At 58.1% G+C, this 56008-nt stretch carries 59 protein-coding genes and 4 tRNA genes (1 of these 63 cut by a window edge); 7 read left to right on the top strand and 56 right to left on the bottom strand.

Annotated features, from left to right (window positions below):
* Positions 1–47, bottom strand: the 5' end (the start) of a protein-coding gene (locus tag ACLD1X_RS22585) for a sugar nucleotide-binding protein (protein WP_008018175.1). The gene continues 838 nt to the left of window position 1, outside the view; only the first 47 of its 885 coding nucleotides appear in the window; the start codon lies at positions 45–47; its stop codon lies beyond the left edge, outside the window.
* Between the two features lie 324 nt (positions 48–371).
* Between ACLD1X_RS22585 and ACLD1X_RS22580 the strand changes: the two genes are divergently transcribed.
* Entirely contained in the window at positions 372–4688 is a 4317-nt protein-coding gene (locus ACLD1X_RS22580; RefSeq protein ID WP_429371424.1) for an Lhr family helicase, read from the top strand.
* 150 nt (positions 4689–4838) lie between these two features.
* Here ACLD1X_RS22580 and ACLD1X_RS22575 read toward each other — a convergent pair whose 3' ends face one another.
* Entirely contained in the window at positions 4839–6968 is a 2130-nt protein-coding gene (locus ACLD1X_RS22575) for a mechanosensitive ion channel family protein (protein ID WP_429371422.1), read from the bottom strand.
* A 230-nt stretch (positions 6969–7198) separates the two neighbouring features.
* On the opposite strand from ACLD1X_RS22575, the gene ACLD1X_RS22570 reads away from it, so the two are divergent.
* The 4 genes from ACLD1X_RS22570 to ACLD1X_RS22555 all read left to right on the top strand — a co-directional run bounded on the left by ACLD1X_RS22570 (position 7199) and on the right by ACLD1X_RS22555 (position 11627).
* Positions 7199–8410 (top strand): MFS transporter, encoded by a 1212-nt coding sequence (locus tag ACLD1X_RS22570; protein WP_429371420.1) that lies wholly within the window; start codon positions 7199–7201, stop codon positions 8408–8410.
* Between the two features lie 190 nt (positions 8411–8600).
* On the top strand, positions 8601–9365 hold the full coding sequence (locus ACLD1X_RS22565; protein WP_429371518.1) for an endonuclease/exonuclease/phosphatase family protein: 765 nt from the start codon (positions 8601–8603) through the stop codon (positions 9363–9365).
* Positions 9362–10654, top strand: a complete 1293-nt coding sequence (gene clsB / locus ACLD1X_RS22560) for a cardiolipin synthase ClsB (RefSeq protein ID WP_429371418.1) — start codon at positions 9362–9364, stop codon at positions 10652–10654. The genes ACLD1X_RS22565 and clsB overlap by 4 nt, the downstream gene beginning before the upstream one ends.
* The gene (locus ACLD1X_RS22555; RefSeq protein WP_429371416.1) at positions 10641–11627 is read left to right on the top strand and encodes a lysylphosphatidylglycerol synthase domain-containing protein; all 987 of its coding nucleotides are present in this window, start codon (positions 10641–10643) and stop codon (positions 11625–11627) included. The genes clsB and ACLD1X_RS22555 overlap by 14 nt, the downstream gene beginning before the upstream one ends.
* Positions 11628–11667: 40 nt before the next feature.
* Here ACLD1X_RS22555 and ACLD1X_RS22550 read toward each other — a convergent pair whose 3' ends face one another.
* The 3 genes from ACLD1X_RS22550 to ACLD1X_RS22540 all read right to left on the bottom strand — a co-directional run bounded on the left by ACLD1X_RS22550 (position 11668) and on the right by ACLD1X_RS22540 (position 14706).
* Positions 11668–12426: an alpha/beta hydrolase family protein gene (locus tag ACLD1X_RS22550; RefSeq protein WP_429371414.1), complete on the bottom strand. Its 759-nt coding sequence runs from the start codon at positions 12424–12426 to the stop codon at positions 11668–11670.
* Positions 12416–13525 (bottom strand): DUF3182 family protein, encoded by a 1110-nt coding sequence (locus ACLD1X_RS22545; RefSeq protein WP_429371412.1) that lies wholly within the window; start codon positions 13523–13525, stop codon positions 12416–12418. The genes ACLD1X_RS22550 and ACLD1X_RS22545 overlap by 11 nt, the downstream gene beginning before the upstream one ends.
* A 188-nt stretch (positions 13526–13713) precedes the next feature.
* On the bottom strand, positions 13714–14706 hold the full coding sequence (locus ACLD1X_RS22540; RefSeq protein WP_429371410.1) for a GlxA family transcriptional regulator: 993 nt from the start codon (positions 14704–14706) through the stop codon (positions 13714–13716).
* A gap of 101 nt (positions 14707–14807) precedes the next feature.
* Between ACLD1X_RS22540 and ACLD1X_RS22535 the strand changes: the two genes are divergently transcribed.
* A complete protein-coding gene (locus ACLD1X_RS22535) occupies positions 14808–15356 on the top strand; it encodes a cysteine hydrolase family protein (RefSeq protein WP_429371408.1) in 549 nt (182 codons plus the stop codon).
* Positions 15357–15455: 99 nt separating this feature from the next.
* Here ACLD1X_RS22535 and ACLD1X_RS22530 read toward each other — a convergent pair whose 3' ends face one another.
* Positions 15456–15974, bottom strand: a complete 519-nt coding sequence (locus tag ACLD1X_RS22530; RefSeq protein WP_413426437.1) for a single-stranded DNA-binding protein — start codon at positions 15972–15974, stop codon at positions 15456–15458.
* A 9-nt stretch (positions 15975–15983) separates the two neighbouring features.
* The gene (locus ACLD1X_RS22525) at positions 15984–17381 is read right to left on the bottom strand and encodes an MFS transporter (protein WP_429371406.1); all 1398 of its coding nucleotides are present in this window, start codon (positions 17379–17381) and stop codon (positions 15984–15986) included.
* A 191-nt stretch (positions 17382–17572) separates the two neighbouring features.
* On the opposite strand from ACLD1X_RS22525, the gene uvrA reads away from it, so the two are divergent.
* Positions 17573–20407 carry an excinuclease ABC subunit UvrA gene (gene uvrA / locus ACLD1X_RS22520; RefSeq protein WP_429371404.1) on the top strand — a complete coding sequence of 945 codons (2835 nt, stop codon included), beginning with the start codon at positions 17573–17575 and terminating at the stop codon, positions 20405–20407.
* 64 nt (positions 20408–20471) lie between these two features.
* On the opposite strand, the gene bfr is transcribed toward uvrA, so the two are convergent.
* The 49 genes from bfr to birA form a co-directional block, all read right to left on the bottom strand.
* A complete protein-coding gene (gene bfr / locus ACLD1X_RS22515; RefSeq protein ID WP_085727994.1) occupies positions 20472–20936 on the bottom strand; it encodes a bacterioferritin in 465 nt (154 codons plus the stop codon).
* Between the two features lie 148 nt (positions 20937–21084).
* Positions 21085–22539: a catalase gene (locus tag ACLD1X_RS22510; RefSeq protein WP_429371401.1), complete on the bottom strand. Its 1455-nt coding sequence runs from the start codon at positions 22537–22539 to the stop codon at positions 21085–21087.
* Between the two features lie 238 nt (positions 22540–22777).
* Positions 22778–23164, bottom strand: a complete 387-nt coding sequence (rplQ, locus tag ACLD1X_RS22505) for a 50S ribosomal protein L17 (RefSeq protein ID WP_007970429.1) — start codon at positions 23162–23164, stop codon at positions 22778–22780.
* Positions 23165–23206: 42 nt separating this feature from the next.
* Positions 23207–24208 carry a DNA-directed RNA polymerase subunit alpha gene (locus tag ACLD1X_RS22500; protein ID WP_007970428.1) on the bottom strand — a complete coding sequence of 334 codons (1002 nt, stop codon included), beginning with the start codon at positions 24206–24208 and terminating at the stop codon, positions 23207–23209.
* A gap of 22 nt (positions 24209–24230) precedes the next feature.
* Positions 24231–24851, bottom strand: a complete 621-nt coding sequence (gene rpsD / locus ACLD1X_RS22495; RefSeq protein ID WP_003176404.1) for a 30S ribosomal protein S4 — start codon at positions 24849–24851, stop codon at positions 24231–24233.
* An 18-nt stretch (positions 24852–24869) separates the two neighbouring features.
* Positions 24870–25259 (bottom strand): 30S ribosomal protein S11, encoded by a 390-nt coding sequence (rpsK, locus tag ACLD1X_RS22490; protein WP_002555466.1) that lies wholly within the window; start codon positions 25257–25259, stop codon positions 24870–24872.
* A gap of 30 nt (positions 25260–25289) precedes the next feature.
* Positions 25290–25646 (bottom strand): 30S ribosomal protein S13, encoded by a 357-nt coding sequence (gene rpsM / locus ACLD1X_RS22485; RefSeq protein WP_009045849.1) that lies wholly within the window; start codon positions 25644–25646, stop codon positions 25290–25292.
* A 130-nt stretch (positions 25647–25776) separates the two neighbouring features.
* Positions 25777–25893 (bottom strand): 50S ribosomal protein L36, encoded by a 117-nt coding sequence (gene rpmJ, locus ACLD1X_RS22480; RefSeq protein WP_002555468.1) that lies wholly within the window; start codon positions 25891–25893, stop codon positions 25777–25779.
* A 24-nt stretch (positions 25894–25917) separates the two neighbouring features.
* Positions 25918–27246: a preprotein translocase subunit SecY gene (secY, locus tag ACLD1X_RS22475; protein WP_003228718.1), complete on the bottom strand. Its 1329-nt coding sequence runs from the start codon at positions 27244–27246 to the stop codon at positions 25918–25920.
* Positions 27247–27684 carry a 50S ribosomal protein L15 gene (gene rplO, locus ACLD1X_RS22470; RefSeq protein WP_003228720.1) on the bottom strand — a complete coding sequence of 146 codons (438 nt, stop codon included), beginning with the start codon at positions 27682–27684 and terminating at the stop codon, positions 27247–27249.
* Positions 27685–27687: 3 nt separating this feature from the next.
* Positions 27688–27864: a 50S ribosomal protein L30 gene (gene rpmD / locus ACLD1X_RS22465; RefSeq protein ID WP_003176408.1), complete on the bottom strand. Its 177-nt coding sequence runs from the start codon at positions 27862–27864 to the stop codon at positions 27688–27690.
* A gap of 2 nt (positions 27865–27866) precedes the next feature.
* Positions 27867–28367, bottom strand: a complete 501-nt coding sequence (gene rpsE, locus ACLD1X_RS22460; RefSeq protein WP_003186035.1) for a 30S ribosomal protein S5 — start codon at positions 28365–28367, stop codon at positions 27867–27869.
* A 3-nt stretch (positions 28368–28370) separates the two neighbouring features.
* Entirely contained in the window at positions 28371–28721 is a 351-nt protein-coding gene (gene rplR / locus ACLD1X_RS22455) for a 50S ribosomal protein L18 (RefSeq protein ID WP_003186037.1), read from the bottom strand.
* A 10-nt stretch (positions 28722–28731) separates the two neighbouring features.
* Entirely contained in the window at positions 28732–29265 is a 534-nt protein-coding gene (rplF, locus tag ACLD1X_RS22450) for a 50S ribosomal protein L6 (RefSeq protein WP_003176412.1), read from the bottom strand.
* 12 nt (positions 29266–29277) lie between these two features.
* Positions 29278–29670: a 30S ribosomal protein S8 gene (gene rpsH / locus ACLD1X_RS22445; protein WP_003186040.1), complete on the bottom strand. Its 393-nt coding sequence runs from the start codon at positions 29668–29670 to the stop codon at positions 29278–29280.
* Between the two features lie 209 nt (positions 29671–29879).
* Entirely contained in the window at positions 29880–30185 is a 306-nt protein-coding gene (gene rpsN / locus ACLD1X_RS22440) for a 30S ribosomal protein S14 (RefSeq protein ID WP_003176414.1), read from the bottom strand.
* A 13-nt stretch (positions 30186–30198) separates the two neighbouring features.
* Positions 30199–30738, bottom strand: coding sequence for a 50S ribosomal protein L5 (rplE, locus tag ACLD1X_RS22435; RefSeq protein WP_003210069.1), 540 nt, complete (start codon positions 30736–30738; stop codon positions 30199–30201).
* 20 nt (positions 30739–30758) lie between these two features.
* Positions 30759–31073 (bottom strand): 50S ribosomal protein L24, encoded by a 315-nt coding sequence (gene rplX, locus ACLD1X_RS22430; RefSeq protein ID WP_003186046.1) that lies wholly within the window; start codon positions 31071–31073, stop codon positions 30759–30761.
* Positions 31074–31084: 11 nt separating this feature from the next.
* Positions 31085–31453 (bottom strand): 50S ribosomal protein L14, encoded by a 369-nt coding sequence (gene rplN, locus ACLD1X_RS22425; RefSeq protein ID WP_002555479.1) that lies wholly within the window; start codon positions 31451–31453, stop codon positions 31085–31087.
* A 23-nt stretch (positions 31454–31476) separates the two neighbouring features.
* Positions 31477–31743: a 30S ribosomal protein S17 gene (rpsQ, locus tag ACLD1X_RS22420; RefSeq protein ID WP_003176419.1), complete on the bottom strand. Its 267-nt coding sequence runs from the start codon at positions 31741–31743 to the stop codon at positions 31477–31479.
* A 2-nt stretch (positions 31744–31745) separates the two neighbouring features.
* Entirely contained in the window at positions 31746–31937 is a 192-nt protein-coding gene (gene rpmC / locus ACLD1X_RS22415) for a 50S ribosomal protein L29 (RefSeq protein WP_002555481.1), read from the bottom strand.
* Entirely contained in the window at positions 31937–32350 is a 414-nt protein-coding gene (rplP, locus tag ACLD1X_RS22410; protein WP_003228729.1) for a 50S ribosomal protein L16, read from the bottom strand. Before rplP ends, rpmC begins: the two co-directional genes overlap by 1 nt.
* Positions 32351–32362: 12 nt before the next feature.
* On the bottom strand, positions 32363–33049 hold the full coding sequence (gene rpsC / locus ACLD1X_RS22405) for a 30S ribosomal protein S3 (protein WP_007970424.1): 687 nt from the start codon (positions 33047–33049) through the stop codon (positions 32363–32365).
* Positions 33050–33062: 13 nt separating this feature from the next.
* Complete coding sequence (gene rplV, locus ACLD1X_RS22400; protein ID WP_003103908.1) at positions 33063–33395, bottom strand: 50S ribosomal protein L22; 333 nt, start codon at positions 33393–33395, stop codon at positions 33063–33065.
* Positions 33396–33406: 11 nt separating this feature from the next.
* A complete protein-coding gene (gene rpsS, locus ACLD1X_RS22395) occupies positions 33407–33682 on the bottom strand; it encodes a 30S ribosomal protein S19 (protein WP_002555486.1) in 276 nt (91 codons plus the stop codon).
* Between the two features lie 16 nt (positions 33683–33698).
* Entirely contained in the window at positions 33699–34523 is an 825-nt protein-coding gene (rplB, locus tag ACLD1X_RS22390; RefSeq protein WP_008018194.1) for a 50S ribosomal protein L2, read from the bottom strand.
* Between the two features lie 14 nt (positions 34524–34537).
* Complete coding sequence (rplW, locus tag ACLD1X_RS22385) at positions 34538–34837, bottom strand: 50S ribosomal protein L23 (RefSeq protein WP_002555488.1); 300 nt, start codon at positions 34835–34837, stop codon at positions 34538–34540.
* Entirely contained in the window at positions 34834–35436 is a 603-nt protein-coding gene (rplD, locus tag ACLD1X_RS22380; protein WP_003228735.1) for a 50S ribosomal protein L4, read from the bottom strand. Before rplD ends, rplW begins: the two co-directional genes overlap by 4 nt.
* 12 nt (positions 35437–35448) lie before the next feature.
* Complete coding sequence (gene rplC / locus ACLD1X_RS22375; RefSeq protein ID WP_007955641.1) at positions 35449–36084, bottom strand: 50S ribosomal protein L3; 636 nt, start codon at positions 36082–36084, stop codon at positions 35449–35451.
* 80 nt (positions 36085–36164) lie between these two features.
* Positions 36165–36476: a 30S ribosomal protein S10 gene (gene rpsJ / locus ACLD1X_RS22370; protein WP_003186070.1), complete on the bottom strand. Its 312-nt coding sequence runs from the start codon at positions 36474–36476 to the stop codon at positions 36165–36167.
* A 158-nt stretch (positions 36477–36634) separates the two neighbouring features.
* Positions 36635–37828 (bottom strand): elongation factor Tu, encoded by a 1194-nt coding sequence (tuf, locus tag ACLD1X_RS22365; RefSeq protein WP_008018195.1) that lies wholly within the window; start codon positions 37826–37828, stop codon positions 36635–36637.
* Between the two features lie 30 nt (positions 37829–37858).
* The gene (gene fusA / locus ACLD1X_RS22360) at positions 37859–39964 is read right to left on the bottom strand and encodes an elongation factor G (RefSeq protein WP_007970420.1); all 2106 of its coding nucleotides are present in this window, start codon (positions 39962–39964) and stop codon (positions 37859–37861) included.
* Between the two features lie 30 nt (positions 39965–39994).
* The gene (rpsG, locus tag ACLD1X_RS22355) at positions 39995–40468 is read right to left on the bottom strand and encodes a 30S ribosomal protein S7 (protein ID WP_007970418.1); all 474 of its coding nucleotides are present in this window, start codon (positions 40466–40468) and stop codon (positions 39995–39997) included.
* A gap of 108 nt (positions 40469–40576) precedes the next feature.
* Positions 40577–40948 (bottom strand): 30S ribosomal protein S12, encoded by a 372-nt coding sequence (gene rpsL / locus ACLD1X_RS22350; RefSeq protein WP_003186084.1) that lies wholly within the window; start codon positions 40946–40948, stop codon positions 40577–40579.
* Between the two features lie 216 nt (positions 40949–41164).
* The gene (gene rpoC, locus ACLD1X_RS22345) at positions 41165–45364 is read right to left on the bottom strand and encodes a DNA-directed RNA polymerase subunit beta' (RefSeq protein WP_429371374.1); all 4200 of its coding nucleotides are present in this window, start codon (positions 45362–45364) and stop codon (positions 41165–41167) included.
* A 64-nt stretch (positions 45365–45428) separates the two neighbouring features.
* Positions 45429–49502 carry a DNA-directed RNA polymerase subunit beta gene (gene rpoB / locus ACLD1X_RS22340; RefSeq protein ID WP_008018199.1) on the bottom strand — a complete coding sequence of 1358 codons (4074 nt, stop codon included), beginning with the start codon at positions 49500–49502 and terminating at the stop codon, positions 45429–45431.
* A 220-nt stretch (positions 49503–49722) separates the two neighbouring features.
* Positions 49723–50088 (bottom strand): 50S ribosomal protein L7/L12, encoded by a 366-nt coding sequence (gene rplL / locus ACLD1X_RS22335; protein ID WP_007970414.1) that lies wholly within the window; start codon positions 50086–50088, stop codon positions 49723–49725.
* 75 nt (positions 50089–50163) lie between these two features.
* Complete coding sequence (gene rplJ / locus ACLD1X_RS22330; protein WP_007970413.1) at positions 50164–50664, bottom strand: 50S ribosomal protein L10; 501 nt, start codon at positions 50662–50664, stop codon at positions 50164–50166.
* 198 nt (positions 50665–50862) lie between these two features.
* Complete coding sequence (gene rplA, locus ACLD1X_RS22325) at positions 50863–51558, bottom strand: 50S ribosomal protein L1 (RefSeq protein ID WP_003186095.1); 696 nt, start codon at positions 51556–51558, stop codon at positions 50863–50865.
* Positions 51558–51989, bottom strand: a complete 432-nt coding sequence (rplK, locus tag ACLD1X_RS22320; protein WP_007933726.1) for a 50S ribosomal protein L11 — start codon at positions 51987–51989, stop codon at positions 51558–51560. The genes rplA and rplK overlap by 1 nt, the downstream gene beginning before the upstream one ends.
* A gap of 117 nt (positions 51990–52106) precedes the next feature.
* Positions 52107–52640, bottom strand: a complete 534-nt coding sequence (gene nusG / locus ACLD1X_RS22315; protein WP_007984405.1) for a transcription termination/antitermination protein NusG — start codon at positions 52638–52640, stop codon at positions 52107–52109.
* Between the two features lie 9 nt (positions 52641–52649).
* The gene (gene secE, locus ACLD1X_RS22310) at positions 52650–53018 is read right to left on the bottom strand and encodes a preprotein translocase subunit SecE (RefSeq protein WP_008018201.1); all 369 of its coding nucleotides are present in this window, start codon (positions 53016–53018) and stop codon (positions 52650–52652) included.
* 45 nt (positions 53019–53063) lie between these two features.
* A tRNA-Trp gene (locus ACLD1X_RS22305) sits at positions 53064–53139 on the bottom strand.
* 175 nt (positions 53140–53314) lie between these two features.
* Positions 53315–53390: transfer RNA gene (locus ACLD1X_RS22300), tRNA-Thr, on the bottom strand.
* Between the two features lie 26 nt (positions 53391–53416).
* Positions 53417–53490 (bottom strand) — tRNA-Gly (locus ACLD1X_RS22295).
* Positions 53491–53514: 24 nt separating this feature from the next.
* Positions 53515–53599, bottom strand: a tRNA-Tyr gene (locus ACLD1X_RS22290).
* A gap of 143 nt (positions 53600–53742) precedes the next feature.
* The gene (locus ACLD1X_RS22285; RefSeq protein ID WP_429371369.1) at positions 53743–54183 is read right to left on the bottom strand and encodes a hypothetical protein; all 441 of its coding nucleotides are present in this window, start codon (positions 54181–54183) and stop codon (positions 53743–53745) included.
* Positions 54184–54190: 7 nt separating this feature from the next.
* Entirely contained in the window at positions 54191–54940 is a 750-nt protein-coding gene (locus ACLD1X_RS22280; protein ID WP_429371367.1) for a pantothenate kinase, read from the bottom strand.
* A complete protein-coding gene (gene birA, locus ACLD1X_RS22275; protein WP_429371365.1) occupies positions 54930–55889 on the bottom strand; it encodes a bifunctional biotin--[acetyl-CoA-carboxylase] ligase/biotin operon repressor BirA in 960 nt (319 codons plus the stop codon). The genes ACLD1X_RS22280 and birA overlap by 11 nt, the downstream gene beginning before the upstream one ends.
* Positions 55890–56008 lie beyond the last annotated feature (119 nt).

Raw genomic sequence — 56008 nt, 5'->3', positions numbered from 1 at the left:
TGCCCAAGGGCATTTCCGCCGCCCAGTAACATAAGGCGCATTCGCATAGAGTCAGCAGGCCCAGTCTGATTGAAACAATGGCTTTATCGACACCGCGCCCGGGCGATGTCGTTGGTAATTGCCGGAATCGTTGCATTTTGCGGGTTTAGTGCGCAACCGTCATCCGTAAAGTGTAGATCCGTGGGATTTGTGGTGCTGCTACTGGCCCCTTCGCGGGCAAGCCCGCTCCCACAGTATCCCTGTCGTTCACAAATTTTATGTTCACAGAAAATCACTGTGGGAGCGGGCTTGCCCGCGAAGAGGCCCTGAGGGCCGCTAGAGATCCCCGAGTGGTACTTGCATCTTGCGCCCCCACCCGCCTAACTTGCTGCATGAACCTGCCCATCCCCGCAGACAGTGCCCTGAGCGGCTTTCACCCCGCCGTCAGCGCCTGGTTCAGCCACACATTCGCAGCGGTCACCGCCGCCCAGGCCCGGGCGTGGCCGTTGATCCGCCAGCAGCGCTCGACCCTGATCGCCGCGCCCACCGGCTCCGGCAAGACCCTCACCGCCTTTCTCGCCGTCATCGACGACCTGGTGCATCGCGGCCTGGAATCCGCCGACGGCCTGCCCGACGCCACGCTGGTGGTCTACGTCTCGCCGCTCAAGGCGCTGTCCAACGACATCCAGATCAACCTGCAAAACCCGCTGGCCGGCATAACCGAGCAATTGCGCCTGATGGGCCTGCCCGAATTGCAGATCACCACGGCCGTGCGCACCGGCGACACACCACAAAAAGATCGCTCGGCGATGCGCAAGACGGCACCGCACATTCTGGTGACCACGCCGGAATCGCTGTACGTATTGCTCGGTTCCGACTCCGGTCGGCAGATGCTCGGCACCACACAGACGGTGATCATCGACGAAATCCACGCCATGGCCGCCAACAAACGCGGCAGCCATCTGACACTGAGCCTTGAACGCCTGCAGGCATTGTGCGCGCAACCACTGCTGCGCATCGGTCTGTCGGCCACGCAAAAACCCATCGAAGCCGTCTCGCGCTTCCTTGTCGGTCGCGAGCGTCCGTGCGAGATCGTCGACATCGGCCACGCCCGCCCCCGCGACCTGGACATCGAAGTGCCGCCCGTGCCGCTGTCGGCAGTGATGGCCAACGATGTCTGGGAGCTGGTCTACGACCGCCTCGCCGCCCTCGCCCGGGAACACAGGACCACGCTGATATTCGTCAACACACGGCGCCTGGCCGAGCGCCTGAGCCGGCACCTGAGTGAACGCCTGGGCAAGGACGCCGTGGCCGCCCACCACGGCAGCCTGGCCAAGGAGTTTCGCCTGGACGCCGAACAGCGACTCAAGCGCGGCGACCTGCAAGTGCTGATCGCCACGGCGTCGCTGGAACTGGGCATCGATATCGGCGACGTCGACCTGGTGTGCCAGATCGCCTCGCCACGTTCGATTGCCGGGTTTGTGCAACGGGTCGGCCGCTCCGGGCACCAGGTCGGCGGTACGCCCAAGGGCCGTCTGTTCGCCACCACCCGCGACGACCTGATCGAATGCGCCGCGCTGCTCGACTGCGTGCGCCGGGGTGAACTCGATACCTTGCTGATCCCGCAAGCGCCGCTGGACGTGCTGGCACAACAGATCATCGCCGAGGTCAGTTGCCAGGAGTGGCCGGAACAGGCGCTGCTGGAGATGCTGCGCCGCGCCTCGCCCTATGCCGGGCTCGACGACAAGCACTACCAGGCGCTGCTGCACATGCTCTCCGAGGGTTACAACGGGCGCCAGGGCATGCGTAGCGCCTACCTGCACCGCGACGCCGTGAGCCGCACCCTGCGCGGTCGCCGGGGCGCAAAACTGACGGCGGTGACCAGTGGCGGGACCATTCCGGACAACGCCGACTACAGCGTGCTGCTGGAACCTCAAGGGCTGAACATCGGCACCATCAACGAAGACTTCGCCGTGGAAAGCATCGCCGGGGATGTCTTCCAGTTGGGCAATACGTCCTATCGGATCCTGCGCGTGGAAACCGGCAAGGTGCGGGTCGAGGATGCCCAGGGCCAGCCACCGACCATTCCGTTCTGGCTCGGCGAAGCGCCGGGGCGCAGTGCCGAATTGTCCTCGGCGGTGGCACGCTTGCAGGCACAGCTCGACGACCTGCTGGGGGCAGCGCCTGGCAACTTGCAGCCAGCCCTCGACTGGCTGACCGACACTCTGGGCCTGAACCTCGCCAGCGCCGGACAACTGGTGGACTACCTGGCCCGTGCACGGCAAACGCTGGGCGCCCTGCCATCACAGGACACGCTGTTGATGGAGCGCTTTTTCGATGAGTCCGGCGGCACCCAACTGATCATTCACACGCCGTTCGGCAGTCGCATCAACCGCGCCTGGGGCCTGGCCCTGCGCAAGCGTTTCTGTCGCACCTTCAATTTCGAATTGCAGGCCGCCGCCAGCGAAGACGCCATCGTGCTGTCGCTGTCCACCAGCCACAGCTTTGAACTGGACGATGTCTGGCGCTACCTGCACAGCAACAGCGCCGAGCACCTGCTGGTTCAAGCCGTGCTCGACGCACCGCTGTTCGGCGTGCGCTGGCGCTGGAATGCCGGGGTGGCCCTGGCGCTGCCGCGCTACAGCGGCGGGCGCAAAGTCCCGCCGCAGATCCAGCGGATGAAAAGCGAAGACCTGATCGCCAGCGTGTTTCCCGACCAGATCGCCTGCGTGGAAAACCTCGCCGGCGAACGGGAGATTCCCGACCATCCGCTGGTAGAGCAAACCCTCGACGACTGCCTGCACGATGCCATGGACAGTGAAGGCTGGCTGGCCTTGTTGCGGCGCATGGAACGCGGCGACATTCGCCTGATCAGCCGCGACTTGCCGGCACCCTCACCGCTGGCGGCAGAGATTCTCAGCGCCCGGCCCTATACCTTTCTCGACGATGCGCCGCTGGAGGAGCGCCGCACCCAGGCGGTGCTCAATCGCCGCTGGAGCGACCCGCAATCCACCGACGACCTCGGCGCGCTGGACGCCGAAGCGATTGCCGCCGTACGCGACGAAGCCTGGCCGGCGCCCTCCGGTGTCGATGAAATGCACGAAGCCTTGATGAGTCTGGCGTGCATCTGCGATGCCGAGGCCAGCGCCAATCCGCAATGGCTCGACTGGCTCGATAGCCTGGCCGACAGCGAACGCGCCAGCCGTATGCAGATCAACGCCGGGCAATCGTTGTGGCTGGCGCTGGAGCGCCTGACCTGCTTGCGGGCGATTTATCCACAGGCTGAAATGACGCCCCCGCTGCAAGCGCTGCCGGACTTCGATGAAACCTGGACAGCCGAGGACGCCGCACTCGAACTGATCCGCGCACGGCTCAGCGCCTTCGGACCGCTCCCACTCATTTCCATTGCCGAACCACTCGGCTTGCCCGCCGCGCAGGTCAATCAAGCCCTGGCGCAACTGGAACGCGAAGGCTACGTGCTGCGCGGCCGCTTCACCCCGGGCACCACTCAGGAAGAATGGTGCGAGCGACATTTGCTGGCGCGGATCCATCGCTACACGGTCAAGCGTCTGCGTCGGGAAATCGAACCGGTGGCCTTGCAGGATTTCATGCGATTCCTGTTCGACTGGCAGCACGTGTCGACTGCAAGCCAGGGCCAGGGCGCGGCGGTATTGCCAGCCGTCATCGCACAATTCGAAGGCTACCCTGCCGCCGCTTCAGCCTGGGACAGCGACATCCTGCCGGTACGCATCAAGGACTACTCGGCGTCCTGGCTGGATGAGTTGTGCCGCAACGGCAAACTGGTCTGGACGCGCCTGACGGCGCACAACAAAGGCGCCAGCACCGCGCTGCGCAGCACGCCGATTGTATTGCTGCCACGCAACCGGGTCGGCCTCTGGAGCGGCCTGGCCGAACAGACACCGGTCAGTGAACTGTCGCCGAAAACGCAAAAGGTCCACACCGCCCTCACCCGGCACGGCGCGCTGTTTTTCGATGAGCTGGTCCACGAAGCTCATCTGCTGCGTTCGGAACTGGAAATCGCCCTGCAGGAACTGGTGGGCGCCGGGCTGGTGAATGCCGACAGCTTCGCCGGGTTGCGCGCACTGATCACCCCGGCCAGCAAGCGCCAGCCGCGCAACAGTCGACGTGGGCGCGGAGCATTCATTGGCGGCATGGACGACGCCGGGCGCTGGGCCCTGTTGCGACGAACGCCTGCCGTGCCGCTGGGGGAAAACCAGCGTCCCGCGCCAGCACCGGCCGAAACGCTGGAACACATCGCCATGACCTTGCTGCGCCGCTACGGCGTGGTGTTCTGGCGCTTGCTGGAACGAGAGGCGGACTGGCTGCCGAACTGGCGCGAATTGCTGCGTACGTTCCATCGCCTGGAGGCTCGCGGCGAGATTCGTGGCGGACGCTTTGTCAGCGGCCTGGCGGGTGAGCAATTCGCCTTGCCCGAGGCGATTCCATTGTTGCGGGAGGTACGGCGCAAACCTCATGACGGCAGCCTGGTTGCGGTATGCGGGGTCGATCCGCTGAACCTCGCCGGCACGCTGTTGCCGGGTGCGAAGGTGCCGGCAGTGGCGAGCAATCGGCTGGTGTATCGCGACGGGTTGCCGGTCGCTGCCGAGATTGCCGGCAAGCAGCATTTTTGGCTGGAGATGGATCAGCAGGCCATGGCTGAAGTGCATAGCAAACTGATCAGGCATTGATGTTGTCTGGTCTGGCCTCATCGCGGGCAAGCCCGCTCCCACAGGATCAGTGTTTGACCACAAATCTGTAGCTCACCGAGTCCACTGTGGGAGCGGGCTTGCCCGCGAAGAGGCCCTGACAGTCGATGAAGAACTCCAGGGCATTGCCCATCACTGCGACCGCGACCGATCCGGCATCAGCACCGCCGAATGATCCGGCTCATGCACGGCATCCGGTGGTGGCTCGACCGGATGCCTTGGCACCAGCGCCTGTTGTGGATAAGTTTGCGCGAAATGCACCCACGGGCAGTTATCCACAAGCTTTTTAAGGCGCTGGTTGAAGGCCCGGCTCACGGCATACTGGCCACCGGACACCGTGCGGAATTGCGCGGTCAGCACCACGCCGTTGAGGTCCATCTTGTCGACGCCAAACACATCCAGCGGCCCTTGCAGGTTGTAGCGCAGGAACGCGTCGCTGCTGATGGAATGCCCGGCTTCACGGATCAGTTCGATGGCCTTGTCGACATCGGTGTCATAGGTGAATTGCACCGAGAAATACGCATAGGCGAATTGCCGCGACTGGTTGGTCACGGCCTTGATCTGCCCGAACGGCACCGAGTGCACGAAGCCCTTGCCGTCGCGCAGGCGCAAGGTGCGGATGGTCAGCCCTTCGACCGTGCCGGCATGCCCGGAATCCAGCACCACCCAGTCGCCGATGGACAGGGTGTCTTCGATGATGATGAACAGCCCGGTAATCACGTCCTGCACCAGTTGCTGGGAGCCGAAACCGATTGCCAGGCCGATGACCCCGGCACCGGCCAGGAACGGTGCGACGTTGATCCCAAGGTTGGCCATGGTGGTGATCGCGCAAATCACCACCAGGATGATTTTGATCGCGTTGCGCAGCAGTGGCAGGATGGTTTTCACCCGCGTACTGGGCTGGCGCGCCGAGCGCTTGTTGGCCGGTGGTTTCAACGCTTCCTGAATCGCCGTGTCGAGCACCACCCAGACCATCCAGGTCACCAGCAGAATCAGGCCAATGTGGCTCAGGGAATCACTGATCGCCCTGCCCACGGCATTGCTTACCGCGAACTCGAACAACGAAACGCCCCAGATCCGTCCGAGGATATCGATGAACACGATGGCCATGCCGATGCGCAGCAAGGCATGGGACAAGTTGAGAAAACGCTCCTTGTAGGCGCCACTGCGGCGCAAGTCCGCTGCACTGCGCGCCTTGAACAGATGGTGCAGCGTGGTGCTGAGAAACACCGTGGCAATCAGCAATATCGTGGTGAACAAGGCGCTGCGCATCACTCTCTGGTTGTCCGCCCCGGCACCGATCAGGTTGATGATCGAAACCAGTACCATCAACAGAATCGGCCAATACCAAAGCCCGGAAAATATCCGCAGGGTTTCACGCAATGCCGGCTGACCGAGACGCTGGGCCAGCGGCAGGATGCGGATCACATGGGCCACCGGACGACGCATGCGGATCACCAGCAAGCCGAAGGAGATCGACGCCGCCAACCCGGTGAACACGGCGATGCTGCTGGTGAGATTGTTGCCCAGTTGATGGGCGATCTGCGGACTGGTCAGGGCATCGCTCAAGGCCACCAGAAAGCCGATGCCGAACAGCGGTCGCGGGCTGTGCTGTCGAATGATCTGCACCGCCCGCCGCTTGTGCCCGGCATTGAACACCACCACCAGCGACATTACCAATGACGCGGCAAAGATCCCGGCACTGGTGGCATAGGCAAAACACAACGCCAGCGCCCGACCGGCCGAGAATGGCAAAAACTGGCTGGCATAGATCGTCAGCGGCAGGCTGACCACCGCCGGAATGGAATAGGGCAATACATAGCCGAGCAGAGCCTGGCCACGTTCGCGGCTGAGCAGCAGGCGATGCGCGCAAAGGCGTTTGGCCAACCACCGCCCAAGCAGCCAAAGACAGGAAAACACGGCCGCCCACACGCAGGTCAACAGCAGGAAATCGCCGGCGACGCTCCAGGCCGAACGGGCCGAAGGCTGATTGACCAACTGATCCACTTCATCGGCCGCGCGGTCGGCACGCAGGCGCCAGGTGTCGACCAGATTCTGGTTTAGATCAAGCCTGGACTGGACCTCGTCGATGCTTGAACTGATGGCCCCCAGTAATCCGCCCTGCACCAGCGGCTCGGGGTGTGCCGGTGGCGTCGCGGCGGTCGCGGCGGCCGGCAGCCCCGGTATCGCGGCGGCTTCCAGTTGTTCGCTGCCCAGAAACAGTAATGCCCCCAGCAGTATCGCGGTCTTGAGCCTGATCAAAGCACCCGCTCCTTTGCCTGTGTCTGTAAGGAACTGATCGAGAAATACCGTGCAAGTTCGGCTATTGCCCGCAGATAGCAGGATGACAATGCCTTTCTGTGGCACAGATTAGCACCCGCGTTCGCGATCTTTGCGCCCAAGGCAAATATCAAATGTCCATCCCTGTATTTTTCCCCACAACCCCAACCCCGACACTGCGCTCCATCGAATCAATCTCCGGAGTTGCAGACATGCCCATTGCCTTGCTCGCGCTGACCCTCAGCGCCTTTGCCATCGGGACGACCGAGTTCGTCATCGTTGGCCTGTTACCCACCATTGGCGCCGACCTCGGCGTCAGCCTGCCCTCCGCCGGCCTGCTGGTCAGCCTGTATGCCCTTGGCGTTGCCGTCGGTGCCCCGGTGCTGACCGCCCTCACCGGCAAGGTTCCGCGCAAGTTGCTGCTGTTGTCGCTGATGGTGCTGTTCACCCTCGGCAATCTGCTGGCGTGGCAAGCACCGAGCTACGAGTCGTTGATCCTCGCGCGGATCGTCACCGGCCTGGCCCATGGGGTGTTTTTCTCGATCGGCTCGACCATCGCCACCAGTCTAGTGCCGAAGGAAAAAGCCGCCAGCGCGATCGCCATCATGTTCACCGGCCTGACCGTGGCGCTGGTCACCGGCGTGCCGCTGGGGACATTCATCGGCCAGCATTTCGGCTGGCGTGAAACCTTCCTCGCCGTTTCGGCATTGGGTGTGATCGCCTTCGTTGGCAGCCTGATCTACGTGCCGAACAACATCGCCCACAGCAAACCCGCCTCGTTGTTGCAGCAATTGCAGGTACTCAAGCAACCGCGCCTGTTGCTGGTATATGCCATGACGGCCGTCGGCTACGGTGGATCGTTCATCGCCTTTACCTTCCTCGCGCCGATTCTCCAGGACCTTTCCGGTTTCAGCGCCAGCACCGTCAGCCTGGTGTTGCTGGTCTACGGCGTCTCCGTGGCCGTCGGCAACATCTGGGGCGGCAAGCTGGCGGACAAACGCGGCCCGATCAGCGCCCTGAAATTCATTTTTGCCCTGCTCGCCACCGTGTTGTTCGTGCTGACCTTCACCGCCGGCAATCCGTGGCTCGCACTGGCCACCGTGCTGGTCTGGGGCGCTGTGGCCTTCGGCAACGTACCGGGATTGCAGGTGTACGTGGTGCGGCAGGCCGAGCATCACACCCCGCAGGCCGTGGACGTGGCATCCGGCCTGAACATCGCGGCATTCAACCTCGGCATTGCCGGCGGCGCGTGGGGCGGTGGCCTGATCGTCGCCCACATGGGGCTGATTCACACCGCATGGATCGGCGGCCTGGTGGTGTTGCTGGCGCTGGCATTGACCGCGTGGAGTGGCCGTCTTGATCGACTCGGCCCGGTGTTCGCCGAACCGGCTGACGGCTCTGCCCGCATTATCACGGGCCACTAATACACCCTGTGGGAGCGAGCAGGCTCGCTCCCACATTGAATCTGTAGTGATGCGTTGACGGTGTACCGTCCGTAGCCCCATCGAAACTTTCGCCGCCGCCCCGCAGTCATCCAAAAACAGGGGCCGTCAGGCGGGAGGCGACATGACAGCGAATCACACCGATATTCCCGCACATTCAAGCGCAATCGACATGCGGGTACAGGATCCGTCCGTCACTTGTCGTTTCAAGGTGCTGACGGTCAATACCCATAAAGGTTTCACCGCGCTCAACCGGCGATTCATCCTGCCGGAACTGCGTGAAGCGGTGCGCAGTGTGTCTGCCGACGTGGTGTTTTTGCAGGAAGTCCACGGCACTCACGAACAGCACCCCAAGCGCTACACCAACTGGCCGACGATGCCGCAATACGAGTTCCTCGCCGACACCCTGTGGCCGCAGTTCGCCTATGGGCGCAATGCGGTGTATCCAGCGGGCGATCACGGCAATGCGCTGTTGTCGAAATTCCAGATTATCCGTCACGACAACCTCGACGTGTCCATCGGCGGTCACGAGAACCGCGGGCTCCTGCATTGTGTGTTGCGCCTGCCGGGTGACGACCGGGAAGTGCATGCCATTTGCGTGCACTTGGGGCTGCGCGAAAGCCACCGCAGGGCGCAACTGAAATTGCTTGCCCAGCGTCTGGATGCCCTGCCGGGCGACGCCCCGGTGATCGTCGCCGGGGATTTCAACGACTGGCGCCAGCGCGCCGATGCATTGCTCAAGCCAAGCGGTCTGCGCGAAGTCTTCGCTGCGCACCATGGCAAACCGGCGCGCAGTTTCCCCGCGCGTCTGCCGACATTGCGCCTGGACCGCATCTACGTGCGCAACCTCAAGGCCAGCCATCCGCAAGTGCTGACCACCCGGCCCTGGTCGCACCTTTCCGACCATGCCCCGCTGTCGGTGGAGATCGAGCTATGAGCAGCCAGTCGATGGAAAAAAACACCTTGCAAGACATCCCCGCCCCGCCGATCCGAGAGCCGACAGCGGTCGATGTCGAATATGGGTGGCAAGGCAGCAATCGCGTCGAGTTGCTGGAGAACGGCGAAGCGTTTTTTCCCCGGGTATTTGAAACCCTGCGTCGGGCGCAAAGTGAAATCCTGCTGGAAACGTTCATTGTGTTCGAGGACAAGGTTGGCAATGAGCTGCAACAGATTCTGATCGAAGCCGCTCAGCGCGGCGTGCGCACTACCGTCAGCCTCGACGGGTTTGGCTGCGGAGAACTGAGCACCGGTTTCCTCACCGCCCTGACCGCGGCCGGCGTGCACCTGCAAATGTTCGACCCGGCACCGAAACGCCTGGGCATCCGCACCAACTGGTTCCGGCGGCTGCACCGCAAGATAGTGGTGGTGGACGGCAGCATCGCCTTCATCGGCGGGATCAATTTTTCCGCCGATCATCTGGCCGACTTCGGCCCCGAGGCCAAACAGGACTATTCCGTGGAGGTGCAAGGCCCCGCGGTGGCCGACATCCATCACTTCGCCCTGCTGCAATGCGGTCGCCCGGTGCGGGCCAGATACTGGTGGCAGCGGCGCCGGATGCGGCGTTCGGAACTGGCCTTGAGCGATCACGATGGCCAGGTGCGGCTGGTGTATCGCGACAACGGCGAACACCCGTCCGACATCGAAGAAGTTTACCGCCAGGTGTTGCGCCAGGCACAACGGCGGGTGGTGATCGCCAACGCCTACTTCTTTCCCGGTTTCCGTTTACTGCGCGAGATCCGCAATGCGGCCCGCCGGGGCGTGGAGGTGCGGCTGATCCTGCAGGGCCAGCCAGACATGCTGGTGGCCAGGCTCGCCGCGCGCATGACCTACGACTACCTGATCAGGTCCGGGGTGAAGATCTACGAATATTGCGACCGCCCGCTGCATGGCAAGGTCGCGTTGGTGGATGAAGACTGGAGCACCGTCGGCTCCAGCAACCTCGACCCGTTGAGCCTGTCGATGAATCTGGAGGCCAACGTGCTGATCCGCGACCGTGGCTTCAATCGAACGCTGTTTGATCGCCTGGAAGACCTCAGCGATCACCACTGCAAGGTCATGTCTGCGGACATCGCGCCACGCGGACGTGTCTGGCACATGACCATCGGTTTCCTGGTGTTTCACTTCCTGCGGCATTTCCCGGCGTGGGCCGGTTGGTTGCCGGCGCATAAACCTCGCCTGAAACCAATCCCCCTTCCGACCGGGAGCGCTGACCATGAACCGCGCTGAGACCCACACCGCAACTCATGCCACAAGCGCCGGCAAGTCGCACTGGAAGCGCTGGAAACGGCCGTTGACGATGCTGTTTTTCCTGATGCTGATCGTGCTGTTCACGATGCTCGCCCAGCGTATCGAATGGAACGAAGTGTTCGACAACCTGGCCGACTTCAAGGTGCGCACACTGATCATCGCCTCGGCGCTGACCCTGGTGAGTTTTCTGGTGTACGCCTGCTTCGACCTGATCGGCCGCACCTACATCCGCCAGAATCTGACCTGGAAGCAGATCCTGCCCGTAGGGATCATCAGCTACGCCTTCAACCTGAACCTGAGCGCCTGGGTCGGCGGCATCGCCATGCGCTACCGGTTGTATTCGCGGCTCGGGGTCAGCAAGAGCAACATCGCGAAAATCCTTGGCCTGAGCCTGGCGACCAACTGGTTCGGCTACATGGTCATTGCCGGCGCCGTGTTCAGCAGCGGGCTGGTACGCATGCCGCCGGGCTGGCGACTCAGCAGTGGCGCGCTGCAAGGCGTGGGAGTCCTGTTGTTGCTGCTGAGCGCCGGATACCTGGTCGCGTGCCGGTTTGCCAAGCGTCGGGAGTGGGCGATTCGCGGCGTGGAGATCGACTTGCCGTCACTGCCCATGGCGGTGCTGCAACTGGCCCTCGGCGCTCTCAACTGGTCGCTGATGGCGGCGGTGATTTTCGTGTTGCTGCCGAGCAAACTGGACTATCCACTGGTACTGGGCGTGCTGTTGATCAGCGCCATCGCCGGGGTCATCACGCACATCCCGGCCGGGCTCGGCGTGCTCGAGGCAGTGTTCGTGGCGCTGCTGCAACACGAGGTTTCGCGGGGTAGCCTGGTGGCGGGACTGCTGGCTTATCGGGCAATTTATTTCATCGTGCCGCTATTGATTGCCCTGGTGATGTACCTGCTGGTGGAGGCCAGGGCAAAGTCATTGCGGATTGCGAAGAAACCCAAGTGATTGGCGATGGTCGCGATTGATCGCAGGAACACCTCCAATATCAGGACGATTGAATAATGCTCAACCGCTCCCCCACCACCATCTCGGTAATCCAGTCGACCAGGATCGAGGTGTACGCCTGCTGGGAAATCGGGTCGCTCAAGGCATGATCGGCGCCGTCGATGATGCGGTGGGTCAGTGAGTGCGTCTGCTGGCAGGCGGCCCGGTAACTCATGATCGTCGCGTGGGGCACGTAGTCGTCGGTCTCCGATTGCACCAGCAAGACGTCCCCGGTGAATTGCGAACAGGCATGCAAGGCGCGATTGCCATCGGCACGCACCAGGGTGCTTCGGTAATCACGCAGATCCAGCTTGTCCAGATCGCGTTTCGGCGTGTGCCATTGCTCGTCGCGATACAGCGCCGGCACCCGCAGCGCCAGCCAGCGCACCGGCCTGAGCGAGGTCAGGATCGAGGCCAGATATCCGCCGTAACTGGTGCCGACCACGGCAATCGCCGATGTATCGAGGGCCGGGTGTGCGAGCAAGCGGTCATAGGCTGCCAGCAGGTCCCGCAGGTTATCTTCGCGCGTCACCCGGGACAATGGAATGCCGGTGCCGCCTGTGTGTCCACGCAGGTCAAAGGTCAGGCAGACACACCCCAACCCGGCGATGCCTTTGGCGCGCTCCAGGTCCCGCTCCTGACTGCCGCCCCAACCGTGTACGAAGAGCACGCCGGGGACTTTCGATTTGGGGCTCAGAAACGTCCCGCTCATCTGTTCGTTGTCGATGTCGATCTGGATGGATTCGCTTCTAGCCGTCATAGGATTCAACCGTCACGTACTTGAGGAGAAAGTCGCTGGTCTGCGCCGGCCCACGGAAAACCTCGATGGCATCTGCCGGAAGCGGCCGATCGATGTAGGTTTCCACCGAAGACACACGAACCGCGCACACCCCCGGATCGTTGACGAAGCTCTGCAAGGCCGCGACTTCGGCGCTGCTGGCACCGCCCATGCGCCAGGACTGTTCCAGCACACCACTGCGCGGCTGGCCGTTGCTGTCCAGGCCCTGGGCGATGTCGTAATTGCGCCGCGAGGCATAAAAACCGGGAAAGGCTTCATCCGCCGCGTTGTCGAATACTTGTGCCTGACGAATCGCCAGGCGCACGTCTTGCGGCAGATCCAGTTTCAGCAATTGGTCGTAGTCACCGGACACCACCAGCAGATCGGAACCGCCATACACCGAGTCGCCCTGTGCGTCTTCGGTCAGGTATTGCTCACCGCAGTAACTGAGCACCTTGTCGCCGATAAAACTCTGGCCGACGCTGTGGGTGATCACCTGGTCCAGGTCCTGCTCGAGCACCACGCCCTTGGTGAACAGGGCCTGAGCCTCTGGCCTGGCAAGCACTTGATCGAACTCGTCGAGGCTTTTGATCACTTCCTGACCGCGTCCGGCGCAGGCATGAATCGGCTTCAGGCGGATCGGTCCGGCGTGCAACAGATGCTCTGCCGCCGGGCGCGCATCCGCCAGGGAGAACACGCTGAGACCGTCGAGCACCACGCTGCGCACCCGCTCGGAAAACAAGGGCGCCCAGCCTTGCGGTGCATGGGCATGCTGGTTGAGCAGTCCGTGACTGATGGCTTTGGTGCAGATGAAGTCGTGGTCGACATAACCGCCCCACAAATCCTCCGGCCCCTTGACCCCCAGCTGCCGGGCAGCCGCAGCGCCCACCAGGGTCTGGGTCGGCAACAGGTACAGGTCGCGCCCGACGTGCCGTTGCGGGTCGTAACTGCCGCCGTACTTGAGCCCCAGTATCTGCGCCAGCCAGCGGGCCAGCGCACGGTTGGTCTCGACTTCGTGCGGTGGCGCATCGGCGATCACCGAATGGGCGAGCACCAGTTTCTTGCTGTTTGTCGGGGTCATGCATCCCCCTTCAATCGACGCTTGATGAATGTAGCTGAAGGGGTGCAGGGATCAGGCCAAGGCGCAGTGCATGGAAACGGTTTTCAAATCAGTCGGTTGGGTAAAGCGTGATGGCATGAGGCCTGTTTTATTCTGCACGACGCCCCTTGGCATTCCGGCATTTTGCACGACTTCCTGGGGAGACAGGCCTACCGTACTGCAGCACCCGGTGTCACCCCGAACCGCGTCCGATAATCACTCGGCGCCAGCCCGGTGATTTTCTTGAATGTCGCACGAAACGCTCCGGGGTCCTGATAACCCACGGTCCAGGCGATATGGTCGATGGTGCCGTTGGTGAACTCGAGCATTTCCCGGGCCTTGCCGACTCGCAGATGCTGGCAGTACTCAGTGGGCCTGAGCCCGGTGGCCGCACGGAATCGTCGCAGGAAGGTACGCTCTTCCAGGCCTGCCTTCTCGGCCATCGCCGTCAGCGATACATCGGTTGCCCCGGTGCTTTGCAGCCAGTGTTGCACCTTGAGGATTGCCGCATCGCCGTGACTGAGGATCGGCGCAAAATTACTGCCGCACTCACTGGCGCTGTCGCTGTGCTCCACCACCAGAAAACGCGCGGTATGGGTGGCAATGCTCGGTCCAAGCAGCCGATTGACCAGGCGCAAACCCAGTTCGGACCAGGCCATCAGCCCGGCCGTCGTAATCAGGTCGCCGTCATCGACAATCGGTGTATCGGCCTTGAGCCTGATCGCCGGATAACGTTCGGCGAAGGCTTTGGCCGAAGTCCAGTGAGTGGTGGCGCTGCGACCGTCGAGCAGACCGCTTTCAGCCAACAGGATAGAGCCCACGCAAACCCCGCCCAGTGTCGCGCCGCAGGCATGTTGCTCGCGCAACCAGCGGATCAATCCCTGTGGCGCCTGGCCCTCGGAAAAACCGCCGATCGACGGAGGAATCAGCACGGCCACCAAGGCGCGCTCCGGGCCAGGATGGCTGTCGAAGACCCGCACGGGCGGCTGATCACCCTCGACCTGCCAATGGCTGACCCGCAGCAGCGGCAACTGCGCAGTCTGATGCTCGGCGGCGATCCGGTTGGCCACCCCGAACAAGTCCGTCAAGCCATGCACCGCCGCCATCTGCGCGCCGGGATAGATCAGCACACCGAGTTCGGCGATTGCCCTTTCTGCGTCCATTGTCAGTTTTCCCCCTCTAATTGTCGGTGCGGCCAATCCCCGGACCGCCTGCCAACGCCAATACTTCATTCCACACCAACACACACTTCAAGGAAACAGTCATGGCCAAGCAAGCGCTCATCGTAGTCGATATCCAGAACGACTACTTCCCCCAAGGCAAGTGGCCACTGGTCGGTGCCGACGCCGCCGCAGACAACGCCGCACGCCTGATCAAGGCCTTCCGCGACGCCGGCGATCCAGTGGTGCATATCCGCCACGAATTCACCTCCGAAGAGGCACCGTTTTTCACCCCGAGCTCCGAAGGCGCGAAGCTGCACCCCAAAGTGCTCAACCGCGCCGACGAACCGGTGGTGCTCAAACACTTCGTCAACTCATTCCGCGAAACCGACTTGAAGTCGATCCTCGACGAGCAAGACATCAAGGAGCTGGTAGTCGTGGGCAGCATGAGCCACATGTGTGTGGACGGCATCACCCGTGCGGCGGCGGACTTTGGTTATAAGGTGACCGTGATCCACGACGCCTGCGCCACCCTCGACCTGGAGTTCAATGGGGTGACGGTTCCGGCAGCCCAGGTTCATGCGGCTTTCATGGCGGCCCTGGCGTTTGCGTATGCCAGCGTGGTGTCGACCAGCGACTACCTCGCGGCCTGAAGCAACGGCTTTTCACCACGAATAAAAAACCCGCACTTCAGACCGAAGTGCGGGTTTTGTTTTTCAACTTGCCACTTGTAGCTCGGGGCTTACAGCTGCTTAGAACGGAATATCGTCATCAAAGCTGTCGAAATCCGGAGCCGGCTGAGGAGCAGCCTGCTGTGGAGCCGGGCGCGACTGTTGCGGCGCCGACTGCTGTGGACGCGGAGCCTGCTGGCGCGGAGCGGATTGCTGGTAGTTGTTACCGCCGCCCTGAGCCTGTTGGTCGCCCTGTGGACGGCCGCCCAACAGTTGCATGGTGCCTTGCATGTCGACCACGATTTCGGTGGTGTAACGCTTGATACCGTCTTTTTCCCACTCGCGGGTCTGCAACTTGCCTTCGATGTACACCTGCGAACCTTTACGCAGGTATTCGCCGGCGATTTCCGCAACCTTGCCGAACATCGACACACGGTGCCATTCGGTCTTTTCGACTTTCTGACCGGTTTGCTTGTCGGTCCACTGTTCGCTGGTTGCCAGACTCAGGTTGGTCACAGCGTTGCCGTTCGGCAGGTAGCGAACTTCAGGATCCTGGCCGCAAGTGCCGACCAATATGACTTTGTTAACCCCACGGGCCATTACGTTCTCCTAGGCTACGCACGCTGCCCCGGCCGGGTTGTTCACCAGGCTTTCAAGGGTGGTGCGATCCAATAGTTCGGTGTCCAATTTGATGTAAATGGCCGCCTCATCAGCGACTATCACTGCATCTGTTACCCCTACGACAGCCTTCAGGCGCTCGACCAGACCCGCTTCGCGGATCGCCTCGGGCGACAACGGCAAGCGCAGGCTTGTCACGTAGGGTGGTTCACGCATGGTAACAGCAAAGGCCAGCCAGAGGGCAGCCAGACCGGCGCATCCGAGGAACACAACCGACAAACCGCCGTGCTGGAACAGCCAGCCACCTAGTATCCCGCCCAGTGCCGATCCGAGGAACTGGCTGGTGGAATAAACCCCCATCGCAGTGCCTTTGCCGCCCGCCGGTGAAACCTTGCTGATCAGCGACGGCAACGAAGCCTCCAGCAGATTGAACGCGGTGAAGAACACCACCGTACCGATCACCAGAGCCCGCAAGCTGTCGCCGAACTGCCAGAAGAATAGCTCGGTGAGCATCAGTGTCACGACGGCACCGAGTAAAACTCGTTTCATTTTGCGTTTCTTCTCGCCGTAGATAATGAACGGGATCATGGCGAAGAAAGAAATCAGCAGCGCGGTCAGGTACACCCACCAGTGCTGCTCCTTGGGCAGCCCGGCCTTCTCGACCAGCGCCAGCGGCAAGGCGACGAAGCTGGACATCAACATCGCGTGCAACACAAAAATGCCCAGGTCCAGACGCAGCAGGTCCGGATGCTTGAGCGTCGGGATCAGCGCCTGGCGCGCGACACCGGACTCTCGATGCTGCAACGGCCCGGTGGAGCGCGGCACCATGAACATCACGATCACAATGCCGAACAGCGCCATGCCACCGGTGGCGAGGAACAGCCCGGACAACCCGAAGGCGCGGGTCAGCAACGGGCCGACTACCATGGCCACCGCAAACGACAGGCCGATGGTCATGCCGATCATCGCCATGGCCTTGGTCCGGTGCTGCTCGCGGGTCAGGTCGGACAGCAAGGCCATGACCGCCGCGGAAATCGCCCCGGCACCCTGCAGGATTCGCCCGGCGATCACACCCCAGATCGAATCGGCATTGGCCGCCAGCAGACTGCCGAGGGCAAAGACGATCAGCCCCAGGTAAATCACCGGGCGTCGACCGATGCGGTCGGAAATGAAACCGAACGGTATCTGAAAGATGGCCTGGGTCAGGCCATAAGCGCCAATCGCCAGACCGATCAGGGCCGGCGTGGCCCCGGCCAGATCCATCCCATAGGTGGCCAGTACCGGCAACACCATGAACATGCCAAGCATACGGAAGGCGAACACCAGGGCCAGACCGCTTGCTGCGCGGGTCTCGCCGCCACTCATGCGCTCGCTGTGGGGATCGTGCATGGAAAAACCTCATGTGAACCGGCGGCGATTCTACCAGTCCCATCGATTGGCAGGGTATATCGCGACGCTTTGACGCGCATTGCTGACACACTCTTCATGCAAGACAGTAACCCTCTCGTTTGATAGTGTGCATCCATCCAGTATTTGGCCGTATACTCCTACGTTTTCGACGCCCGCCGAGCGAGGCCACCTTGGACAAGATCCTGATTCGTGGGGCTCGAACCCACAACCTGAAGAACATCGACCTGACCCTGCCACGGGACAAGCTGATTGTCATCACCGGCCTGTCCGGCTCCGGCAAGTCGTCCCTGGCTTTCGACACCCTGTACGCCGAAGGCCAGCGCCGCTACGTCGAATCGCTGTCGGCCTACGCCCGGCAGTTCCTCTCGATGATGGAAAAGCCCGACGTCGACACCATCGAAGGCCTGTCGCCGGCGATTTCCATCGAGCAGAAGTCGACCTCGCACAACCCGCGTTCGACGGTCGGCACCATTACCGAAATCTACGACTACCTGCGCCTGCTGTATGCACGCGTGGGTATTCCGCGTTGCCCGGATCACGACATTCCGCTGGAAGCACAGACCGTCAGCCAGATGGTCGACCTGGTCCTCGCCGAACCGGAGGGCAGCAAGCTGATGCTGTTGGCCCCGGTTATCCGCGAGCGTAAAGGCGAGCACCTGTCGGTTTTCGAAGAACTGCGCGCCCAGGGCTTCGTCCGTGCCCGGATCAACGGCAAGCTTTACGAGCTGGACGAAGCACCCAAGCTCGACAAGCAGAAAAAACATACCATCGATGTCGTGGTCGACCGTTTCAAGGTTCGCGCCGACCTGCAACAGCGCCTGGCCGAATCCTTCGAGACCGCGCTGAAGCTCGCGGACGGCATCGCCCTGGTGGCACCGATGGACGACGAACCGGGTGAAGAGATGATCTTCTCCGCGCGCTTCGCCTGCCCGATCTGCGGCCACGCGATCAGCGAACTGGAACCCAAGCTGTTCTCCTTCAACAACCCGGCCGGCGCTTGCCCGACCTGTGATGGTCTGGGGGTCAAGCAGTTCTTCGACATCAAGCGCCTGGTCAATGGCGAACTGACCCTGGCCGAAGGGGCGATTCGTGGCTGGGACAGGCGCAACGTCTATTACTTCCAAATGCTCGGCTCGCTGGCTTCCCACTACAAATTCAGCCTGGAAGTTCCGTTCAACGAACTGCCTGCCGATCAGCAGAAATTCATCCTGCATGGCAGCGGTTCGCAAAACGTCGATTTCAAATACCTGAACGACCGTGGCGATATCGTCAAGCGCTCGCACCCGTTCGAAGGCATCGTGCCGAACCTGGAGCGACGCTACCGCGAGACCGAATCGGCGTCGGTACGCGAAGAGTTGGCCAAATTCCTCAGCACCCAATCCTGCCCGGACTGCCGCGGCACCCGCCTGCGGCGTGAGGCGCGCCACGTTTGGGTCGGAGAGAAAACCCTGCCGGCCGTGACCAACCTGCCGATCGGTGATGCGTCCGATTATTTTGGCGGGCTCAAGCTCACCGGCCGACGTGGCGAAATTGCCGACAAGATCCTCAAGGAAATCCGCGAGCGCCTGCAGTTCCTGGTCAACGTCGGCCTCGACTATCTGTCGCTGGATCGCAGTGCGGACACCTTGTCCGGTGGCGAGGCCCAGCGCATCCGTCTGGCCAGCCAGATTGGTGCCGGCCTGGTGGGCGTTCTGTACATCCTCGACGAACCCTCCATCGGCCTGCATCAGCGCGATAACGACCGGCTGCTGGGCACCCTCAAGCACCTGCGCGATATCGGCAACACGGTGATCGTGGTCGAGCACGACGAAGACGCCATTCGCCTGGCCGACTACGTGGTGGACATCGGCCCGGGCGCTGGCGTGCACGGTGGGCATATCGTCGCCGAAGGCACACCGGCCGAGGTCATGGCCCATCCGGACTCGCTGACGGGCAAATACCTGTCGGGGCGGGTGAAGATCGAAGTCCCGGCCAAACGCACACCGCGCAACAAGAAGCTTGCGCTGTCGCTCAAGGGTGCGCGCGGCAACAACCTGCGCAATGTCGATCTGGAGATTCCGATTGGCCTGCTGACCTGTGTGACCGGCGTATCCGGCTCAGGCAAGTCGACGCTGATCAACAACACGTTGTTCCCTTTGAGCGCTACAGCGCTCAATGGCGCCACCACCCTTGAAGCCGCCGCCCACGACAGCATCAAGGGCCTGGAGCACCTGGACAAGGTCGTCGACATCGACCAGAGCCCGATCGGTCGCACACCGCGCTCCAACCCGGCGACCTACACCGGGCTGTTTACACCGATCCGCGAACTGTTCGCTGGCGTGCCGGAATCCCGCTCCCGCGGCTACGGACCGGGGCGTTTCTCCTTCAACGTCAAGGGCGGGCGTTGCGAAGCCTGCCAGGGTGACGGCCTGATCAAGGTGGAGATGCACTTCCTGCCGGACATCTACGTGCCGTGCGACGTCTGCAAGAGCAAGCGCTACAACCGCGAAACCCTGGAGATCAAGTACAAGGGCAAGAGCATCCACGAAACCCTCGAAATGACCATCGAGGAAGCGCGGGAGTTCTTCGATGCGGTACCTGCCCTGGCGCGCAAGCTGCAAACGTTGATGGACGTTGGCCTGTCATACATCAAGCTGGGGCAATCGGCGACCACGTTGTCCGGTGGTGAAGCCCAGCGGGTGAAACTTTCCCGCGAGCTGTCCAAGCGCGATACCGGCAAGACCCTGTACATCCTCGATGAACCGACCACCGGGCTGCACTTCGCGGATATCCAGCAACTGCTGGACGTGTTGCATCGTCTGCGCGACCACGGCAACACAGTGGTAGTGATCGAACACAACCTGGACGTGATCAAGACCGCCGACTGGCTGGTGGACCTGGGGCCGGAAGGCGGTTCCAAGGGCGGGCAGATCATTGCCGTCGGCACGCCGGAGGAAGTGTCAGAGATGACGCAATCCCATACCGGTTATTACCTCAAGCCGCTACTGGAGCGTGACCGGGCTTAACCGGCCGCCATGAAAAAGCCCCTGTCACTTCATCAGTGACAGGGGCTTTTTTGTATCCGCGAAATCAGGCGTGGGACTGCAGGTAGTTCTCAAGCCCGATCAACTTGATCAGACCCAACTGCTTCTCGAGCCAGTAGGTGTGATCTTCTTCGGTGTCATGCAATTGCACCCGCAGCATTTCGCGGCTGACATAGTCCTTGTGCTGCTCGCAGAGTTTGATGCCTTTGCAGAGCGCGGCACGAACCTTGTATTCCAGGCGCAAATCCGCTTCGAGCATCTCGGTCACCGTGGTGCCGACATCGAGATCGTCCGGACGCATGCGCGGCGTGCCTTCGAGCATCAGGATCCGGCGCATCAGGGCATCGGCGTGCCCTGCCTCTTCTTCCATCTCGTGGTTGATTCGTTCGTAGAGCTTGGTGAAACCCCAGTCCTCATACATCCGCGAGTGGACGAAATATTGATCACGCGCGGCCAGCTCGCCGGTCAGCAACGTGTTGAGGTAATCGATCACATCTGGGTGGCCTAGCATCGCCCTACATCTCCCTGCTTGAAAGTTGTAGTTTGAACCAACATCCCCATATCGTCACTCGAAAGCCGCAATAAAAGCGAAGATATTCTGAGAAAACCGGCTGAAATAACGCAAAAACCGCCCAAACAAGGGCGGTTCTGCTTCTCATTTAGACTTCGTTAAGCTGTACGTTGAGCAGCTTTGCGATTGCTTCTCCATACGCCGGGTCAGCCTTGAAGAAATGCTGCAACTGGCGGTCAACCACGTCACTCGACACACCCGCCATCGCACCGGCGATGTTACTGACCAGCAGCGATTTCTGCTCCTCAGACATCAGGCGAAACAAAGCGCCGGCGTGACTGTAGTAATCAGTATCTTCACGGTGGTCGTAACGATCGGCGGCACCACTGAGAGTCAACGCGGGTTCTGCGTAACGAGGCGCCTGCTTCGGCGACTCGATGTAGCTGTTTGGCTCGTAGTTAGGCGCGGCACCACCGTTGCTTCCAAAGGCCATCGAACCGTCGCGCTGGTACGTATTGACCGGGCTGCGAGGCGCGTTCACCGGCAGTTGCTGGTGATTGGTGCCGACGCGGTAGCGGTGAGCATCCGCGTAGGCGAACACCCGACCTTGCAGCATGCGATCCGGTGAGAGACCAACCCCCGGAATCATGTTGCTAGGACCGAACGCCGCTTGCTCGACTTCCGCGAAGTAATTCTGCGGATTGCGATTGAGCTCCAGCTCGCCGACTTCAATCAGCGGAAATTCTTTCTGCGACCAGGTCTTGGTGACATCAAACGGGTTCTCGTAGTGCGCCGCCGCCTGAGCCTCGCTCATGACCTGGATGCACACGCTCCATTTCGGGAAATCACCCTGCTCGATGGCATTGAACAGGTCACGCTGGGCGTAATCCGGATCGGTACCCGCCAGGCGCGCAGCCTCGGCAGGCGCCAGGTTCTTGATCCCTTGCTGAGTCTTGTAGTGCCACTTCACCCAGTGACGCTCGCCTTGAGCGTTGATAAGGCTGTAGGTGTGGCTGCCAAAGCCGTGCATGTGGCGGTATCCGTCAGGGATACCCCGGTCGGAGAACAGGATGGTGACCTGGTGCAGCGCCTCGGGCGAATGCGACCAGAAGTCCCACATCGCCTGGGCACTCTTCAGGTTGCTTTGCGGCAAACGCTTCTGGGTGTGGATAAAGTCTGGAAACTTCAGAGGATCGCGAATGAAGAACACTGGTGTGTTGTTGCCGACGATGTCCCAGTTGCCTTCCTCGGTGTAAAACTTCAAGGCAAACCCGCGCGGATCACGTTCGGTATCGGCCGAACCGCGCTCACCACCCACGGTGGAAAACCGCAGGAAGGTGGGGGTCTGCTTGCCGACTGCATCAAACAGCCGGGCACTGGTGTATTGAGTGATATCGCGCGTCACGGTGAACGTACCGTAAGCACCCGAGCCTTTGGCGTGCACACGGCGCTCGGGGATGTTTTCACGGTTGAAATGGGCAAGCTTCTCGATCAGGTGAAAGTCGTCGAGCAGCAGCGGGCCGCGAGGGCCGGCAGAACGGGAATTCTGGTTATCGGCAACAGGAGCGCCGCTGGCGGTAGTAAGCGTTGTGTTCTGACTCATGCGATCTTCCTTCCTCTGTCGGTCTTGAACTGCCGGCTAATCGGCTGAAAAGGAGTATTGATCATCAATATGACAGCTACAAATTCATTAACTTGCAGACATCAATAGAAAAATACTAATGACCATCCCCGTCACATCATGACGACACAGACGAAAGAGGCGCTTGTACAAACGACGCTTTTCTTACGGGCACAAAAAACCGGGCACTAGGCCCGGTTTTTTGTTTCAGACTGACGTCTTACTCGGCAGATACAGCTTCGCCAGCAGTAGCACGATCAACCAACTCGACGTACGCCATAGGCGCGTTGTCGCCAGCGCGGAAACCGCACTTGAGGATGCGCAGGTAGCCACCCTCACGGGTAGCGTAACGCTTGCCCAGGTCGTTGAAGAGCTTACCAACGATAGCTTTCGAACGAGTACGGTCGAAAGCCAGACGACGGTTAGCAACGCTGTCTGTCTTGGCCAGAGTGATCAGCGGCTCGGCAACGCGGCGCAGTTCTTTGGCTTTTGGCAGAGTAGTTTTGATCAGCTCGTGCTCGAACAGCGACACCGCCATGTTTTGGAACATGGCCTTGCGGTGCGAGCTGGTGCGGCTCAGGTGACGACCACTTTTACGATGACGCATGGTTCATTCCTTACCAAACACTACGTTCGGTGATTACGACGATCAGGCAGTCGCCTTGTCGTCCTTCTTAAGACTTGCAGGCGGCCAGTTGTCGAGGCGCATGCCGAGGGACAGACCGCGGGAGGCCAGAACGTCCTTGATTTCAGTCAAGGATTTCTTGCCCAGGTTCGGAGTCTTCAACAGTTCCACTTCGGTACGCTGAATCAGGTCACCGATGTAGTAAATGTTTTCCGCCTTAAGGCAGTTAGCCGAACGTACAGTCAGTTCCAGATCGTCAACCGGGCGAAGCAGGATCGGATCGATCTCGTCTTCCTGCTCGACAACCACTGGCTCACTGTCACCCTTGAGGTCGACGAACGCAGCCAACTGCTGTTGCAGGATGGTTGCAGCGCGGCGAATTGCCTCTTCAGGATCCAGAGTACCGTTGGTTTCCAGATCAATAACCAGCTTGTCCAGGTTAGTACGCTGCTCGACACGGGCGTTTTCCACCACGTATGCGATACGGCGAACCGGGCTGAACGAAGAGTCAAGCTGCAAGCGACCGATGCTGCGGCTTTCGTCTTCATCGCTCTGACGCGAGTCTGCCGGTTCATAACCACGACCACGAGCTACTACGAGCTTCATGTTCAGGGCGCCGTTAGACGCCAGGTTAGCGATTACGTGATCGGGGTTAACGATCTCGACATCATGATCCAGCTGAATATCGGCAGCGGTAACCACCCCCGAACCCTTCTTCGACAAGGTCAGCGTAACTTCGTCACGGCCGTGCAGCTTGATAGCCAGACCTTTAAGGTTCAACAGGATTTCAATTACGTCTTCCTGTACACCTTCGATGGCGCTGTACTCGTGGAGCACACCGTCAATCTCGGCCTCGACTACTGCACAGCCGGGCATTGAGGACAACAGGATGCGGCGCAGCGCGTTGCCCAGGGTGTGGCCAAAGCCACGCTCGAGAGGCTCGAGAGTGATCTTGGCGCGGGTTGGACTGACAACCTGCACATCAATGTGGCGGGGTGTCAGGAACTCATTTACCGAAATCTGCATGGATGCACCTATTTTCTAGCCCTTACTTGGAGTAGAGCTCGACAATCAGGCTTTCGTTGATGTCGGCGGACAGATCACTGCGAGCTGGAACGTTCTTGAAAACGCCCGACTTCTTCTCAGTGTCTACTTCTACCCATTCTACGCGGCCACGTTGGGCACACAGATCGAGAGCTTGGACAATGCGAAGTTGGTTTTTTGCTTTCTCGCGAACTGCAACCACGTCACCAGCACGAACCTGGTAGGACGGAACGTTAACGGTCTGACCGTTTACGCTGATCGACTTGTGCGATACCAGCTGACGGGATTCGGCACGAGTCGAACCAAAGCCCATACGGTATACAACGTTGTCCAGACGGCATTCGAGCAGTTGCAGCAGGTTCTCACCGGTTGCACCTTTCTTGCCAGCAGCTTCTTTGTAGTAGCCGCTGAATTGACGCTCGAGAACGCCGTAGATACGACGGACCTTCTGCTTTTCACGCAGTTGGGTGCCGTAGTCGGACTGGCGACCGCGGCGTTGGCCGTGGATACCAGGTGCTGCTTCAATGTTGCACTTCGATTCGATCGCGCGCACGCCGCTCTTCAGGAAGAGATCGGTGCCTTCGCGACGAGCGAGTTTGCATTTTGGACCAATGTAACGAGCCATTCTTTACAATCTCCTGGATTACACGCGGCGCTTCTTCGGCGGACGGCACCCGTTGTGCGGGATTGGCGTCACGTCGGTGATGCTGGCGATCTTGTAGCCACAGCCGTTCAAAGCGCGGACTGCGGATTCACGACCTGGACCTGGACCTTTGACGTTTACGTCGAGGTTTTTCAGGCCGTATTCCAGCGCAGCTTGACCAGCACGTTCAGCAGCTACTTGAGCAGCGAACGGGGTGGACTTGCGGGAACCGCGGAAACCCGAACCACCGGAGGTAGCCCAGGAAAGAGCGTTACCTTGACGGTCGGTGATGGTCACGATGGTGTTGTTAAAAGATGCATGGATGTGGGCGATGCCATCAACCACTGTCTTTTTAACTTTTTTACGAGGACGAGCAGCAGGTTTTGCCATGATTAAATTCCTGTCGATTCGCTGGGGCGATTACTTGCGGATCGGCTTACGCGGACCTTTACGGGTACGCGCGTTGGTCTTGGTACGCTGACCGCGTACTGGCAGACCACGACGATGACGCAGACCGCGATAGCAACCGAGGTCCATCAAGCGCTTGATTTTCATGTTGATTTCGCGACGCAGGTCACCTTCAGTGGTGAACTTCGCCACTTCGCCACGCAGCTGTTCAATTTGCTCGTCGCTCAGATCCTTGATCTTTGCGGCTGGGTTTACCCCAGTCTCTGCACAAATTTTCTGTGCAGTAGTGCGACCAACACCATAGATGTAGGTCAGCGAGATAACAGTATGCTTGTTATCTGGAATGTTAACGCCTGCAATACGGGCCATTCAGTGGGACTCCAATTGACAGCTACCTACGCCCCGGAAGCCAAGAAATAGGGCGCGAGATAATATCGCTGTAATAACAAATAATCAACCCGGCAGCGCACTAGCTGCCGGGCTTGAAGCACAATCACACTCAGCCTTGGCGCTGTTTGTGACGCGGTTCCGCGCTGCAAATTACTCGAACAACACCTTCGCGGCGAATAATCTTGCAGTTACGGCACAGCTTTTTCACCGATGCACGAACTTTCATCACCAACTCCTCGAACCTTATGGGTCAGCGCAGCATGCCGCTGCCGTAACCCTTCAGGTTGGCTTTCTTCATCAGGGATTCGTACTGGTGCGAAACGAGGTGCGATTGTACTTGGGACATGAAGTCCATCACAACCACGACCACGATCAGCAACGAGGTCCCGCCAAGGTAGAACGGTACGTTGGCTGCAACCACCAGGAACTGGGGCAACAGGCAGACGGCCGTCATGTAAAGAGCACCGAACATGGTCAAGCGAGTCAGAACGCCATCAATGTAGCGCGCAGACTGCTCACCTGGACGGATGCCCGGAATAAAGGCACCGGACTTCTTCAGGTTTTCCGCTACGTCTTTCGGATTGAACATCAACGCCGTATAGAAGAAGCAGAAGAAAATAATCCCTGCACTAAACAGCAGAATATTCAACGGCTGACCAGGAGCGATCGACTGCGAGATGTCCTGCAACCAGCCCATACCTTCAGACTGGCCGAACCAGGCACCCAACGAAGCCGGGAACAGCAAAATGCTGCTCGCGAAAATAGCCGGAATAACACCGGCCATGTTCACCTTCAGCGGCAAGTGGCTAGTCTGCGCGGCAAAGACCTTGCGGCCCTGCTGACGCTTGGCGTAGTGAACAGCGATACGACGCTGACCACGCTCAATGAACACCACGAAACCGATAATCGCTACTGCCAGCAAACCGATGGCAACCAGGGCAAAGATGTTGATATCGCCCTGACGCGCAGACTCGAAAGACTGCCCGATCGCTCTCGGAAGACCGGCGACGATACCCGAAAAAATCAACATCGAGATACCGTTGCCAACACCACGCTCAGTAATCTGCTCACCCAGCCACATCATGAACATCGCACCAGCCACAAATGTGGATACCGCGACGAAATGGAAGCCAAAGTCACCAGTGAACGCAACGCCCTGCCCCGCCAGACCAATGGACATGCCAATGGCCTGGACGAGAGCGAGGACGACAGTGCCGTAGCGGGTGTACTGGCTGATCTTGCGACGGCCAGCTTCACCTTCCTTCTTCAACTGCTCCAGCTGCGGGCTGACGGCGGTCATCAGTTGCATGATGATCGATGCCGAGATGTACGGCATGATCCCCAGTGCAAAGATGCTCATCCGTTCCAGCGCGCCGCCGGAAAACATGTTGAACAAGCTAAGAATGGTCCCCTCATTCTGTCGAAACAGGTCCGCGAGTCGGTCCGGGTTGATACCTGGAACCGGGATGTGTGCGCCTATTCGGTAGACGATAATCGCCAGGAACAGAAAACGCAGACGAGCCCAGAGTTCAGACATACCGCCTTTGCCGAGCGCAGAGAGAGCACCTTGCTTAGCCATTTATTCCTCGAACTTGCCGCCAGCTGCTTCGATAGCCGCACGCGCACCTTTGGTGGCGCCGATTCCCTTGCCGATAGTGACAGCGCGAGTCACTTCACCGGACAGCATGATTTTCACACGCTGTACGTTGACGTTGATCACGTTGGCATCTTTCAGGGACTGCACGGTGACGATGTCGCCTTCCACTTTAGCCAGCTCGGACAGACGCACTTCTGCGCGGTCCATGGCCTTCAGGGAAACGAAACCGAACTTCGGCAGGCGACGATGCAGCGGCTGTTGACCGCCTTCAAAGCCTGGAGCAATGGTGCCACCGGAGCGGGAGGTCTGACCTTTGTGACCACGGCCACCAGTCTTACCCAAACCGCTACCGATACCACGGCCCGGACGATGCTTTTCGCGACGGGAACCCGGCGCCGGACTCAGATCATTGAGTTTCATCGATTAACCCTCGACACGCAGCATGTAGTAAGCCTTGTTGATCATCCCGCGATTCTCGGGAGTATCCTGGACTTCTACAGTGTGACCGATGCGACGCAGACCCAGACCCTTAACGCACAGTTTGTGGTTAGGGATGCGGCCGGTCATGCTTTTGATCAGCGTAACTTTTACGGTAGCCATGATCAGAAGATCTCCTTGACGCTTTTGCCACGCTTGGCGGCAATGGATTCAGGAGACTGCATTGCTTTCAAACCCTTGAAAGTGGCGTGAACCACGTTTACCGGGTTAGTCGAGCCGTAGCACTTGGCCAGAACGTTCTGAACGCCAGCAACTTCGAGGACAGCACGCATAGCGCCGCCAGCGATGATACCGGTACCTTCAGAAGCAGGCTGCATGTACACCTTCGAAGCGCCGTGAGCGGACTTCATTGCGTACTGCAGAGTGGTGCCGTTCAGATCAACCTGGATCATGTTGCGGCGAGCAGCTTCCATTGCCTTCTGGATCGCAGCAGGCACTTCACGCGACTTGCCACGGCCGAAGCCAACACGGCCTTTACCATCACCAACCACGGTCAACGCGGTGAAAGTGAAGATACGGCCGCCTTTAACGGTTTTGGCTACGCGGTTAACTTGAACCAGCTTCTCGATGTAGCCTTCGTCGCGCTTTTGGTCGTTATTTGACATAACTTAGAACTCCAGCCCAGCTTCACGAGCAGCATCAGCCAGCGCCTTGACGCGGCCGTGGTACTTGAAGCCAGAGCGGTCGAAAGCCACCTGCGAGACGCCAGCGGCTTTAGCACGCGTAGCGACCAGCTGGCCAACCTTAGTGGCCGCGTCGATGTTGCCGGTGGCACCATCACGCAGTTCTTTATCCAAAGTCGAGGCGCTTGCCAGGACTTTGTTGCCGTCGGCCGAAATGACCTGGGCGTAGATGTGCTGCGAAGAGCGGAACACGCAGAGACGCACGACTTCGAGTTCGTGCATTTTCAGGCGTGCTTTGCGAGCGCGACGCAGTCGAGTAACTTTTTTGTCGGTCATTTGCTATGCCCTACTTCTTCTTGGCTTCTTTACGACGGACGACTTCGTCCGCGTAGCGCACACCTTTGCCTTTGTACGGCTCTGGTGGACGGAAGTCGCGGATCTCGGCGGCCACTTGACCTACCAGCTGCTTGTCGATGCCCTTGATCAGGATATCGGTCTGGCTAGGAGTCTCAGCGGTGATGCCTTCCGGCAGTTCGTAATCCACTGGGTGCGAGAAGCCAAGAGCCAGGTTCAGCACTGTGCCTTTTGCTTGCGCTTTGTAACCAACACCGACCAGCTGGAGCTTGCGCTCGAAGCCTTGGCTTACGCCTTGGACCATGTTGTTTACCAACGCACGAGTGGTACCAGCCATCGCGCGAGTCTGTTGATCGCCATTGCGAGCAGCGAAACGCAGCTCACCAGCTTCTTCAACGATCTCAACGGACGAATGGATGTTCAGTTCGAGAGTGCCCTTGGCACCCTTCACCGAAAGCTGTTGGCCTGCGAATTTTACTTCGACACCGGCTGGCAGCTTAACGGGGTTCTTAGCGACGCGAGACATGCTTATCCCCCCTTAGAACACAGTGCAAAGAACTTCGCCGCCGACACCGGCAGCGCGCGCAGCACGATCAGTCATCACACCCTTGTTGGTGGAGACGATAGACACACCGAGACCGCCACGAACTTTTGGCAGATCATCGACGGACTTGTACTGACGCAGGCCTGGACGGCTAACGCGCTTCACTTCTTCGATAACCGGACGGCCTTCGAAGTACTTCAGCTCGATGGACAGCAGAGGTTTGATTTCGCTGCTGATCTGATAACCCGCAATGTAACCTTCGTCCTTCAGGACTTTGGCAACAGCTACCTTCAACGTGGAAGATGGCATGCTTACGACGGACTTTTCAGCCATCTGGGCATTACGGATACGAGTTAGCATGTCCGCTAACGGGTCCTGCATACTCATGGGCTAGACGCTCCTAATACAAAAAAATTAGCCTTGCGGCTATTACGTGTCGCCGAGAATCTCCGGGCATGAAAAACACGGGCTCAGGCGAGCCGGGTATTCTAGACACACCCCAGAAATGAATCAAGCCCCAAAAGGGGCTTGATCCAGATTCAAGGCCACCGGTGGTCAGGATCTTGCGATCCTGGACACCGAGACTTTGACAGTACTTACCAGCTGGCTTTAACCAGACCTGGTACGTCACCACGCATTGCCGCTTCACGCAGTTTGTTACGGCCGAGGCCGAACTTGCGGTAAACGCCGTGTGGACGACCGGTCAGGCGGCAGCGGTTACGCATGCGCGAGGCGCTTGCGTCACGTGGCTGCTTCTGCAGAGCAACTGTAGCTTCCCAACGCGCTTCTGGACTTGCGTTCAGATCAACGATGATAGCTTTCAGTGCTGCACGCTTCTTGGCGTACTTGGCAACCGTGAGCTGACGCTTCAGCTCGCGGTTTTTCATGCTCATCTTGGCCATGGTCCTACTCCAATCAGTTGCGGAACGGGAATTTGAATGCACGCAGCAGAGCGCGGCCTTCATCATCGTTCTTGGCAGTGGTGGTCAGGGTGATGTCCAGACCGCGGAGAGCATCGATCTTGTCGTAGTCGATTTCCGGGAAGATGATCTGCTCTTTCACGCCCATGCTGTAGTTGCCACGACCATCGAAGGACTTGGCATTCAGGCCGCGGAAGTCGCGAACCCGAGGCAGGGAGATCGACAGCAGACGATCCAGGAACTCGTACATACGCTCACGGCGCAGGGTCACTTTGACGCCGATCGGCCAACCTTCACGGACTTTAAAGCCTGCGATGGATTTGCGAGCGTAGGTCACAACGACTTTCTGGCCGGTGATCTTTTCCAGGTCGGCAACAGCGTGCTCGATGACTTTTTTGTCGCCGATCGCTTCGCCCAGACCCATGTTCAGGGTGATTTTGGTAACGCGCGGAACTTCCATCACGTTCGAAAGCTTAAGTTCTTCCTTAAGTTTCGGTGCGATTTCCTTCCGGTAAATCTCTTTTAGTCGTGCCATGGTCTTCTACCTAGCAGTGTTCAAGCATCAACCGCTTTTTGGGTCGACTTGAAGACACGAATTTTCTTACCGTCTTCTACTTTGAAACCAACGCGGTCAGCCTTGTTGGTTTCGCCGTTGAAGATGGCGACGTTGGAAGCGTGCAGTGGCGCTTCTTTCTCGACGATACCGCCCTGTACGCCCGACATCGGGTTAGGCTTGGTATGACGCTTGACCAGGTTCAGACCACCAACAACCAGACGGTTGTCAGCAAGAACCTTCAGCACCTTACCGCGCTTACCTTTGTCTTTGCCGGCGATCACGATGATCTCGTCGTCACGACGAATCTTTTGCATGTCGGATCTCCTTACAGCACTTCTGGGGCGAGCGAGACGATCTTCATGAACTTCTCAGTACGAAGTTCACGGGTCACTGGCCCAAAGATACGGGTGCCGATCGGCTCTTGCTTGTTGTTCAACAGAACAGCAGCGTTGCCATCAAAGCGGATAATGGAGCCATCAGCACGACGTACGCCGTGACGAGTGCGGACTACAACAGCAGTCATCACTTGGCCTTTTTTCACTTTACCGCGAGGAATTGCTTCCTTGACGGTAACCTTGATGATGTCACCGATACCAGCGTAACGACGATGGGAGCCACCCAGCACCTTGATGCACATAACGCGGCGAGCGCCGCTGTTATCGGCCACATCGAGCATGGATTGAGTCTGAATCATATAATTTCTCCGACCCCTAGTCCTTAGACTTCCACAGCGCGTTCGAGAACATCAACCAGCGCCCAAGACTTGGTCTTGGCCAAAGGACGAGTTTCACGAATAGTGACTTTGTCGCCGATGTGGCACTGATTGGTTTCGTCGTGCGCGTGCAGCTTAGTCGAACGCTTAACGTATTTACCGTAGATCGGGTGCTTAACGCGACGCTCGATCAAAACGGTGATGGTTTTGTCCATCTTGTCGCTGACAACACGGCCAGTCAGCGTACGGACAGTCTTTTCGGCTTCAGCCATGATCACTTACCTGCCTGCTGGTTGAGCACAGTCTTCACGCGAGCGATGTCACGCTTAACTTGCGAGAGCAGATGAGACTGCCCCAACTGGCCAGTTGCTTTCTGCATACGCAGATTGAACTGGTCGCGCAGCAAGCCGAGCAGTTGCTCGTTCAGCTGCTGTGCGGATTTTTCACGAAGTTCATTCGCTTTCATCACATCACCGTCCGTTTAACAAAGGAGGTGGCGAGCGGCAGCTTTGCAGCAGCCAGGGCGAAAGCCTCACGCGCCAGCTCTTCAGAAACACCCTCGATTTCATACAGGACTTTGCCTGGCTGAATCTGGGCAACCCAGTATTCCACGTTACCCTTACCTTTACCCATACGAACCTCGAGAGGCTTTTTGGAGATCGGCTTGTCCGGGAATACACGGATCCAGATCTTGCCGCCACGTTTTACGTGACGGGTCAGAGCACGACGTGCTGACTCGATCTGACGAGCGGTGAGACGACCACGAGCAACAGACTTCAGCGCGAACTCGCCGAAGCTGACTTTGCTACCGCGCAATGCCAGGCCACGGTTGTGACCAGTCATTTGCTTGCGGAACTTCGTACGCTTTGGTTGCAACATTTGGCGTACCCCTTACTTAGCAGCTTTTTTACGAGGCGCTGGTGCTTGTGGTTTCAGTTCTTCTTGGCGACCACCAATTACTTCGCCTTTGAAGATCCAAACCTTTACACCGATCACACCGTAGGTGGTGTGAGCTTCGTAGTTGGCATAGTCGATGTCGGCACGCAGGGTGTGCAATGGCACACGACCTTCGCGATACCATTCAGTACGTGCGATTTCAGCACCGCCGAGACGACCGCTCACTTGGATTTTGATGCCTTTGGCACCAATGCGCATGGCGTTCTGTACGGCGCGCTTCATGGCACGACGGAACATTACGCGACGCTCCAGCTGCTGAGCTACGCTCTGCGCAACCAGCATACCGTCGAGTTCCGGCTTGCGGATCTCTTCGATATTGATGTGCACAGGCACACCCATTTGCTTGGTCAGGTCCTGACGCAGTTTCTCAACATCTTCACCCTTCTTCCCGATAACGATACCTGGACGAGCGGTGTGGATGGTGATGCGTGCAGTTTGGGCCGGACGATGGATATCGATACGGCTTACGGACGCGCTTTTTAGTTTGTCTTGGAGGTACTCACGCACATTCAGATCTGCGAGCAAATAGTCCGCATAAGTCCGACCGTCTGCGTACCAGACGGAGGTGTGCTCCTTGACGATTCCCAGGCGAATGCCAATGGGATGTACTTTCTGACCCATCTCTTCGACTCCGTTACTTGTCAGCAACCTTGACAGTGATATGGCAAGACCGCTTGACGATGCGATCAGCACGGCCTTTGGCACGCGGCATGATGCGCTTCAGCGAACGCCCTTCGTTGACGAAAACAGTGCTGACCTTCAGGTCATCAACGTCTGCGCCTTCGTTATGCTCGGCGTTGGCTACGGCCGACTCCAGCACTTTCTTCATGATCTCGGCGGCTTTCTTACTGCTGAAAGCCAACAGGTTGAGCGCTTCGCCCACCTTCTTCCCGCGGATCTGGTCGGCGACCAAGCGGGCTTTCTGGGCGGAGATTCGAGCGCCCGACAACTTAGCGGCTACTTCCATTTCCTAACCCCTTAACGCTTGGCTTTCTTGTCTGCCACGTGCCCGCGATAAGTGCGGGTACCGGCGAACTCGCCCAGTTTGTGGCCGACCATGTCTTCGTTCACGAGAACTGGGACGTGCTGACGACCGTTGTGTACTGCGATGGTCAGACCGACCATTTGTGGCAGGATCATCGAACGACGCGACCAGGTTTTCACCGGTTTGCGATCGTTCTTTTCCGCCGCCACTTCGATCTTCTTCAGTAGGTGAAGATCGATAAAAGGACCTTTTTTCAGAGAACGTGGCACTGTCGTATCCCTCTATTTACTTGCGACGACGGACGATCATTTTGTCGGTACGCTTATTACCACGAGTCTTCGCGCCCTTAGTCGGGAAGCCCCATGGCGATACCGGATGACGACCACCAGAGGTACGACCTTCACCACCACCATGTGGGTGGTCAACCGGGTTCATGGCAACACCACGAACGGTTGGGCGAACGCCACGCCAGCGCTTGGCACCAGCTTTACCCAGCGAACGCAGGCTGTGCTCGGAGTTCGAGACTTCGCCCAGGGTCGCACGGCATTCAGCCAGGACTTTACGCATTTCACCGGAACGCAGACGCAGGGTAACGTACACGCCTTCACGAGCGATCAGCTGAGCCGAAGCACCAGCGGAACGAGCGATCTGTGCGCCTTTACCTGGCTTCAGTTCGATGCCGTGTACGGTAGAACCGACTGGAATGTTGCGCAGTTGCAGAGCGTTGCCTGGCTTGATTGGAGCCAGGGCACCTGCGATCAGCGTGTCGCCAGCACTCACGCCTTTAGGGGCGATGATGTAGCGGCGCTCGCCGTCTGCGTAGCAGAGCAGTGCGATGTGAGCAGTACGGTTTGGATCGTATTCGATACGCTCGACAGTGGCGACGATGCCATCTTTGTCGTTGCGACGGAAATCGACCATACGGTAATGCTGCTTATGACCACCACCGATGTGACGAGTGGTAATACGGCCATTGTTGTTACGACCACCAGTCTTCGATTTCTTCTCGAGCAGCGGTGCGTGAGGAGCGCCTTTATGCAGCTCCTGGTTGACCACCTTGACCACAAAACGGCGGCCAGGGGAAGTCGGTTTGCATTTAACGATTGCCATGATGCACCCCTTCCTTACTCAGCACTGCTGCTGAAATCGAGATCTTGGCCTGGCTGAAGGGAGATAACTGCCTTCTTCCAGTCATTACGCTTGCCCAGACCGCGAGCAGTGCGCTTGCTCTTACCCAGAACGTTCAGGGTAGTAACACGCTCTACTTTCACGCTGAACAGGCTTTCGACGGCCTTCTTGATTTCCAGCTTGGTTGCGTCAGTAGCAACCTTGAAAACGAACTGGCCTTTCTTGTCTGCCAGAACCGTAGCCTTCTCGGAAACGTGCGGGCCAAGCAGAACTTTAAATACGCGTTCCTGGTTCATCCCAGCAGCTCCTCGAATTTCTTCACGGCCGACACGGTGATCAACACCTTGTCGTATGCGATCAGACTAACTGGATCGGAACCTTGCACGTCACGTACATCTACGTGTGGCAGGTTACGAGCAGCCAGGTACAGGTTCTGATCAACAGCGTCCGACACGATCAGAACGTCGGTCAGGCTCATGTTGTTCAGTTTGCCCAGCAGGTCTTTGGTTTTCGGCGTTTCAACGGCGAAATCCTGAACCACGACCAGACGATCAGTACGCACCAGCTCAGCAAGGATGGAACGCATTGCTGCGCGATACATCTTCTTGTTCAGCTTCTGGGAGTGATCCTGTGGACGAGCTGCGAAAGTGGTACCACCGCCACGCCAGATTGGGCTACGGATAGTACCGGCACGAGCACGGCCAGTACCTTTCTGACGCCATGGGCGCTTACCGCCACCACGAACGTCGGAACGGGTCTTTTGCTGCTTGGAACCCTGACGGCCGCCGGCCATGTAGGCCACGACTGCTTGGTGAACCAGCGTCTCGTTGAACTCGCCGCCAAATGTCAGTTCGGAAACTTCGATCGCTTGAGCGTCATTTACATTTAATTGCATGTCAGCTTCCCCTTAACCGCGAGCCTTGGCTGCTGGACGTACAACCAAGTTGCCGCCAGTAGCGCCAGGAACAGCGCCCTTGACCAACAACAGATTGCGTTCAGCGTCCACGCGCACTACTTCGAGGGACTGCACGGTCACGCGCTCAGCGCCCATATGACCGGACATTTTTTTGCCCTTGAATACACGACCAGGAGTCTGGCACTGGCCGATAGAGCCTGGAACGCGGTGGGATACGGAGTTACCGTGGGTGTTATCTTGCCCGCGGAAATTCCAACGCTTGATCGTACCCTGGAAGCCTTTACCCTTGGACTGACCGGTTACATCAACCAGTTGACCAGCGGCGAAGATTTCAGCGTTGATCAGATCGCCGGCCTGGTACTCGCCTTCTTCAAGGCGGAATTCCATTACTGTACGACCAGCGGCAACGTTCGCTTTAGCGAAGTGGCCAGCCTGAGCTGCTGTTACACGCGAAGCGCGACGCTCGCCGACAGTGACTTGCACTGCACGATAGCCATCGGTTTCTTCAGTTTTGAACTGGGTGACGCGATTCGGCTCGATCTCAATGACCGTGACCGGAATGGAGACACCTTCTTCGGTGAAAATACGGGTCATACCCGCTTTACGACCGACTACACCAATAGTCATGTTGTAAACCTCATGAGTGTACGGGGCTTTCACCCGCTATGGCCGCCCATTTCAGAGCGTTACACGACTAAGACCGAGTCTTAGCCGAGGCTGATCTGCACTTCCACACCGGCCGCAAGATCAAGCTTCATAAGAGCATCAACGGTTTTATCCGTTGGCTGGACGATGTCCAGAACGCGCTTATGAGTACGGATCTCGTACTGGTCACGCGCGTCTTTGTTGACGTGCGGGGAGACCAGAACGGTGAACCGCTCTTTACGGGTAGGCAGTGGAATTGGACCACGCACTTGAGCACCAGTACGTTTCGCGGTTTCCACGATTTCCTGGGTGGATTGGTCGATCAGGCGATGGTCGAAAGCCTTCAACCTGATACGGATTTGCTGATTTTGCATTGGATTTCAGACTCCGGCTGCTATTCCCACCGGGCGCAATACGCCCGTTAAAAGGAGGCGCAATTCTATAGACGCCCCAGATAGGTGTCAACCCAATAAAAAAGCCCCCGCTGAGCGGGGGCTTTTTCAAAGCATCGAAGCTATCTCAAAAGAGATGCTTACTCGATGATTTTGGCTACGACGCCAGCGCCGACGGTACGACCGCCTTCACGGATAGCGAAACGCAGACCGTCTTCCATCGCGATGGTTTTGATCAGGGTAACAGTCATCTGAATGTTGTCACCTGGCATTACCATTTCAACGCCTTCTGGCAGCTCGCAGTTACCAGTCACGTCAGTAGTACGGAAGTAGAACTGTGGACGGTAGCCTTTGAAGAACGGAGTGTGACGGCCGCCTTCTTCCTTGCTCAGAACGTAAACTTCTGCGGTGAACTTGGTGTGCGGCTTAACCGAACCTGGCTTAACCAGAACCTGGCCACGCTCAACGTCGTCACGCTTGGTACCACGCAGCAGAACGCCGCAGTTCTCGCCAGCACGACCTTCGTCGAGCAGCTTGCGGAACATTTCAACACCGGTGCAGGTGGTGGTGGTGGTGTCACGCAGACCAACGATTTCCAGTGCATCTTGAACGCGAACGATACCGCGCTCGATACGACCAGTCACAACAGTACCGCGACCGGAGATCGAGAATACGTCTTCGATTGGCATCAGGAATGGCTTGTCGATAGCACGCTCTGGCTCTGGGATGTAGGTATCCAGAGTTTCAACCAGCTTGCGAACAGCGCTGGTGCCCATTTCGTTATCGTCTTTGCCTTCCAGAGCCATACGAGCCGAACCGATGATGATCGGAGTGTCGTCGCCTGGGAAGTCGTAGGTGGACAGCAGGTCGCGAACTTCCATCTCAACCAGTTCCAGCAGCTCAGCGTCGTCTACCAGGTCAGCCTTGTTCAGGAAGACCACGATGTACGGAACGCCTACCTGACGGGACAGCAGGATGTGCTCACGGGTTTGTGGCATCGGACCATCAGCGGCCGAGCAAACCAGGATCGCGCCGTCCATCTGGGCAGCACCGGTGATCATGTTCTTCACGTAGTCAGCGTGACCTGGGCAGTCAACGTGAGCGTAGTGACGAATGTTCGAGTTGTACTCGACGTGCGCGGTGTTGATGGTGATACCGCGAGCTTTTTCTTCTGGCGCGCTGTCGATCTTATCGAATTCAACTACGGCCGAACCGAAAACTTCGGAGCAGACGCGAGTCAGAGCTGCGGTCAGAGTGGTTTTACCGTGGTCAACGTGACCGATGGTGCCAACGTTGACGTGCGGTAGGGAACGATCAAATTTTTCTTTAGCCACGACAATTAACTCCTTGCCTAAAGGACTGAATCAGCCTTGTTTTTTGGTAACGGTTTCGACGATGTGCGACGGAGCCGTATTGTATTTTTTGAATTCCATAGAGTAGCTTGCGCGACCCTGGGACATGGAACGAACGTCGGTCGCATAACCGAACATCTCGCCCAGCGGAACTTCGGCACGAATTACTTTGCCGGAGACCGTGTCTTCCATACCCAAGATCATGCCGCGACGACGGTTAAGGTCGCCCATCACGTCACCCATATAGTCTTCAGGCGTAACAACCTCTACCGCCATGATCGGCTCAAGCAACTCACCGCCGCCCTTCTGGGCCAGTTGCTTGGTCGCCATGGAAGCAGCCACCTTAAACGCCATCTCGTTCGAGTCGACGTCGTGGTAAGAACCATCAAACACGGTAGCCTTCAGGCCGATCAGCGGATAGCCGGCAACAACGCCGTTCTTCATCTGCTCTTCGATACCCTTCTGGATAGCCGGGATGTATTCCTTAGGAACCACACCACCCACTACTTCGTTCAGGAATTGCAGACCTTCCTGACCTTCGTCAGCAGGAGCAAAGCGAATCCAGCAATGACCGAACTGGCCACGACCGCCGGACTGACGAACGAACTTGCCTTCGATTTCGCAGTTCTTCGTGATGCGCTCACGATACGAAACCTGAGGTTTACCGATGTTGGCTTCGACGTTGAACTCACGGCGCATCCGGTCAACCAGGATGTCCAGGTGCAGCTCGCCCATGCCGGAGATGATCGTTTGACCAGTCTCTTCATCAGTCTTGACGCGGAAAGACGGGTCTTCCTGAGCAAGTTTGCCCAGAGCGATACCCATTTTTTCCTGGTCATCCTTGGTCTTAGGCTCTACGGCAACCGAAATAACCGGCTCCGGGAAGTCCATGCGAACCAGGATGATTGGCTTGTCAGCGTTGCACAAGGTTTCACCAGTGGTGACATCCTTCATGCCGATCAGGGCCGCGATGTCACCAGCGCGTACTTCCTTGATCTCTTCACGGGCGTTTGCGTGCATTTGCACCATACGACCCACGCGCTCTTTCTTGCCTTTGACCGAGTTGATCACGCCGTCGCCGGAGGCCAACACGCCCGAGTAAACGCGGACGAAGGTCAAGGTACCCACGAATGGGTCGGTAGCGATCTTGAACGCCAGAGCCGAGAACGGCTCGTTGTCGTCTGCATGACGCTCCATTTGCTTTTCCTCGTCATCCGGGTCGGTACCCTTGATGGCAGGAATGTCGGTCGGAGCCGGCAGGTAGTCGATAACGGCGTCGAGAACCAGGGGAACGCCCTTGTTCTTGAAGGAAGAACCGCAAACAGCCAGAACGATCTCACCAGCGATAGTACGCTGACGCAGGGCGCCCTTGATTTCCTCGATGGAGAGCTCTTCACCCTCGAGGTACTTGTTCATCAGCTCTTCGCTGGCTTCGGCCGCAGCCTCTACCATGTTGTTGCGCCACTCTTCAGCCAGTTCCTGCAGTTCAGCAGGGATAGCTTCGCGACGTGGAGTCATGCCCTTGTCAGCGTCGTTCCAGTAAACCGCTTCCATGGTCATCAGATCGATCTGACCCTGGAAGTTGTCTTCGGAACCGATAGCCAACTGGATCGGCACCGGAGTGTGACCCAGACGCTGCTTGATCTGAGCGATCACACGCAGGAAGTTAGCACCGGCACGGTCCATCTTGTTCACGTAAACGATACGTGGAACACCGTACTTGTTGGCTTGACGCCATACGGTTTCGGACTGAGGCTCAACGCCGGAAGTGCCGCAGAACACAACGACCGCGCCGTCGAGTACACGCAGGGAACGTTCAACTTCAATAGTGAAGTCTACGTGACCCGGGGTATCGATGACGTTGAAGCGGTACTGGTCCTTGTGCTGCTTGGCGGAACCCTGCCAGAAGGCGGTAATGGCAGCAGAAGTAATGGTAATACCACGCTCCTGCTCCTGAACCATCCAGTCAGTGGTCGCAGCACCGTCGTGCACTTCGCCCATCTTGTGGCTTTTGCCAGTGTAAAAAAGGACGCGCTCGGTGGTGGTGGTTTTACCAGCATCCACGTGAGCAACGATACCGATGTTACGGTAGCGATTAATCGGTGTAGTACGAGCCATAAAGCCCTCGCAAAATGAGTGACGCTAGAATTAGAAGCGGTAGTGCGAGAAAGCCTTGTTGGCTTCAGCCATACGGTGCACGTCTTCACGCTTCTTAACTGCAGCACCTTTACCTTCAGCGGCGTCCAACAGTTCGCCAGCCAAACGCAGAGCCATGGACTTCTCGCCACGCTTACGGGCGAAGTCTACCAGCCAGCGCATTGCCAGAGCGTTACGACGGGAAGGACGAACCTCGACCGGAACCTGGTAAGTAGCACCACCAACGCGGCGCGACTTCACTTCGACCAGCGGAGCGATGGCGTCGAGTGCTTTTTCGAAGAGTTCCAGGGGATCGGTGCCGGCCTTACGAGCCTTCACGGTATCCAGGGCACCATAAACGATACGCTCGGCAACGGCTTTCTTGCCGCTTTCCATTACGTGGTTCATGAATTTGGCGAGGATTTGGCTTCCGTATTTCGGATCGTCCAGAATCTCACGCTTGGCTGCTACGCGACGTCTTGGCATTGATAAGCCCTCAAACGGTCTTCAGGTTAGCCCGGGACAGATCCTGTGGATACGTGCCCGACCTTACTCTTATCGACTCAATAAAATTAAAAACTGCAAAACGGCCGATTACTTCGGACGCTTGGTACCGTACTTCGAACGACCCTGGTTACGACCTTTAACACCGGAAGTATCCAACGAACCGCGAACGGTGTGGTAACGAACACCTGGCAAGTCTTTTACACGACCGCCGCGGATCAGTACCACGCTGTGCTCTTGCAGGTTGTGGCCTTCACCACCGATGTACGAGGAAACCTCGAAACCGTTGGTCAGACGCACACGGCATACTTTACGCAGTGCCGAGTTAGGTTTTTTCGGCGTGGTGGTGTACACACGGGTGCACACGCCACGGCGTTGCGGGCAGTTCTGCAGCGCAGGCACGTCGGATTTCTCGACGATACGCTTACGCGGCTGACGTACCAGCTGGTTGATAGTTGCCATCTACTAGCTCCACTGTTGTCTTGCGACGCTATTGTCTTGCAAGAAAAGCAAAATGGCAGGAACGAGTTCCCGCCAAATTTAGGGGTACAAGAGTCTAAAGAGGATCTTGTCCCCAGTCAAGGCAAGGCCCCGCCCTCCCCGCTCATCCAATCTCGACAATTTGTCTCGATTCGATGAACGGAGCGACCAGGGCCTCACACTCATTTACCGCAGAACTCAGTTACCGCTCGAGTTCAGCGCTTCGGTCAGTGCAGCTTCCACTTCACTGGCGCTTACGCGCAACGGCTTGTCTGCATCACGGCGACGCTTACGCTCGCTGTGATAGGCCAGGCCGGTACCAGCCGGGATCAGACGACCCACGACCACGTTTTCTTTCAGGCCGCGCAGGTAATCGCGCTTGCCGGTTACCGCCGCTTCGGTCAGTACGCGAGTGGTTTCCTGGAAGGAAGCCGCCGAGATGAACGATTCGGTGGACAACGACGCCTTGGTGATACCCAGCAGAACGCGAGTGAACTTGGAGACAAATTTGTCTTCGTTGCTCAAACGCTCGTTCTCTACCAGAACGTGAGTCAATTCCATCTGGTCGCCCTTGATGAAACTGGAATCGCCGGATTCAGCGATTTCAACTTTACGCAGCATCTGACGCAGGATGGTCTCGATGTGCTTGTCGTTGATCTTCACGCCTTGCAGACGGTAAACGTCCTGGATCTCGTTGACGATGTACTTGGCCAGCGCACTCACACCCAGCAGACGCAGGATGTCGTGTGGATCGCTCGGACCGTCGGAGATAACTTCGCCGCGGTTTACCTGTTCGCCTTCGAACACGTTCAGGTGACGCCACTTCGGAATCAGCTCTTCGTACGGATCGCTACCGTCGTTCGGGGTAATGACCAGACGGCGCTTGCCCTTGGTCTCTTTACCGAACGCGATGGTGCCGCTGACTTCAGCCAGAATCGACGCTTCCTTCGGACGACGGGCTTCGAACAGGTCGGCAACACGCGGCAGACCACCGGTGATGTCACGGGTCTTCGAAGTTTCTTGCGGGATACGAGCGATAACATCACCGATCGCGATCTTCGCACCGTCCGCTACACCGACCAGGGCGTTGGCTGGCAGGAAGTACTGAGCGATAACGTCAGTGCCTGGCAGCAACAGATCCTTGCCGTTGTCGTCGACCATCTTCACGGCTGGACGGATGTCCTTGCCGGCAGCTGGACGATCTTTGGCGTCGAGTACTTCAATGTTGGTCATACCGGTCAATTCGTCAGTCTGACGCTTGATCGTGATGCCTTCTTCCATGCCCACGTAGGTCACGGTACCTTTCATTTCGGTAACGATCGGGTGAGTGTGCGGATCCCACTTGGCCACGATTGCGCCAGCGTCGACCTTGTCACCTTCTTTAACCGAAATCACGGCACCGTACGGCAGCTTGTAACGCTCACGCTCACGACCGAAGTCATCAGCGATGGCCAGCTCACCGGAACGGGACACGGCAACCAGGTGACCGTCCACTCGCTCAACGTGTTTCAGGTTGTGCAGACGGACGGTACCGCCATTCTTCACCTGAACGCTGTCGGCTGCGGAGGTCCGGCTTGCCGCACCACCGATGTGGAACGTACGCATCGTCAGCTGGGTACCCGGCTCACCGATGGACTGGGCAGCGATAACGCCGACCGCTTCACCGATGTTCACCTGGTGACCACGAGCCAGATCGCGGCCGTAGCACTTGGCGCAAATGCCGTAGCGGGTTTCGCAGCTGATCGGCGAACGCACGATCACTTCGTCGATGCTGTTCAGCTCGATGAACTCGACCCACTTCTCGTCTACCAGGGTGCCGGCAGGAACGATGACGTCCTCGGTACCTGGCTTGAATACGTCACGGGCGATAACACGACCCAATACGCGCTCACCCAACGGCTCTACAACGTCACCGCCTTCAATGTGCGGAGTCATCAGCAGACCGTGTTCGGTGCCGCAATCGATCTCGGTTACAACCAGATCCTGCGCCACGTCTACCAGACGACGAGTCAGGTAACCGGAGTTAGCGGTTTTCAACGCGGTATCCGCCAGACCTTTACGAGCACCGTGAGTCGAGATGAAGTACTGGAGTACGCTCAGACCTTCACGGAAGTTCGCAGTAATCGGCGTTTCAATGATGGAACCGTCCGGCTTGGCCATCAGGCCACGCATACCGGCCAGCTGACGAATCTGTGCTGCGGAACCCCGCGCACCCGAGTCGGCCATCATGTACATCGAGTTGAAAGACTCTTGGTCGACTTCGTCGCCATGACGGTCGATGACTTTCTCTTTCGAGAGGTTGGCCATCATCGCCTTGGAAACTTCGTCGTTCGCTTTCGACCAAAGGTCGATCACTTTGTTGTACTTCTCGCCCTGGGTTACCAGGCCGGAGGCGTACTGACTTTCGATCTCTTTCACTTCGTCGGTGGCAGCACCGATGATGCGGGCTTTTTCATCCGGGATAACGAAGTCGTTAACACCGATGGAAACGCCGGAAATGGTCGAATAGGCAAAACCGGTGTACATCAACTGGTCAGCGAAGATCACGGTCTCTTTCAGACCAACCACGCGGTAGCACTGGTTGATCAGCTTGGAGATCGCCTTTTTCTTCATCGGCAGGTTGACGACGTCGTACGACAGACCTTTTGGCACAACCTGGAACAACAGCGCACGGCCGACAGTGGTGTCGACGATACGGGTGTTGGTCACGCTGCCGCCGTCACGGTCGTTGACGGTTTCGTTGATCCGGACTTTGACCTTGGCGTGCAGTGCGGCTTCGCCGGCACGGAACACACGGTCAACTTCCTGCAGATCCGCGAACACACGACCTTCGCCCTTGGCGTTGATCGCTTCACGCGTCATGTAGTACAGACCCAATACAACGTCCTGCGACGGAACGATGATTGGCTCACCGTTGGCTGGCGACAGGATGTTGTTGGTCGACATCATCAACGCACGCGCTTCCAGCTGGGCTTCCAGCGTCAGCGGTACGTGCACGGCCATTTGGTCGCCGTCGAAGTCGGCGTTGTACGCGGCGCAGACCAGAGGGTGCAGCTGGATAGCCTTACCTTCGATCAGTACCGGTTCAAACGCCTGGATGCCCAGACGGTGAAGGGTCGGTGCACGGTTGAGAAGAACCGGGTGTTCGCGAATTACTTCAGCGAGAACGTCCCAAACCTCTGGCAGCTCGCGCTCGACCATCTTCTTGGCAGCCTTGATGGTGGTCGCCAGACCACGCATTTCCAGCTTGCCGAAAATGAACGGCTTGAACAGCTCGAGAGCCATCTTCTTCGGCAGACCGCACTGGTGCAGACGCAGGGTCGGACCTACGGTAATTACCGAACGGCCGGAGTAGTCAACACGCTTACCGAGCAAGTTCTGACGGAAACGACCCTGCTTACCCTTGATCATGTCAGCCAGGGATTTCAGAGGACGCTTGTTGGAACCGGTGATAGCGCGGCCACGACGACCGTTGTCGAGCAGTGCGTCGACGGCTTCCTGCAACATACGCTTTTCGTTGCGCACGATGATGTCCGGAGCGGACAGATCCAGCAGGCGCTTCAAACGGTTGTTACGGTTGATCACTCGACGATAAAGATCGTTGAGGTCGGAAGTCGCGAAGCGACCGCCATCCAGCGGGACCAGTGGACGCAGATCTGGCGGCAGAACCGGCAGAACGGTCAGCACCATCCACTCTGGCAGGTTGCCGGAACCCTGGAAGGCTTCCATTAACTTCAGACGCTTGGACAGCTTCTTGATCTTGGTTTCGGAGTTGGTTTGCGGAATCTCTTCACGCAGACGGCCAATCTCGTGCTCCAGGTCGATAGCGTGCAGCAGTTCGCGGACAGCTTCAGCACCCATGCGGGCATCGAAATCGTCGCCGAACTCTTCCAGCGCTTCGAAGTACTGCTCATCGTTCAGCAGCTGACCTTTTTCAAGGGTGGTCATGCCTGGATCGATAACGACGTAGCTCTCGAAGTAGAGAACGCGCTCGATATCACGCAGGGTCATGTCCATCAGCAAGCCGATACGGGACGGCAGCGATTTCAGGAACCAGATGTGAGCAACCGGCGAGGCCAGTTCGATGTGCGCCATGCGCTCACGACGAACTTTTGCCAGCGCGACTTCAACGCCGCACTTCTCGCAGATTACGCCACGGTGCTTCAAGCGCTTGTACTTACCGCACAGGCACTCGTAATCCTTTACCGGGCCAAAGATCTTGGCGCAGAACAGGCCGTCACGCTCAGGTTTGAACGTACGGTAGTTGATGGTTTCCGGCTTTTTAACTTCACCGAACGACCACGAACGGATCATCTCAGGCGATGCCAATCCGATACGGATGGCGTCGAACTCTTCGACTTGACCCTGGTTTTTCAGCAAATTCAGTAGGTCTTTCAAGGCCTTTCCTCCTGGCGGAGCAGAGAGCGGGCAATCCTGCCCCGCTCTCGATTCGCGTCACGTGTTATTCGGTTTCCAGATCGATATCGATGCCGAGGGAACGAATTTCCTTGATCAACACGTTGAAGGACTCGGGCATGCCCGGCTCCATACGGTGATCGCCATCCACGATGTTTTTGTACATCTTGGTACGGCCGTTCACATCGTCCGACTTCACTGTGAGCATTTCTTGCAGAGTGTAAGCGGCACCGTATGCTTCCAGTGCCCAGACCTCCATCTCCCCGAAACGCTGACCACCGAACTGCGCCTTACCACCCAGCGGCTGCTGGGTAACCAGGCTGTACGAACCGGTAGAACGAGCGTGCATCTTGTCGTCTACCAAGTGGTTCAGCTTCAGCATGTACATGTAGCCAACGGTAACCGGGCGCTCGAACTTGTTGCCGGTACGGCCGTCGGTCAGCTGCATCTGGCCGCTTTCTGGCAGGTCCGCCAGTTTCAGCATGGCCTTGATTTCGCTTTCCTTGGCGCCGTCGAACACTGGAGTGGCCATTGGAACGCCGCCACGCAGGTTTTGAGCCAGGTCCAGGATTTCCTGGTCCGAGAAGTCATCGAGGCTTTCCTGACGACCGCCGATCTCGTTGTAGATCTCGTGCAGGAACTTGCGCAGCTCGGCAACCTTGCGCTGCTCTTCAACCATGCGGTTGATCTTCTCGCCCAGACCTTTGGCCGCGAGGCCCAGGTGGGTTTCAAGGATCTGACCGACGTTCATACGCGAAGGTACGCCCAACGGGTTGAGGACCACGTCGACCGGGGTGCCATTGGCATCGTGCGGCATGTCTTCAACCGGCATGATCACGGAGACCACACCCTTGTTACCGTGACGACCGGCCATCTTGTCGCCCGGCTGGATGCGACGACGGATTGCCAGGTAAACCTTGACGATTTTCAGCACGCCTGGAGCCAGGTCATCGCCCTGCTGCAGTTTGCGCTTCTTGTCTTCGAACTTGTCGTCCAGCAGACGGCGACGATCAACGATGTAGGCCTGGGCCTTCTCGAGCTGCTCGTTCAGAGCATCTTCAGCCATGCGCAGTTTGAACCACTGGCCGTGCTCAAGACCGTCGAGAACTTCGTCGGTGATGTCCTGGCCTTTCTTCAGACCGGCGCCGCCTTCGGCTTTGTGGCCGACCAGAGCGGAACGCAGACGTTCGAAAGTAGCACCTTCAACGATACGGAACTCTTCGTTCAGGTCCTTGCGGATCTCGTCCAGCTGGGACTTCTCGATCGACAGGGCACGAGCGTCACGCTCAACGCCGTCGCGGGTGAAGACCTGTACGTCGATGACAGTACCTTTGGTACCGGTAGGTACACGCAGGGAGGTGTCTTTAACGTCGCTGGCTTTTTCACCGAAGATCGCACGCAGCAGTTTTTCTTCCGGAGTCAGCTGGGTCTCGCCTTTCGGAGTGACCTTACCGACCAGGATGTCGCCTGCGCCAACTTCAGCACCTACGTAAACGATACCGGCTTCGTCCAGCTTGTTCAGTGCCGCTTCACCCACGTTCGGGATGTCGGCAGTGATTTCCTCTGGGCCAAGCTTGGTGTCACGGGCCACACAGGTCAGTTCCTGGATGTGGATCGTGGTGAAACGGTCTTCCTGAACCACACGCTCGGACAGGCAGATGGAGTCTTCGAAGTTGAAGCCGTTCCATGCCATGAACGCGATGCGCATGTTCTGACCCAGTGCCAGTTCACCCATGTCGGTGGACGGGCCGTCGGCCATGATGTCGCTACGCTGAACCCGATCACCCTTACGCACCAGCGGACGCTGGTTGATGCAGGTGTTCTGGTTGGAGCGGGTGTATTTGGTCAGGTTGTAGATGTCGACACCGGCTTCACCGGTTTCAACTTCGTCATCGGCAACACGAACCACGATACGGCTGGCGTCGACGGAGTCGATCACGCCGCCACGACGAGCCACGACGCAAACGCCGGAGTCACGGGCTACGTTACGCTCCATGCCGGTACCTACCAGCGGCTTGTCGGCACGCAGGGTCGGTACAGCTTGACGCTGCATGTTCGAACCCATCAACGCACGGTTGGCGTCGTCGTGCTCGAGGAACGGAATCAGCGACGCAGCAACCGAAACTACCTGCTTCGGCGAAACGTCCATCAAGGTGACGTCTTCCGGCGCCTTGACGGTGAATTCGTTCAGGTGACGAACAGCTACCAGCTCGTCGATCAGGACTTTCTTGTCGTTCATCGTGGCCGAAGCCTGAGCGATCACGTGATCGGCTTCTTCGATGGCGGACAGGAACACGATCTCGTCGGTGACCAGAGCGTCTTTCACCACGCGGTACGGGCTCTCGAGGAAGCCGTACTGGTTGGTGCGCGCATAAGCGGCCAGGGAGTTGATCAGGCCGATGTTCGGACCTTCCGGCGTTTCAATCGGGCATACGCGACCGTAGTGAGTCGGGTGTACGTCACGAACTTCAAAGCCCGCGCGCTCACGAGTCAGACCGCCAGGGCCGAGTGCAGAGACACGACGCTTGTGGGTGATCTCGGACAGCGGGTTGTTCTGGTCCATGAACTGGGACAGCTGGCTGGAACCGAAGAACTCTTTCACCGCCGCAGCCACTGGCTTGGCGTTGATCAGGTCTTGCGGCATCAGGCCTTCGCTTTCAGCCATCGACAGACGCTCTTTGACCGCACGCTCAACACGTACCAGGCCAACGCGGAACTGGTTCTCGGCCATTTCGCCTACGCAGCGAACACGACGGTTACCCAGGTGGTCGATGTCATCGACGATGCCTTTACCGTTACGGATGTCGACCAGGGTCTTCAGTACCGCGACGATGTCTTCCTTGCACAGCACGCCCGAACCTTCGATCTCGGTACGACCGATACGACGGTTGAACTTCATCCGGCCGACCGCAGACAGGTCATAGCGCTCAGGGCTGAAGAACAGGTTGTTGAACAGGGTCTCGGCAGCGTCTTTGGTTGGCGGCTCGCCAGGACGCATCATGCGATAGATCTCGACCAGCGCTTCCAGTTGGTTGCTGGTGGAGTCGATCTTCAAGGTGTCGGAGACGAACGGACCGCAGTCGATATCGTTGGTGTACAGAGTTTCGATGCGAACAACGCCGGCCTTGGCGATTTTCGCCAGGATCTCGGTGTTCAGCTCGGTGTTGCACTCTGCCAGGATTTCGCCGGTTGCCGGATGCACGATGACCTTGGCGGTTGTGCGACCCAGGACGTAGTCCAGAGGCACATCCAGCTCTTTGATCCCGGCTTTTTCCAGCTGGTTGATGTGGCGAGCGGTGATACGACGACCTTGCTCGACAATAACCTTGCCTTTGTCATCCTGAATATCGAGGACAGCGATTTCACCGCGCAGGCGCTGAGGCACCAGCTCCAGGCTCAGGGTTTCGCCCTTCACGTGGAATACGTTGGTGGTATAGAACGCGTCCAGCACTTCTTCAGTGGTATAGCCCAGCGCGCGCAGCAGTACCGAGGCTGGCAGCTTGCGACGACGGTCGATACGCACGAATACGCAGTCTTTCGGGTCGAACTCGAAGTCCAGCCACGAACCGCGGTAAGGAATGATGCGCGCGGAGTACAGCAGTTTGCCGGAGCTGTGCGTCTTGCCACGGTCGTGGTCGAAGAACACGCCCGGGGAACGGTGCAGCTGGGAAACGATTACACGCTCGGTACCATTGATTACGAAGGTACCGTTTTCAGTCATCAGGGGAATTTCACCCATGTAGACTTCTTGCTCTTTGATGTCCTTGATCGCTTTGTTCGACGATTCTTTGTCGAAAATGATCAGGCGCACTTTTACCCGCAAAGGTACGGCGTAAGTTACACCGCGCAATACGCATTCTTTGACATCAAATGCCGGTTCGCCCAGACGATATCCGACGTACTCCAGCGCAGCATTGCCGGAGTAGCTGATGATCGGGAAAACGGATTTGAAGGCCGCATGCAGGCCCACGTCGCGGAACTGATCTTTAGTCGCTCCCGCTTGCAAGAATTCACGATACGAATCCAGCTGGATGGCCAGGAGGTACGGCACATCCATGACGTCCGGCAACTTGCTAAAGTCCTTGCGGATACGTTTTTTCTCAGTATATGAGTAAGCCATCAGCGTTCCCCAGCTTGGTCACCTGCTTGTTTGGCCCCTCCCGACGGGAGCAGCCAGAAAATCGTGCAAACCCCATGGTTTGCGCCACCGCATCGGGTGGTTACAGCACGTTATCGGCACCGACCCAGTCGGCTGCCAATAACGGAAAAAGGCCGGTGGCAAGAGCCACCAGCCATCAGCCTGTCGCTTAACGCTCGGGCTGGAGGAGCAAAGTCGATGCTTACTTCAGCTCGACTTTAGCGCCTGCTTCTTCCAGAGCTGCTTTGGCTTTGTCAGCTGCGTCTTTGGCAACAGCTTCCAGAACCATGGCAGGTGCGCCGTCAACTACAGCCTTGGCTTCTTTCAAGCCCAGACCGGTCAGTTCACGTACAGCCTTGATCACGTTAACTTTCTTCTCGCCAGCTTCGGTCAGCATGACGTTGAATTCGGTTTGCTCTTCAGCAACTGCAGCAGCAACAGCTGGACCAGCCGATGCAGCAGCAGCGGTAACACCGAATTTTTCTTCGAAAGCTTTGATCAGCTCAACAACTTCCATTACGGACATGTTGCCAACTGCTTCAAGGATATCGTTCTGAGAGATAGACATGAATCTAATTCCTGATATTGGGGACGGCCTACGCGACCATCGAAAAAAACAAAAAACGCGAGAAGTTGACGAGCCTTAGGCTGCAGCAGCTTCTTTCTGGTCGCGAATTGCCGCCAGAGTACGAGCCAATTTGCTGGTAGCGCCTTGAATCACGCTCATCAGCTGAGAAATTGCTTCGTCACGGGTCGGCAGAGTTGCCAGTACGTCGATTTGGTTAGCTGCGAGGAACTTGCCCTCGAACGCAGCTGCCTTGATCTCGAACTTGTCCTGACCCTTTGCGAATTCCTTGAAGATCCGGGCAGCAGCGCCTGGATGTTCCTTGGAGAACGCAATCAGGGTAGGGCCGGTGAACACGTCGTTGAGGACACTGAATTCAGTGTCAGCAACAGCGCGCTTGAGCAGGGTGTTACGTACGACACGTACGTAAACGCCAGCTTCACGAGCCTCTTTACGGAGTCCGGTCATCGCGCCTACTGTTACGCCACGGGCATCAGCCACGACAGCGGACAGAGCGACTTTGGCAGCCTCGTTGACTTCAGCGACGATGGCCTTCTTGTCTTCGAGTTTAATTGCCACGGGTTTAACTCCTGCTTGTTACCGTTTCATCTGGTCGAAACCGGATGTCGTTTTGGTGTCTGATTCGGTAAGGAACCGGGAGCACCATCTGCGTAGGCTTGTGGTTTAAGACTTGCGTCGCCTACGGTCTTGGATAGCCCCCGCCAGGCAGGGACCCCAATTTTTCAATTGGCGCAATCGCTTGCGCCAATTTGTGTCTTACGCGTCGAGCGAGCTTTGGTCGATGACCAGACCTGGGCCCATAGTGGTGCTCAGGGTGACGCGCTTGACGTAAATGCCTTTCGAGGAAGCTGGCTTGATACGCTTCAGATCAGCGATCAGGGCTTCAACGTTTTCCTTCAGCTTGACGGCGTCGAAGCCGATCTTGCCAACGGAAGTGTGGATGATGCCGTTTTTGTCGGTGCGATAACGAACCTGACCAGCCTTGGCGTTTTTAACCGCGGTAGCTACGTCTGGAGTTACGGTGCCGACTTTAGGGTTAGGCATCAGACCACGTGGACCGAGGATCTGACCCAACTGACCCACAACGCGCATGGCATCCGGGGATGCAATCACTACGTCATAGTTCAGGTCGCCGCCTTTCATTTCGGCAGCCAGGTCGTCCATACCTACGCGATCAGCGCCGGCAGCCAGAGCGGCTTCAGCAGCTGGACCCTGGGTGAACACGGCAACGCGAACAGTCTTGCCAGTGCCGTGTGGCAGCACGGTAGCGCTACGAACGACCTGGTCGGATTTACGCGGGTCAACACCCAGGTTTACAGCTACGTCGAACGACTCGCTGAACTTGACTGTCGACAGCTCGGCCAGCAGAGCAGCGGCGTCTACAAAGTTGTAGGCCTTGCCTGCTTCGATTTTGCCGGCGATAGCCTTTTGACGCTTGGTCAGCTTAGCCATTACACACCCTCCACGTTAAGGCCCATGCTACGAGCAGAACCGGCGATAGTACGCACGGCTGCTTCCATATCAGCTGCAGTCAGATCCGCGTTTTTGGTTTTCGCGATTTCTTCCAGCTGAGCACGAGTCACGGTGCCAACCTTAACGGTGTTCGGACGAGCGGAACCGCTGGTCAGACCGGCCGCCTTCTTCAGCAGAACCGAAGCAGGGGTGGATTTGGTTTCGAAAGTGAAGCTACGGTCGCTGTAGACAGTGATGATCACTGGAGTCGGCAGACCTGGTTCAAGACCCTGAGTACGGGCGTTGAAAGCCTTGCAGAATTCCATGATGTTCACGCCGTGCTGACCCAGAGCAGGACCAACAGGTGGGCTTGGGTTAGCCTGAGCGGCCTTCACTTGCAGCTTGATGTAAGCGGTAATCTTCTTGGCCATGAGGCACTCCAATTACGGGTTCGAACGCCTCGAGAGGCTCCCCGGTTACTTGCGCGTTTATCCCAGTGACGACAAAACCCCACAGCCTACGGCTGCGGGGTTGGGATTTTTGTTCAACTAGACCTTTTCGACCTGGCTGAACTCGAGCTCCACCGGAGTAGAGCGACCGAAAATGAGCACTGCGACCTGGATCCGGCTCTTTTCGTAGTTAACTTCTTCAACAACACCGGTAAAGTCCGCGAACGGACCGTCATTGACGCGTACCGATTCGCCCGGCTCGAACAACGTCTTCGGCTTCGGCTTGTCGCTACCATCGGCAACGCGGCGCAGAATCGCTTCTGCTTCTTTATCGGTGATCGGTGCAGGCTTGTCGGCGGTACCGCCGATAAAACCCATCACCCGAGGAGTATCCTTGACCAAGTGCCAAGTACCCTCGTTCATATCCATCTGCACCAGCACGTAACCAGGGAAGAATTTGCGTTCGCTTTTGCGCTTCTGGCCATTGCGCATTTCAACCACTTCTTCAGTGGGAACCAGAATCTCGCCGAAGCCATCTTCCATACCAGCCAGCTTTACGCGCTCGATCAGCGAGCGCATTACATGCTTCTCGTAACCGGAGTAAGCATGCACAACATACCAACGCTTAGCCACGGGACACCCTTAGCCGACGATCAAGGAAACAAGCCAGCCGAGCAGGGAATCAAGCCCCCACAACAGCAACGCCATAACCAGAACAACAGCCACCACAATCAGGGTGGTCTGCGTGGTTTCTTGGCGAGTTGGCCACACGACTTTACGAATCTCGGTGCGAGCTTCCTTAACCAGTACAAAGAAAGACTTGCCCTTCGCAGTCTGCAGGCCTACAAAGGCAGCTACAGCAGCAATGGCGAGCAATGCGAGTACGCGGTACAGGATCGGCGAAGCAGAGAAATACTGATTTCCAACAACGCCAACAATCACCAGAGCGACTACTACCAGCCACTTGAGGAGATCGAAGCGAGAGCCTTGAGCTTCAGCTTTAGGAGTCATCTATGAAGATCCTGTGAAAAGAAAGCCAGACACACCGAGTGAATCTGGCAGGTCAGGAGGGAATCGAACCCCCAACCTACGGTTTTGGAGACCGTCGCTCTGCCAATTGAGCTACTGACCTAAAACAAAATCAGGCCGACCATTATGCCGGCCTGAAGGAGACTTTACAACAATTTACTCTGGAGCCCTGGTTACGACATCCGCGCCGGCGCTACAACCACCATCACCACGAACAACCAAAGGCAACCTGAACCACTTAAAACAAAGGCAGATATTTTCATATCTGCCTTGTTATATGGAGCTCTTGAGCGGATTTGAACCGCTGACCTCACCCTTACCAAGGGTGTGCTCTACCAACTGAGCTACAAGAGCGTAACACTGTGCAAAACCTGTAAACTTGGAGCGGGTAGCGGGAATCGAACCCGCATCATCAGCTTGGAAGGCTGAGGTTCTACCACTAAACTATACCCGCGAGGCTTACAGCTCTCGCTAAAAATGGTGGAGGGGGAAGGATTCGAACCTTCGAAGTCGTAGACGTCAGATTTACAGTCTGATCCCTTTGGCCGCTCGGGAACCCCTCCTAAGCGAGCCGGCATTCTACATCATGCCAGCCTTCTGTCAAGCATTTTTCTCATTAAAAACCTGAGCTTAGCTGCGTTGACCTCGCTTCACACCGTTAACCGTTTCCGGTGTTCGCTGTGGAGCGGGCGCCATTCTATGCAAACTATTCGATGGGTGCAACCCCCTCGCACGGCATTATTTTATGTTTTAACTCATTGAATTCTTTAGAAAGGTTTATCAGCTGAAGATCGTCCAGCCAGCGCCGGCTTTCCGGGGCCACACGCAGCCAATAACCGGCAGTTTCGGAGCCACCCCGGGGCAACGCCTGAAACTTGACTTCCATGCCAGTCAACCTGCGCTCAAGCCCCTGGGCCACGTCCTGACGGGTAAAACCGCCCAGATAAAGACAGCCGGAATCCGGCTGGGCTGCCTTGCCCTTGTCCTTGGCCGCCTCCCCCGCCTCACTCAACAGACGGATATCCTGCTGGGACCCGCGATACAGACTCAAAGGCGTGACATCCTTCGCGCGTAGCGGGGCCTCCTGTTGATGCCAGATGTAGTAGAAGCCATTGAGGACAAGCAGCAACAGAAACAACCAACGCATAAAAACCTCAGGACAAGGGACAGGCCATGGCCAATCCGACAAACACCAGGTCCGGAACCACCCTGGCCTGAGGCACGACCTCGGAAACCAGGTTTGCATCCCCCCCTGTGAGGAATACGACAAAGTCCTCACCCCAGTAACTGCGCGCCAACTCGAGCTGAGTCAGCACGAAGCCACGCAACATCAGCAAACAACCGCGCTCTACAGCCTCAACAGTCGCACGACCTGGAACAAGACTTTCCAGAGCCTGCTCAGCTGCCAGGTCGCCATAACGAATCTTGCGGGTATGGGTGCGCAACTGGTTGCGCATCAACGGCATGCCCGGACAGATGAAACCACCCAGGTGCTCTCCATCCGCCGCGATAAAGTCAGCAGTCACGGCCGTACCGAAGTCGAGCACCAGGCACGCACCTGAAGCCAGATGAAAGCCTCCAAGCATTGCCAGCCACCGATCCAGACCCAGCCGCTCAAACTCCTCGTACCCATTGCGCACACCTGACATTTCGCGCGCAGGCGTTGCGCACACAACCGGCACATCAAAGGTTTCCCTTAGCAAAGACGTCAGTGCACCGGTCTCTTCCGCCGTCCTGACGCTCACCAGCCGGCAAAACGTGAGAGCAAGCCCTGTAAGCGCCCGCAACCCCTCAAGCAATGCGAGGTTGGAATCGACGACCCCCTCACCAAGCACCTGTCCGGCATTTGCGGCCAGCACGCGCCACTTGATAAAACTATTCCCACAATCGAGCTCAAGAATCATCACGCAACCTCAGGCTCAATTCACCACCACTGAAGACTTTCTCCACACCATCCACCTTCAGGCGCAAGGCGCCCTGGCCATCAATACCAAGCACCTCGCCATCAATTTGATTGACACCGGCAATCAACGACACGCTGCGCCCCTGCCACAGGTGATTCTGCTCCCACTCGGACTGGATGGCCAAAAAGCCGCCCGCCTGATGACGCTCCAGGTATCGCTGCAGCATCTCCCCCAACCGGGCGACCAATTGGTTGCGATCAAACAATTTGCCAGACTCGAGCCGCATGGACGTCCATTGCTGGTCCACCTCGTCAGCGGACTGCATGTTCACATTGATTCCCACCCCGAGAACCACGTGACACACATCAGCGGGATCACCCACCAATTCGAGCAATATACCCGCGATCTTTTTCTGGCCCACAAGTACATCGTTAGGCCACTTCAATCCAGCGGATGCAATGCCGAGCTCACGCAGCGTCTGCAAAACAGCGAGCCCAACGACAAGGCTCAGCCCCTCCAGCTGACGCATCCCGCCATCGATACGCAGCACCAGGCTGTAATAGACGTTTTCTGCGAACGGACTGACCCATTTGCGACCACGTCGCCCGCGCCCGGCCGTCTGCCGCTCCGCAAGCACAAGAAAGGGTGCTGCCTGGCCCTGCTCTACGGCACGCAGTGCCTCGGCGTTCGTGGAGTCGATCGAGTCGTAGACATGGACGGGCCAGTCGCAGGAAAGCGCCTGCGCACTTATCTCAGAAGGATCGAGCAGCGCTAATGGCGCTGACAATTGATAGCCGCGTCCACGAACTTTATGAATAGACAGACCCAGCTCAGCCTCCAAATGCTGAAGCTGCTTCCACACGGCACTACGACTGACGCCCAGGGCAGCACCCAGCGCTTGGCCCGAATGGAATCGGCCATCTTTAAGAAGCTTTAACAACGTCAGCATGCAGGTCTCGCCTCACAATGAGGCCCGCATGATAGCCACGCGCCGAGCTATTGCATAGAAATCCAGTAGCCGCGGCTTTTCTGCGGACAAAAACAAAACCCCTACCTGCATACGCAGAT

This window comes from Pseudomonas sp. 18173 (assembly GCF_050432945.1).
In the GTDB taxonomy this organism is placed as follows: domain Bacteria; phylum Pseudomonadota; class Gammaproteobacteria; order Pseudomonadales; family Pseudomonadaceae; genus Aquipseudomonas.
The sequence above is the reverse complement of the archived record's forward strand: the minus strand, read 5'-3'. Positions and strand labels throughout refer to the sequence as shown.

What these genes read in the sequence shown, in the direction of transcription:
- ACLD1X_RS22580 (WP_429371424.1), top strand. Translation starts at nt 372, where the DNA reads ATGAACCTGCCCATCCCCGCAGACAGTGCCCTGAGCGGCTTTCACCCC.
- ACLD1X_RS22570 (WP_429371420.1), top strand. Translation starts at nt 7,199, where the DNA reads ATGCCCATTGCCTTGCTCGCGCTGACCCTCAGCGCCTTTGCCATCGGG.
- ACLD1X_RS22565 (WP_429371518.1), top strand. Translation starts at nt 8,601, where the DNA reads ATGCGGGTACAGGATCCGTCCGTCACTTGTCGTTTCAAGGTGCTGACG.
- clsB (WP_429371418.1), top strand. Translation starts at nt 9,362, where the DNA reads ATGAGCAGCCAGTCGATGGAAAAAAACACCTTGCAAGACATCCCCGCC.
- ACLD1X_RS22555 (WP_429371416.1), top strand. Translation starts at nt 10,641, where the DNA reads ATGAACCGCGCTGAGACCCACACCGCAACTCATGCCACAAGCGCCGGC.
- ACLD1X_RS22550 (WP_429371414.1), bottom strand. Translation starts at nt 12,426, where the DNA reads ATGACGGCTAGAAGCGAATCCATCCAGATCGACATCGACAACGAACAG.
- ACLD1X_RS22545 (WP_429371412.1), bottom strand. Translation starts at nt 13,525, where the DNA reads ATGACCCCGACAAACAGCAAGAAACTGGTGCTCGCCCATTCGGTGATC.
- ACLD1X_RS22540 (WP_429371410.1), bottom strand. Translation starts at nt 14,706, where the DNA reads ATGGACGCAGAAAGGGCAATCGCCGAACTCGGTGTGCTGATCTATCCC.
- ACLD1X_RS22535 (WP_429371408.1), top strand. Translation starts at nt 14,808, where the DNA reads ATGGCCAAGCAAGCGCTCATCGTAGTCGATATCCAGAACGACTACTTC.
- ACLD1X_RS22530 (WP_413426437.1), bottom strand. Translation starts at nt 15,974, where the DNA reads ATGGCCCGTGGGGTTAACAAAGTCATATTGGTCGGCACTTGCGGCCAG.
- ACLD1X_RS22525 (WP_429371406.1), bottom strand. Translation starts at nt 17,381, where the DNA reads ATGCACGATCCCCACAGCGAGCGCATGAGTGGCGGCGAGACCCGCGCA.
- bfr (WP_085727994.1), bottom strand. Translation starts at nt 20,936, where the DNA reads ATGCTAGGCCACCCAGATGTGATCGATTACCTCAACACGTTGCTGACC.
- ACLD1X_RS22510 (WP_429371401.1), bottom strand. Translation starts at nt 22,539, where the DNA reads ATGAGTCAGAACACAACGCTTACTACCGCCAGCGGCGCTCCTGTTGCC.
- rplQ (WP_007970429.1), bottom strand. Translation starts at nt 23,164, where the DNA reads ATGCGTCATCGTAAAAGTGGTCGTCACCTGAGCCGCACCAGCTCGCAC.
- ACLD1X_RS22500 (WP_007970428.1), bottom strand. Translation starts at nt 24,208, where the DNA reads ATGCAGATTTCGGTAAATGAGTTCCTGACACCCCGCCACATTGATGTG.
- rpsD (WP_003176404.1), bottom strand. Translation starts at nt 24,851, where the DNA reads ATGGCTCGTTACATTGGTCCAAAATGCAAACTCGCTCGTCGCGAAGGC.
- rpsK (WP_002555466.1), bottom strand. Translation starts at nt 25,259, where the DNA reads ATGGCAAAACCTGCTGCTCGTCCTCGTAAAAAAGTTAAAAAGACAGTG.
- rpsM (WP_009045849.1), bottom strand. Translation starts at nt 25,646, where the DNA reads ATGGCCCGTATTGCAGGCGTTAACATTCCAGATAACAAGCATACTGTT.
- rpmJ (WP_002555468.1), bottom strand. Translation starts at nt 25,893, where the DNA reads ATGAAAGTTCGTGCATCGGTGAAAAAGCTGTGCCGTAACTGCAAGATT.
- secY (WP_003228718.1), bottom strand. Translation starts at nt 27,246, where the DNA reads ATGGCTAAGCAAGGTGCTCTCTCTGCGCTCGGCAAAGGCGGTATGTCT.
- rplO (WP_003228720.1), bottom strand. Translation starts at nt 27,684, where the DNA reads ATGAAACTCAATGATCTGAGTCCGGCGCCGGGTTCCCGTCGCGAAAAG.
- rpmD (WP_003176408.1), bottom strand. Translation starts at nt 27,864, where the DNA reads ATGGCTACCGTAAAAGTTACGCTGATCAAAAGCATGACCGGCCGCATC.
- rpsE (WP_003186035.1), bottom strand. Translation starts at nt 28,367, where the DNA reads ATGTCAAATAACGACCAAAAGCGCGACGAAGGCTACATCGAGAAGCTG.
- rplR (WP_003186037.1), bottom strand. Translation starts at nt 28,721, where the DNA reads ATGACCGACAAAAAAGTTACTCGACTGCGTCGCGCTCGCAAAGCACGC.
- rplF (WP_003176412.1), bottom strand. Translation starts at nt 29,265, where the DNA reads ATGTCTCGCGTCGCTAAGAACCCCGTTAAGCTGCCAGCCGGTGTCGAA.
- rpsH (WP_003186040.1), bottom strand. Translation starts at nt 29,670, where the DNA reads ATGAGTATGCAGGACCCGTTAGCGGACATGCTAACTCGTATCCGTAAT.
- rpsN (WP_003176414.1), bottom strand. Translation starts at nt 30,185, where the DNA reads ATGGCCAAGATGAGCATGAAAAACCGCGAGCTGAAGCGTCAGCTCACG.
- rplE (WP_003210069.1), bottom strand. Translation starts at nt 30,738, where the DNA reads ATGGCACGACTAAAAGAGATTTACCGGAAGGAAATCGCACCGAAACTT.
- rplX (WP_003186046.1), bottom strand. Translation starts at nt 31,073, where the DNA reads ATGCAAAAGATTCGTCGTGACGACGAGATCATCGTGATCGCCGGCAAA.
- rplN (WP_002555479.1), bottom strand. Translation starts at nt 31,453, where the DNA reads ATGATTCAGACTCAATCCATGCTCGATGTGGCCGATAACAGCGGCGCT.
- rpsQ (WP_003176419.1), bottom strand. Translation starts at nt 31,743, where the DNA reads ATGGCTGAAGCCGAAAAGACTGTCCGTACGCTGACTGGCCGTGTTGTC.
- rpmC (WP_002555481.1), bottom strand. Translation starts at nt 31,937, where the DNA reads ATGAAAGCGAATGAACTTCGTGAAAAATCCGCACAGCAGCTGAACGAG.
- rplP (WP_003228729.1), bottom strand. Translation starts at nt 32,350, where the DNA reads ATGTTGCAACCAAAGCGTACGAAGTTCCGCAAGCAAATGACTGGTCAC.
- rpsC (WP_007970424.1), bottom strand. Translation starts at nt 33,049, where the DNA reads ATGGGTCAGAAAGTACATCCCATTGGCATTCGCCTGGGAATCGTCAAG.
- rplV (WP_003103908.1), bottom strand. Translation starts at nt 33,395, where the DNA reads ATGGAAGTAGCCGCTAAGTTGTCGGGCGCTCGAATCTCCGCCCAGAAA.
- rplB (WP_008018194.1), bottom strand. Translation starts at nt 34,523, where the DNA reads ATGGCAATCGTTAAATGCAAACCGACTTCCCCTGGCCGCCGTTTTGTG.
- rplW (WP_002555488.1), bottom strand. Translation starts at nt 34,837, where the DNA reads ATGAACCAGGAACGCGTATTTAAAGTTCTGCTTGGCCCGCACGTTTCC.
- rplD (WP_003228735.1), bottom strand. Translation starts at nt 35,436, where the DNA reads ATGCAATTAAATGTAAATGACGCTCAAGCGATCGAAGTTTCCGAACTG.
- rplC (WP_007955641.1), bottom strand. Translation starts at nt 36,084, where the DNA reads ATGACTATTGGTGTAGTCGGTCGTAAAGCGGGTATGACCCGTATTTTC.
- rpsJ (WP_003186070.1), bottom strand. Translation starts at nt 36,476, where the DNA reads ATGCAAAATCAGCAAATCCGTATCAGGTTGAAGGCTTTCGACCATCGC.
- fusA (WP_007970420.1), bottom strand. Translation starts at nt 39,964, where the DNA reads ATGGCTCGTACTACACCGATTAATCGCTACCGTAACATCGGTATCGTT.
- rpsG (WP_007970418.1), bottom strand. Translation starts at nt 40,468, where the DNA reads ATGCCAAGACGTCGCGTAGCAGCCAAGCGTGAGATTCTGGACGATCCG.
- rpsL (WP_003186084.1), bottom strand. Translation starts at nt 40,948, where the DNA reads ATGGCAACTATCAACCAGCTGGTACGTCAGCCGCGTAAGCGTATCGTC.
- rpoB (WP_008018199.1), bottom strand. Translation starts at nt 49,502, where the DNA reads ATGGCTTACTCATATACTGAGAAAAAACGTATCCGCAAGGACTTTAGC.
- rplL (WP_007970414.1), bottom strand. Translation starts at nt 50,088, where the DNA reads ATGTCTATCTCTCAGAACGATATCCTTGAAGCAGTTGGCAACATGTCC.
- rplA (WP_003186095.1), bottom strand. Translation starts at nt 51,558, where the DNA reads ATGGCTAAGCTGACCAAGCGTCAAAAGGCTATCGCCGGCAAAATCGAA.
- rplK (WP_007933726.1), bottom strand. Translation starts at nt 51,989, where the DNA reads ATGGCCAAGAAGATTACCGCTTACATCAAGCTGCAAGTGAAGGCCGCT.
- secE (WP_008018201.1), bottom strand. Translation starts at nt 53,018, where the DNA reads ATGACTCCTAAAGCTGAAGCTCAAGGCTCTCGCTTCGATCTCCTCAAG.
- ACLD1X_RS22285 (WP_429371369.1), bottom strand. Translation starts at nt 54,183, where the DNA reads ATGCGTTGGTTGTTTCTGTTGCTGCTTGTCCTCAATGGCTTCTACTAC.
- ACLD1X_RS22280 (WP_429371367.1), bottom strand. Translation starts at nt 54,940, where the DNA reads ATGATTCTTGAGCTCGATTGTGGGAATAGTTTTATCAAGTGGCGCGTG.
- birA (WP_429371365.1), bottom strand. Translation starts at nt 55,889, where the DNA reads ATGCTGACGTTGTTAAAGCTTCTTAAAGATGGCCGATTCCATTCGGGC.